We start from the raw sequence: 57,671 nt of genomic DNA, 5'->3' as shown, positions 1-57,671 counted from the left end.
ATTGATTGCATCAGTATTGTCTGATGTCCAAATTTGCGGGTGAAACGCCAGCATTCCTAAATCGAATCTTGCTCCACCACTTGCACACCCTTCAAAAAGTACGTTTGGATATTTAACCACCAGCCGACCAAGAATATCGTAAAGTCCTAAAAGATAACGATGGGGTAATTCTCCCTGAGTTGAGGAGGTTAATTGATCTGAGAACCAATCTGAAATTGGCCGATTCATATCCCACTTCAAGTAAGTAATCGGTGCAGAATCAAGCAATTTACAAATCCTATCATAAAGGTAATCTACTACTTTTTGGTTTGATAGATCTAGAACGAGTTGATTTCTACCAAGAAGCGGTTTGCGATGAGGAAAATTTAGTGCCCAATCAGGATGCTGTCGATAAAGGTTACTGTCGATACTCACCATCTCTGGCTCTATCCATATCCCAAAATCCAGTCCTATTTTATTGATCGCGTGTGCTAGATCCGACAAGGACATTCCTAGTTTTCTTTCATTTACTTCCCAATCTCCCAGAGAATGATTATCATCTGAACGATTACCAAACCAGCCATCGTCCATTACAAATAAGTCTACACCTATATCCTTAGAAGCCAAAGCAAGATCAATTAGCTTTTTACCATCGAAGTCAAAATAAGTAGCTTCCCAGTTATTAACTAGCACAGGCCGTTTACTCTTTACAAACTTACTTGAGCATAAATTATTACGAATAATGTCATGGAAATTTTTAGAGATTCCTGAAGCTCCTACCGAAGAAAAAGTCAAAATTGCCTCTGGAGCTTCAAATGTATCTCCAGAATTCAATTTCCAATTAAAGTTTGAATCCCCCATTCCTAAAGTTACTCTCGTTTGTCCTAAACTTGATTTTTCAGCGGTTGCCTCAAAATTACCACTGTAAACTAGGTTAAAGCCATAACAATCCCCTGAAAACTCTTTCATTTCTCCTTCACTAACAATAAATCCTGGGTTTTGTTTATTGCCTGATACACCATAATTTGATCCAAATGAGATTTTTGCATGATTTATGGTCAATCGTTCGCTTTGACGTTCCATTGCCCATCTGCCATGAAAATGTGTTAACTCATAATCCCCATCGATGAAGTCCAAACTTAAACTTTGTACATTTTTCAAATAAATTGGGGCTTTTGATACATTCCTAATTTTAAACGTTCGAGTTATTACATCAAATTTTTCATATACAGCATAGTATAAATCTACCTCGACGTTAGAGTACTCATCTTTAAGTGTTACTTTTAAGGTTTGGACTCCATCTCCTTCATTTTCATAAAAGCTTGGCAAACATTCTAATCTATATTTCTCGTTTATGATTTCATATGATGAATAAGTCAAATCAATCACATTTGTACCATCAGAATTGGTTATTCTCAGAGCCGAATGGCGAGAATCACCCGTTCCCACTGTTGGAAACTCTTGGCATAAAACATCCATCGATCCCGTCCGTGATTCATTACTGAAGGGATAAGGGGCAAAGTGGCATTCAGCATCAAATTTCAAATATGAAAAATCTTGTATTTTAACTTTTTTTCCATAATATTGATGCAGTAGATGTCCTAATTCTCCTACCTTGAATTGGTAACTTGTATGATCCGTTTGAATGGTAAATATTCGCTTTTCTTCATTAATAATGATACTCATATTGTCACCAATTATACTTTCTTAGACGTCCAATTTTGTTGAACCAGAACCGATTTGAGCTACATAGAAGCTTGCTGGATAGCCTACGACTGCTTCGTATTTTTGACCGACAGCATTTTGGAAGTCTTCAACATTGTCATGGCTGACAAGGGCAATGGCACAACCACCGAAACCTGCACCAGTCATACGTGCGCCCAAGACGCCTGCTTGTGCTTGTGCTGTTTCAGCCAATGTATCAAGCTCAATACCAGTTACTTCATAATCATTTTTAAGTGAGGCATGAGAAGCGTTCAAAAGTTGGCCAAATTCAGCCAAATCTCCAGCAACAAATGCTTTTTGCGCAACTTTTGTACGGTTGTTTTCGTAAACTGCATGGCGGGCACGTTTAATCAATGTTTCGTCAGCAATCAAATCTGTGTTGGCATCAAATTCTTCATTTGACAATTCGCCAAGGGCTGAAATTGAAAGTTTCGTTTGCATCCGTTTGAGTGCTTCACGTGTTTCAGCGAAACGTTCGTTGTATTTAGACTCCGTAAGCGCACGTGGTTTATTGGTATTCATGATGACGATATCATAATCTCCAAGCTCCACCGGAACCATTTCATAGTTCAAGCTATTGCAATCCAACAAAATGGCTTTGTTAATTTCACCAAATCCAATGGCAAATTGGTCCAAAATTCCTGAATTCACGCCAATAAAGTCATTTTCTGTTTTTTGTCCTAATTGAACCAATTCAAGACGTGGCACATCCAAATTGAACAAGTCTTCAAGGACAACACCGACTAAAAGTTCGAGTGAGGCAGATGATGAAAGGCCTGATGCTGTTGGAATTTCTCCATTGATTAACAATTCAAAACCTTTGTCAATCACATAGCCAGCGCCAGTAAGCATGGTAATCATCCCTTTGACATAGTTTCCCCAGCTATTGCCTTCTTTTTTAGAAGCATCTTCAAGGTCAAATTCAATGACACCCAAATCTGGGAAATTTTGTGAGAACAATCTTACTTTGTTGTCTTTACGCAGGCGTGCAAGTCCTGTCGTTCCAATCGTGATTGAAGCTGGGAAAACAAAACCGCCGTTATAGTCCGTGTGTTCACCAATCAAGTTAATCCGACCTGGACTAAAGAAATAGTCAAGATTTTCAGTGTCTCCAAAGACCTGACCAAATGTTTCTGTCAGTCCTGACAAGACTGTGCTGTTTTCTACGATGTTAGAGTTAGACATAATTTTTCTCCGTTTTTAATTTCTTATTTATTTAATTGATACATGGTTGTTGCCTGGTAGATTTCACCAGCCTTGAGCGTAATGTCGCCAAGTTCTGAAATCTGCTCTGAACCAGGACTCACCTGTGCTTCAAAAGTCATGCCACCATGATTGGCCAGAGCTTTTCCACGATAGACTGTTCCCAAATCACCAAAATTAGCTGTAAAAATAACCAAACTTGGTCTGTCAGTACTGACAGAAACTGATAAATCACCGAGCGTCAGGCGGGCTTGTTCTTTATCCAAATCTACTTCGTCAAGTAAGAAGGGATGGTCAATGCCACCGACCAATTCAACCTGTTCGTGACCGCTGACAAAAGCATCCTGCATTGGTTTTTCTTGACGGAAATCAAGTCCTGTGTCCTTAATATCCAAAATGTCACCTCTGACAATTTCAGTTTTATCTTTCAAAGCCACCATGCGTGAGGCTGCCAATTTCAAACGATGTTGATCAATTGGCTTGCTGACATCTCCTGTCAAATTGAAGTAAACATGGCCTGTTGGATTAAACACCGTGTCTTTTGTCGAAACAGCTTCATAGTCAATGGCCCAGCAGGAATTATCATCAAATGAATGGCTGACAACAAGATCCAATTTACCAGGATAGCCGTTGGCACCATCTTCTGATGTTAGATAAAACTTAACTTCAGCCATATCACCATTGTCAATGACTTCATACGCCCACATTTTAGTTTCAAATGAATCCTCTCCACCGTGAAGTGTTTGTGGAAATTCATTTTGATTGAGTTGGATTTTTTGACCATTAATGTCAACGATACCATCTTTGATTCGACCAGCCGTCCGACCAATCGTTGCACCAGGATAGGTGTCTTTTTCAAGATATTCTTGGCAAGAATCAAAGCCCCAGACAATATTTTTTCCATCTACAACCCAGTTTACGACACGCGCGCCAAAGTTAGTAAAGGAAATCGAGACCCCTTTTGCATTGGTCAAGGTAATCAAGCTTGCGCCCAAACCAAATGCTTTTGTCGAAATTTTCATAAACACTCCTTACTTAACGGAACCGAGCATTCCTTGTACGAATTGTTTTTGGAGCACAAAGAATACTATTGCAGTTGGTAATGTTGCAATAACTAATCCAGACATAATCATTCCATAATCTGGTGTGTAGGAAGAAGCCATTGATGATAGAAGTAATGGGACAGTCCATTTATCTTGAGTTTGTAAAGAAATCAATGGCCAAAGATAATTATTCCAACTGCTCATGAAAGTAATGATAGCAGCTGCCGCATAAGTATTTCTTTGCGTCGGAATATAAATTTTGAAGAAAATCGCTAGTTCTCCTAAACCATCTAAGCGTGCTGCTTCTACCAAGTCTATGGAGAAAGCTTTTGCACTTTGTCTGAAGAAGAAAATTAAAAAGGCTGTACTAATTCCAGGAAGTATAATCGCACCAAAACTATTAATACCAAATGGTGTTCCTGAAAGTTGAGAAAACATTCTGTAAAGAGGAATCATTTGAGCGGCGAATGGTACCATCATTGATAAAAGTAAAATATTAAAAATCAAATTTTTCTTTTTACTTTTATAGATTTCGAACCCATAACCTGCCATAGATGAAAAAAGGAGTGCCAAAATTGTTGTTAAAATAGCTATGATCGCCGAATTACCTAATGTTTGTAGAAAGTTATAGTCTGATGAAAATAATTTGCTGAAGTTTTGAACAAGCTGATTTCCGATTTTAATTTTTCCTGCAACAATATCAAGTGCATTGTTGCTCATCCCTAATATCATCCAAACAAACGGAAAAACAGAAATAAGAGAAATACAAATTAGAAATAGATATTTTAATACAGTCCCTATGTAGTGAACATTATTTTGTGCCTTTTTCATTATTTATCTCCTCCTAGTTTTGTTTGAATAATTGATAGAATAACTGTAAAGAATACAATTACGAACGAAACAGCAGCAGCATAACCAAAGTCAGGAGTATATCTGAAACTTAAGTTATAGATATAAAATGACAGAGTTGATGTTGCGTTTGCTGGACCACCATTCGTAATATTTACAACTTCATCAAATAATTGTAACGTTCCAATTGTAGATGTTATTCCTGTGAATAAAATAATTGGTTTCAAATTTGGAATCGTAATTTTGATTAACTGTTGCCATTTCGTTGCACCATCAAGAGATGCTGCCTCATATATTTCTGGATTTATATTTTGCATTCCTGATAAGAAAAAGATCATATTATAACCTGTCCAACGCCATGTTATTGCCAGAATAATCAATACTTTTGCCCAAACAGGATCTGTCAACCAACCGATTGGCGTAGAAATCAGATGAATATTCATTAAAAAATTGTTAACAACACCATTTGGAGCGAATAATGTTTTCATAATTAAAGAGTAGCTTACCATTGATGTAATACATGGTAAGAAAATAGCCGTTCTAAATACCCCTTTAAATTTTAACTTCTTATCATTCAAGAAATTTGATATTATTATCGCTAAAAATAACATTATTGGTACTTGAAAGAGTAAGAAAATGAACGTATTCGTAAATGCTTTTAAAAACATTTGATCTGAAAGCAATCGCTTATAATTTGCAAAGCCATCAAACTTCATTGCTAACGGAAGCCCTGTTTGAAATGATGTAATGAGTGCATAAACCATAGGAATAAACACAAAAACACTAATTAATATAACGGGAACTACCAAGAATGCATTCCCATTTCTAAAGATATCTTTTTTTCTCATATTCTAATCCAAATCTATTTTAATAGGATATAATATAAAATATCACGCATGAATGAACGCCCTTCCATGCGTGAACTTTTAAATTACTTAGCTGTTGCTACTTGTGCCTCTACTTGTTTTTGATAGTCTTTTAATACGGAATCTACACTCTTACCATTGACAATTTCTTGCAATGCACCAGTCATTGTTGATTCAATCGCATAGGTTTGATCACCATAATTGACAGGTGTTACAATTTGACTCCATTCAGAGAAGTCTTTAAGTGTTTTTTGATTACTGTAGAATTCATTTGGTTTGTTATATACAGCCGTATCTGAAGCAGCCTTCATAGTTGAAACCAATCCAATTTGTGTTGCCAAGTTTCCCATCAAATCAGTATTTGAAGCAAATGTTTCTTTAAGAAAATCTTTAGCCTCATCTTCACCATCGATACCACTCAATACATACCAACCCGCACCACCACTATTTGATGCATACGTTTTTCCTGATTCTCCTCCAAGGCTTGTAGGAAGTGCAGGGATAGGAGCAATTTTCCATTTTCCTGATTGATCTTTAGCTGCTGTTATTGTTGAAGAGTACCACGAACCGTTTACAGAGGATGCGACTTTACCAGTCTGAACGGCTTCTTGACCAGCAGTCCATCCAGATACTTTTTCAACAAGCCCCTCTTTATAAAGTTTCGCTTCCAATTCAAGTCCATATTTCAATGCTTTATTATCATCGATTGTTACTTTTCCATCACTGTCTGTGTACCAAGTACCGCTCTCTTGCATGATCATTCGAATTAGACCCAGATCTGAGGGGTCTAGCGACATTAACGCTTTACCAGTTTTAGCTTTAACGTCTCTTGCAACTTGAACAAATTGATCCCAATTCAAACTGCTCATTTGTTCACTAGTATAACCTGCTTGTTTTAATAAGTCAGTTCTATAAAAAAGACCAGTTACTCCAGAATCAAATGGAACACCATAAATATTATTTTTAACTGTATTTACGGCAAATTTGTATGAAGCAAAGTTATTTTTCTTGACGACATCATTTAAGCTAGAAAAAGCAGATGGATACGATTTTAAATAGCCTTGAATACGATAATCTTCAACTAATACAATATTAGGTAATCCCGTTTTATTCCCACTAGGTAAAGAGGTATTTAGCTTTTGAACGACTTGGTCTTGTGACATTGAAACGACTTTAACTTTGACATTTTTGTTAGACCAAAGTTTTGCTGCTTCCTTAACTGCTGGGATATTATACGTATCATCCCATGCCCACACAGTGATTTCTTTCACAGATTTTGATGAACTCGAGTTGCTTGACTTACTCCCACAACCTGCTAATAAACTTACCGCAATAGTAGCAATAGCTGCTCCAGCAATTACTTTAGTAAATTTCATAATGATGATTCCTCCAATATTTTATGTTTTGAAAACGTTCACATAAATATTATATCAATTTAGCAAATGAAAAGGTTTCCAAATCAAGTACTTGACCTTGGAAACCTTTTCATTTTTACTTATTTTTATAAATCGAATATGAGTCAAATAACACACGGACTAATATATACAAGGGAAGACGACTATGAACATCAAGTTCAAAATAATTTACTTCTAGGTGACTTTTATACCCAACTAAGGAAATATCTGCTAATCTAGTAACTGTTGAATTCTGTGTCGCTGTCAAAACTAGTATTTTTGCACCATTCGTTTTTGCTATTCTTGTTGCATCTATGATTTCTTCCGTCTCACCAAACAAACTAATTACTACAAGCAGTGTCTCCTTAGTTGCGAATTTAGCGAAATAATGCATTGACCTAGCATCGTCATAGAGAATTACATTCTTATGCCATAGTTGTAATTTTTGTTTCATTTCCTGAGCTGCATTGATCGATAAGCCACGTGCAAAAATAATAATATTAGTGGAATCTTCAATCGCTTGAACCGCTTCTTCAATCGATTCTGGTAATATGCCGTTAATCGTTTTTAACAATTCTTCTTCGTTTTTTGATATTGCTTCTAAAACCTCTTTAGAAAAACCTCTCCTATGGCTTGTTCGATTCTCTTTGACAGAATATCTAAAATCTGAATAACCAGCAAACCCTTTCTTTTTAACTGTCCGATTGACCGTAGAAATTGAAACATGTGCCAAATCGGCAAGAGCGGAAATTGATAATTGAGGAATGTTTTCATAGTTATCCTGTATCATTTTCCATGTATAACTTTCTGCACTTGACAAATTCCGCCCTGCCATTTTAGTCTCCATTTTCTTATTTGTATTATTTAATTATATATTATTAGTACATTGCTGTCAAAGAACCAGCTAATAAGAATAATAAAACACAAAAATGAAATTTTAATGTTTATCAGAAATTAATTTATCATTACTTACAAATAAGGGAACTTTACTAAAATTGATAATTTCTGAAAATTTGCCTTCTGTTTCAAAAATTATTATTTCATTTTTTCCTTTACAAAGATACGATTTAGGAATATACAGCGTTAAATATGGACCACTCTCCCAGAATCGTCCGATATTTATATTATTCACCATAACAAAACCTTTTCCAAAATCAGTCAAATCAAGATACGTATCTTCTATTTCTTCTAACTGAACGTGGTATTTGTATAGAGAAGGTGTTTTATACTTCCATGGTTTCGAAAAATCCGCAGTAGATAATTTTGTATCATTAATACTATAATGATTCCAATCACCACTCATAAAGTGAATATCAGCCATCACACCTGTTCTAATTCCCTTACGTTGCTTTTCATTTAATAGTCCAGGACCATAATTAGTCCGTCCAATATTTTCCATTAAAATTGAAAGAGTGTTATTTTCTTGCGAGATTTCAGCAGTTATAGGCTCACCAATTTCAGCTAAATACTGCGTTTTTTTGAGTTCATAATTTAAAAATATTTGAGCTCTATCTGAACCATCTATTATTTTAAATTTCTCAACACTGTTATCTTTTTTATAGCTATGCTCGTACATAACATAGCCATATGGATGATTCAATTCCTCCATCGTCATTGGATAATCACTGATTTTGACATCAGAAACCATTTCCTTCACTTCAAAAAATGAAACCTTATTTGTCAGATGTGCTTGAGCAGATATCGTTGGTTTTATCAACGGTCTATTTTGAATAATCGATGGGAATAATTCATGTATCACTTTTTGAATCTCATAAAACTTAGCTGTTGGGTTTCCTGCCTCATCAAGTATAGCATCATAATCATAACTGGTGACTTGAGGAATCAAACGATTTTCTGGTGATGAGCACCCATTCATAAATCCGAAGTTTGTTCCTCCATGAAACATGTATAAGTTGACACTTGCAATTTTCAATCCTTCTCTTAGAGATTCCGCAAATTCTTTGGGATCACGCTTTATAATTCTTTCGCCATAATGATTAAACCATCCGTCCCAAAATTCCATTATCATAAGAGGATAATCTGAATCATAACATTCAGTAAATTTTTTTAAATTACTGCTGACTTCTGAGCCAAAATTAACTGTCGGCAATACTCCAAATTCAGTTAAATTCCCTGCTCGTTGTGCAGCCTTCCATTCTCCATCTGAGGTGAATATTGGAACCTCACACCCATTTTTTTTCATTAACTCTAATATACCGTGAAGATATTTTTTATCATCTCCAAATGAACCATATTCATTCTCCAGTTGCATCATTAAGATGGGACCTCCATGAGTGCTTTGAAGAGGAGACAATTTTTCAAAAAGTCTCTGATAATAAGATCCTACCTTTTCTAAAAATTGAGTGTCAGAGCTTCTGATTCTCATGTTACGATAATTTAACAACCATGCCGGTAATCCACCGAATTCCCACTCTGCACAAATGTATGGGGTAGGACGAATGATAACAAAAAGTCCTACTTTTTCTGCCTCTTTAACAAAGGCAGTCACATCTAGATTATCATCGAAATTAAAGAGCCCCTCTTCTTTCTCGTGCATATTCCATGGGATGTATGTCTCAACTGTGTTTGCTCCCATCGCCTTTAAGTTATATAAACTATGATGCCAACTTTCTTTGGGCATTCGAAAATAATGTATTGCTCCTGAAATAAATTGAAAATCTCTACCATCTAATAAAAATTTATTATTTTTTATTATTAATCTGCTTTTCTTTTCCATTGTAACCTCTTTCTTTTATTTAATTATATCATTCTTAAGTTAATAAATATTTCCAGATTCAAAACTCTTTTTAGGAAATATTTCCTACATTTAGTAATTTCTCTTAACAAAAAAATGATATATTTATTTTTCGGAATATGTTTTTTTATAGCATCCTGTCCTCATTGGCAAGCGTATGAGTTATTTATTTCTATCTTTAATAGGTCATTTTCTGGTCATTTCTTTTTCCACTTTATATATTTGTATCTAATTTTGACGAACAAAAAAGCTCAAACCTTCAGCTTGAGCTTTTTATTATTTTTATCCTAATTCTTCAATCAAGGCTTTGAGTTGTGCTTTTGAATGCACACCAACGATTTGTTTTACCACTTCGCCGTCTTTCTTGAACATCAAGGTTGGGATTGACATGATGCCAAATCCTTGTGCTGTCAATGGATTTTCGTCCACGTCCATTTTACAAATCTTGAGTTCTGACTCGTCAAGTTCTTCTGATAATTGTTCCAAGATAGGCGCTTGCATGCGACAAGGACCACACCATGTTGCCCAAAAGTCAATCAGGACAAGTCCTTCTTTCGTTTCTTCTTCAAAAGTTGCATCGGTAATTGTATATTCCATGTGTCCTCCTGAGAAATTCTCATTTCTCTCTAATTTTTTATAACTCTATTTTAACTAAAAGTAAGAAAGTTTTCAAAGATTGCGACTTTTATTTCAAAATAGCAAGTGTCGCACCTGAACCACCCGCATTGATTGGGGCGTATTCATAGGATTTGATATGGCGATTGTTTTGAAGTTTCTTTTGAACCATTTCTCGAATAACACCCGTTCCAATCCCATGGACAATGGTAATTTGGATGAGATTAGCGACCAAGGCTTGATCAATATAATTATCGAGTTCAAGTTCTGCTTCTTCGTAACGCATCCCACGCAAATCAAGTTGTGCCTTGATTTTATTAGTTACTTTTTTAGTGACATTTTTTGTTTTAGGCTGCGTTTCTTCTGTTTCAATCAAATCAAATTGATCCTCAGAAAGTTTGGTAGAAATAGCGCCCACTTGGACTGTCCAACGGCCATCCTTTTCAAGTCGCACCAGCGTTCCCGTTTGACCATAATCAATCAAATTCACTTTGGCTCCTTGTTTCAGGCCACGTTTGGCTTTAGCCTTCTTGAGTACTTTATTTTGACTAAAATCAATCGTTGGTGCGAGTGCCTCAAGTTCAGTTCTGGCCGCAATGATTTCGTGCGGTTTAAGACTGGCGCGCTCATTCAAGTTTTTGAGTATGTCTTGCGCTTCCCGACTTGCCTTGTTAATTACTTCTGCCGCTTCTTTTCTGGCTTTATCCAGTTCACGCTCACGCTCACGATTGATTTGATCATAAGCGCGTTCTAAATCTCGGTGGAGCTTTTGATTTTCTTGTTCAATCTTGCGGATATGATGTGTCCGTTCAACCACTTCATGAGTCTTACTTTCCAACGTTTCAATCATGCGGTTGACATCTTTTTCGCCATCAGAGATTTGGCTGGCTGCAGCTGTGATGATTGCTTCTGGTAGTCCCAAACGTTTAGATATTTCTAAGGCATTTGATCGTCCCGGAACTCCAAGTTGAAGTCGATAGGTCGGTTTCATTTGATCAATGTTGAATTCCATGCTGGCATTGATGACAGCCGGTGTTTCAACGCCATATGCTTTCAACTCAGGATAATGGGTACTGGCCATGGTTTTAATCTGTTTGGCACGTAATTGCTCAAGAATGGCAATGGCAAGCGCAGCCCCTTCTTTAGGATCCGTCCCTGCCCCTAATTCATCAAACAAGACCAAGCTTTCAGCGTCAGCAGCTGATAAAATGCGAACAATATTGGTCATATGACTTGAGAAAGTTGAAAGACTTTGCTCGATTGATTGTTCATCGCCAATATCTGCAAAAATTTGATCAAAAACATGGATTTGACTACCTGTTTCTGCCAAAATAGGTAAGCCTGCCTGCGCCATCAAAGTGAGCAGCCCCACCGTTTTCAAGGTGATGGTTTTCCCACCTGTGTTTGGCCCAGTAATGACAATCGTGTTCAAATCCGCATCGAATTTGATGGTATTTGACACAACGACATGCGGGTCAATCAAAGGGTGACGCGCCTCGTAAAGCATGATGGCGTGTGTCTTGGTCAGCGCTGGCACACTTGCCTTGTGCTGTACCATATAATTGGTCTTAGCTTTAATCAAGTCCAAATGTCCGACCAACCAGGCATTTTGTCGAATGTCCATCGTATATGGTTTTACATCTTCCGAAAGTTGACGCAGGATGCGTGCAATCTCATTTTTTTCTTCGTTTTTGGCTTGATTAAGCGCGTTATTTAATGCGACCACTCGATTTGGCTCAATGTAAAGCGTTTGTCCACTGGCAGACATATCGTGAACAACACCAGGGATTTTATTTTTACTGTCACTTCTGACAGGCAAAACCTGTCTGTCATTTCTGACTGTGATGATGCCTTCGGTCAAATTGGAACTATTTTTATTCAACAATTCCTGCATAATTTTTTTGATTTCAGACTGATTGCGTTTGATTGAGCCACGAATGTGCATCAATTCGCTTGACGCATTGTCAAGCAGGATACCTGAATTGTCAAAAATTTCCAGCATTTTGATAAGCGCTGACAAATCAGCAAATTTCTCGAGCGTTATTGCCAGATGAGGAAAGGCAACATTTTCAGCTGCTTCAAAATAACGCCTGATATTGATGCCAACCTGTACCAGCTTTTTAATCTCCAGAAACTCACGTCCAGAGATTGACGCGTCAAGTTCCAAGCGACGCAAAAAGTCCGTCACATCGGACGTTTTCGACAGTTGCAATGCTCCATTTTCTTGAATAACTCGATGATAATCAGTGATTTCATCAAAAAGGAGCTGTATTTTTTCCGTTTCTTTCAAGGCTGTCAGCTCTGACAGCTCTTTTTTTCCTTGCGCCGTCTGTAAGTACGAGGCAAATTGTTCTTTTACTTTCTCAAATTCGAGAATTTGGAATATTTTTTCGTTCATTCTTCTTCTATATTTTTTTATCCTAACGGATTGATATGAGTAATGCTTTCAATAAATAAATTTTGGAAATAAGCTGATGTTACCGGTGTATGCAAAACCATAAGACGCACCAAAGCTGAACCAGAAAGCTGACTTTGAATGGTTACCATTGGCACCAAACTCATGGTTACAAAGAACATTTGCAGGCCAAAATAGCTAGCACAAAGTCCAAAAAGGCCCGCGATAAGTTTCCCATTCTTTCCTAATGGCGCTACTGCGAACTTCAAAAAGAGGCCAATCAAGCGAATAATCGTGTAAGCAATGACAAAAATAATGATGAAGGCAACGCCCGCATAAAAGGCTTCATCAAGCTTAAAGAGCAAGGCATCACTAAAGATAAGCAGACTTGATGAGGCTGTTGCACTTGAAAATGGCACCCACTGGCTGAGTTGCGTTGCCAGACTTTGATAGTTTCCCGCTGCAATAAAAGCGGCAAGAATGGTTCCGACTGTGTAAATGACTTGCAAAATCAAGCCACGTGAATAACCAATGGCAAATGACCAAGCCAAGATAATGATAATAATCAGATTAAGTAACATAATTTTTTCCTATTGTTTATAGCAAGAGCTATTTTTCTCTATTATACCGTATTTTCAACAAAAAACGAACCCCCAGCTGTTAAAACAACTGAGAGCTCTTCTCTTATTTACCAAACAAACTTGAGGAATGTCCTTTAGTGATGGCATGATCTAAACTGATTGAGTTGGTGATGGCATTGATGGCAATGACTGCTTCCCCAAATCCAACGGATAAGAGGGCGACTTTGCCTTGATAATCTGCACCGTCACCTGCGGCATATAGTCCATCAAAATTTGTTTTCATTTCACGATCGACTAAAATCCGTCCAGAACGTGTCACATCAAGTGCTTCAATCAAATCCAAATGATTGGTCAAAAAGCCATAATTAACCAGTATTTTATCTACATCAAGCAAACATTTTTCGTCTGATTTGACCACTTGCAACTCAAGGCCTGTCTCTGTCAGAGCTGACACTTGATAAGGCGTGTGCAATTCAATCGTTGATGCCTTAACCTGTTCAACAGTCATTTCATGCGCACGGAATTTTGGTCGGCGATGCACCAAATGAACCTCATCAGCCACATTTTCTAGCATCAATGACCAGTCTAAAGCTGAATCGCCACCGCCGAGTACGGCAACTTTTTTCCCACGGAAACTTTCCAAATCTTTGATGAAATACGACAAGCTTCCCGCTTGATAACGGCTTTCTTCGCCCTCAATATCAAGTTTACGTGGTGCCAAAAGTCCTGCTCCGGTCGTCATCAGTACGGATTTTGCTTGGAATTCATTGCTGTCAGTGCTGACAGAAAAACCAGCTTCATTTTTTTCAATTTTACCAATTTTTTGTCCTGTAAAACAGTCAAAAGGCACTAATTCAAGCTGTTTGAGTAAGTTTTTGGTCAAATCAGCCCCATGAATCTCAGGAAGTCCAGCAATATCGTAAATCTTTTTTTCAGGATAAAGGTTTTGAGGTTGTCCCCCAACTTCATCAAATGCCTCGACAAGAGCGACAGAAAGTCCTCTCATTCCCGCATAAAAAGCGGCATATAAGCCAACTGGCCCGCCGCCCACAATTAACACATCATAATTTTTCATGACCCAATTATATCATAAACTGTCAAAAGTTTTTGTCTTTTTGGCACAAAAAAACTGATAGAACATCAGTTTCATTTTTCTTATTTTGTAGAATGGCGATTGATGATTTCGTGTGCCAAAATCAATTGACTTTCAGCAACTTCTTCTTTGAGCATCAATTTTGTCAACAAACGCATTGAAACAGCACCCAAATCATACAAAGGTTGATTAACAGAAGTCAATGATGGATATGAGTATTGTGTCAATGGTGAATTACTTCCAGCAATCAATTCAAATTGTTCTGGTACTTTAACACCCTTTTCTTGAAGAGCATTCAAAACACCTACGGCTACATCATCAACAGAAACGACAGCAGAGCTTACACCCAAATCAATCAAGCGTTGAACTAAGCTACGGCCATTTTCATAAGTGTAATTTCCTTCAAAAACAAGACTTTCATCAAATGCTTGACCTGCTTCAGTAAGGGCTTCTTGATAACCAACCATGCGTTCAACATTTTCAGCATCATTCAATGAACCCAAAACGTAAGCAACTTTTTTGCTAGTTTTTGCCAATTTTGCAGTGGCTTGGTAGGCAGCCAAATGGTAGTCAATGTTGACAGAAGCCAATTCTTTGTCACCATCAATCGCACCAGCTAAGACAACAGGTGTGCGTGTGCCGACAAGTTGTTTGCGGATGCCATCAGAAAGTGAACTTCCCATGAAAACAATTCCGTCAACTTGTTTTGAAAGGAAACTTTCGATGACTTTTCCTTCTTTTTCTTCGTCATTGTCAGAGTTTGCAAGAACAACATTGTAGTTATACATTGAAGCAACATCATCAATTCCGCGCGCAATGGCAGCAAAATATGGCGATGTAATTGTAGGCAAAATCACACCTACAGTCGTTGTACGTTTGCTGGCAAGACCACGTGCAATCGCATTTGGACGATAATCAAGTTCTGCAATGGCGTCTAAAACTTTCTGACGTGTCTTTTCCTTTACATTTGCATTCCCGTTCACAACACGGCTGACTGTCGCCATTGAAACGCCTGCTACGCGTGCGACATCATAAATTGTAGTTGTCGATTCAACCATTTATTCTTCTTCCTCATTCCTTATTTTTGTTTGCGTTTTCTGAAAACCATTTTCATACCATATTATAACAGATGATGAAAGCATTTTCAATCATAAAATGCGTGATTTTTATTGAAAAATAGCGTAAAATAATATTATAATACTTTTATAGACATATTTCATCTATTTTAACTAGTTTTTCAAATTATTTAATGATATTAGTAATTATGAAAATAAAAATACTTATATGCCTATCTCATTTTGGAGGAAAACATGAGTAAAATTGAACGCATCTCTAACTTCTTAGAAGAAAACAATGTTGATATGACCTTTATCACAAATCCTACGACCTTGAACTACTTGACGGGTCTTGCCATTGATCCGCATGAACGTATTGCCGGATTGATGATTTTTAAGGCTGCAGCTCCAATGCTTTTCACACCTGCTTTGGAAGTTGAAAAAGCCAAAGAAAAAACAAGTGGATTTGATGTTTTTGGTTACGAAGACGCTGAAAATCCATGGGCTGTCATTCGTCAACACGTAAAAGTGGATGTTAAAAAAATTGCTGTTGAATATTCTGATATTCCACTTGCCAAAACAGAAGGCTTGAAAGCTCAATTTTCAGGCGTTGAATTTGTTAATTTAACACCACTTATCGAACGGATGCGTTTGATTAAATCAGCCGACGAAATTGAAAAAATGAAAGTGGCTGGCGACTTTGCTGATAAATGTTTCGAAATCGGTTTTAATTACTCAAACATTGACCGGACTGAGTCTGATGTCGTTGCCAAAATCGAATACGAAATGAAACGTATGGGTGTGCCACAAATGTCCTTTGAAACGATTGTTTTATCAGGTGCTAGAGCAGCAAATCCACACGGTGTTCCTGAAGAAGTTAAAATTCAAGACAACAAACTTTTGCTCTTTGACCTCGGTGTCATGAGCAATGGATATGCCTCAGACGCCACAAGAACGATTTCTATTGGCAAACCAAATGATTTTGATGCAAATATCCATGCCATCGTTAAAGAAGCTCAGGCAGCCGCTATGGACTTTATCAAGCCAGGTGTTACAGCTCAAGAAATTGACGGCGTTGCCCGTGATATTATCACTAAAGCGGGTTACGGCGAATACTTCAACCACCGTCTTGGTCACGGGATCGGAATGGATGTTCACGAATATCCTTCAATCGTTGGTGGAAATGACTTGGTTATCACTGAAGGCATGTGCTTCTCAAATGAACCAGGAATTTACATTCCAGGGAAAGTCGGCGTGCGTATTGAAGACTGCCTTTATGTCACTGAAACAGGATGCGAAAGCTTTACTAAAACCAATCATGATTTGATGATTTTCTAATCAGTAAATCAAATAAAAAAACAGAAGTGCATTCACTTCTGTTTTTTTGACGTCTCTTATTTTGTTTTAATGGTTTTAACTTCACTAAGACCAAGTAAATAATCCGCAGACACTTCAAGTACATTTGATAAGCCAACTAATGACGTGAAACTTGGTTCACGTTTTCCATTTTCCCAGTTGGTGTAAGTAATGCGTCCTCTTGAAATGTGGTCGGCAACGTATTGTTGAGTAAAGCCTTTTTTAAGGCGTTCGTTTTTTAAACGTTCAGAAAATGTTGTCATAATCTCTCCAATTAATAATAAATAAATTAATCGACCATGAAAAAAGTATTCCTTCACTGTCGTAATTTATATATTACACCTTTTATTCGGAAAAATCAAGTTGGTGGTTACTTCCATTGCCGAAAAAGTAGCCTGTTTTACAATTTATGGTGACAAGATAGCGTCCGTCTGGTGCATAGAGGTTGTAATAACCGCTAACAATCCCTGCTGGAGAGCCATTTCCGTTGGTTGTATGTATTGCAACAGGAACCATGATGTAATTATTGCCGCTGATATAACCACGCGTGCGACATTTATTCAAAACGGTCTCTTTAATTCCGGCAGCCCAAGTAAAGGCTGGGTCATTCACATTCAAGTTGGCTTGTGGTGTCACGCGTGATTGTGACACTTGCAAAGTAACACCTGTCGCGCTGAGTCCATCGCTTGTCGCAGCCGCTTGTGTCGTACTTGACTGACTTGTGGCACTCGAACCAGACGTTGTCGTCTTACTCGTTGCGGCACTGCTTTGACTTGTAGCGGACGCTTTGGCACTTGATTGAGCCGTTGCTGTCTTACTTGAAGTTTCTTGTGATTTTGCTTCGTCAATGGCTTGTTGAAGCAAGCTATTTAATTTGCTGTTTGAAGTTGTTGGAACAGCTGGGATAGTTATACCTGTTTTAAGCGTTGCTTTTCCAAGGGTACCATCTGTGATGATATCCGTTTCAAACAAGGCATTAACAGCCTTGATGGCATCAATTTGTGCCAAAAGTTTGGTGTATTTATCGTTTGCCTTGATTTTTTCATCTGCATTCGTAATTGCTTTAACATCAGCTTTTAAGGTCGCAGTTTTCGAAAATTGACTATTTCTCAGTTGTGTTTGTGCGCTGTCAACGAAGAAATTTTGATAATCTTTGTCAAACTGAGCTTGAGCGTCCGTTTTAGCAGCACTTGAGCTTGAACTTGTTTGGACAGTTTGCGATTTTTGATTGGCATTTTGAGTGGCAAAATAAGTCCCCCCTGCCGCAATCAAAATAAGTGCGCACACGCCAATGATAATGGGTGTTCGTTTTGATTTCGTAGGCGCATCATCACTTTCATCAGGACTGACAAGACTTGAAACAGGTTCAGAAACAGGAGCTGGGTTGACTTTCTTTTCTGCCTTGGCTGAACGCTTCGCTTGAACTGGCACCGGTATTGCTGTAACTTTAGCTTCCTCAGTTTTGAGCGGCGTTGCTTCAATCTCGGTTTCAGCCTCTACTGCTGTTTCTGTCTCAGGTTTTGTTTCTGTCAATTCTGGCATCAATTCTTCTGAAACATCAGCTTTCGCAAGTTCTACTTTTGCCTCTGCCTCTTGTGGCTCAGGCGTTTGGCTACCAAGGGGAGCTGAGCCGACTGTTGCTTCTGCTGTTTTTGTTACTTTATCTTCCAACTTGGTTACAGCTGGTTTGTCAGCTTTGACAGGTTCGTCAACGACAGTGACAGCGTCAAAAACAGGGCCCTTTTCTTCACGAGCGATTGTTTTGTCAGTCTGTTTTTCTTCGGCATCTGCATCCACTGTCGAAACTTCTGAAATTGCTTCAGACTCGGGCATTTCAACTCCTTCGTCTGCCTTTTTCGTTTCTTCAATTTCCACTTTTGCTTTTTTGTCAGCTCTGACAGGTTCGAAATCAACTCCTTTTTTGGCCGCAATTTTTTCATTGACACGTTCATTGAAGCGCTCGTCAGAAGTTTTAGCTTTTGGCTCTTTTAAATTGGCACGTTCGGCTTTGACAAATTGATCCAGCTCTTTTCCTTTTGCTTCTTCAATTTCGCCACGGTGTTGTCGGATATATTTATCAAGGACGGTTTCGTTTTCGTCATTGTCTTTCGAAATTCGTTTTGATTTTTCGACAATCTCACCGACTGTAAAATCATTTAAATCGTTTAATTTTAAAGTTTTTTCGCCAATTTGTTTTTCTTTATTTTTCTTTTTAGATGTCATTTTTCTCCTCATTTGAATGTGAATAATTAACGTTCACTTTCACTATACGAACGCACTCAAAAAGCTGGCTTTAAGCGCGTCCGTATATCGAAAAATTATTTGATGCGTTTACCAAAATACATATACAAATCTGTTCGCAAAGTTCCGTTATAGAGCTTGCGTTTTTTCGTTGCTTTTTGTCCGTAATGACGCTCAAATTCAACGTCGCTGGTCAAAATATACTTGCTCCATGTTTCCAGAGATGCAAAGGTTTGACCCATTTCTCCGTATAATTGAATGACTTTTTCTTCATCTTCAAGACGGACACCGTAAGGTGGATTGGAAACCAAAACGCCGTCCAAAGCAGTTGTATTGAAATCTTGGAGACGCATTTGTTTATATTTTATCACATCTACGAGTCCAGCTGCAAGCGCGTTACGTTTAGCAATTTCGACCATTTTTCCGTCAATATCGAAGCCTTGAATGTCCAGCTCCAAATCCGTTTTCACTTGTTTTTGAGCACGTGCTTTTTCTTGTTTAAAAATTGCTTCATCAAACCATGGGAAAGCTAAGAAAGCAAAATCACGGTTCATCCCAGGTGCCATATTTAATGCCAGCATGGCTGCTTCAATAGTAAAGGTTCCAGAACCACACGTTGGGTCAATAAATGGACGTTTTGGATTTGCCAACCAGTTTGTAAACATGATAATGGCTGCTGCCATATTTTCTTTCAAAGGGGCTTCCCCTTTTTCTTCGCGGTAGCCACGTTTGAACAAAGATTCGCCCGTTGTATCAATCGTTACCGTTACCATGTCTTTATGAATGGCTACTTCAACAGAGAACTTAGCCCCATTTTCAGGAATTGGAATTCCTTCGGGACGATGATAAGCAGTCTGCAACTTTTTAACAATTGCTTTTTTGGTAATGGCTTGAACAGAAGGTTCATTGTGCAAGGTTGATTTTACTGACTTTGCCTTGCTTACTGGGAACTTACAACCAAATGGAATGAGCGCTTCCCAGTCCAAAGCATAAACAGCTTCAAACAAGTCATCGAATGTTTTCGCTCTGAATTCGCCTACAACGATTTTGACGCGGTCAGCAGTACGGAGCCAAAGGTTTGCTTTCGCAATCGTTGCTAAATCGCCGTCAAAAAAAACACGAGAACGGTCATCAATGCTTACGTTTTGAATGTCCAAATTGCGTAATTCTTTGGCAACTAGACTTTCCAGACCTGCTGAAGCTGTCGCCATTAGTTTAAAGTTTTTTTTCATACTCATTTTCTCTAAATTATCCTATAAAATGTGTCAACAGGGACAAAAACTCGCTTTGTCCCTTGTGTTTTGTGCTAAAAAAATGAGCTAGAGCATAACGCCCTAGCTCGTGTCATCAGTTTTCTATAAGCCAAGTTTTGTTCCTGTAAATGTTTAGATTTACATTCGATAACCATCTGTCTATTGCTTTCGCAATCTCCGGCACGCCTTCAATTCGGCTGCCAGAATGCCCCTACCATATGTTTGGGTTGCTCGTTTGAGGGGTTTACCACGTTCCACTTCGACTGTTTCCAGCCGACATCGTCTCTTTGGCACTTTACAGAAAATCAAGCATAGTAAAAACCTTAGCTCTCATCTCCGCCGTTAGGAGTGACGCTCCTACTCAGGCTTATTTGTTCGCCTGACACAATCACTGCGGGCATCTCAGCACCGCACGAGCCTGGACTTTCCTCACGAAACAGATGCTCAAAGTAACTTTGGGTATCATTTCGCGCAGTCATCCGAAAACTGTTATTTAATTCATCGTTGCTGGCGTTTATTCGCCTTCGTTTGTTAATGCATTTTTTCCAAAAACGGCTTGTTCCAAACGGTTAATCCGTTTAAGCAAGTCAAAGTTGCTAGGGTTACGCATTTCAACTTTTGGCTTAGGAGCGACTTGTGCGCTACTTCTAAACATATTTGGTTCAAATCTTTGCGTATCGTCAAAATTGGCCTTGTTTGGTTTAGAAACTTGCATTTCCAATTCTGCAATTTTTTTCTTCAAAAATTCATTTTCTTCTTGTAACCGCAAGATTTCAGATTGATAAGATTCATAGTCTTGGATGACATCGTCAAGCAATTCATCGACTTGTTCTTTATCAAAACCACGCATTTTGGTGTCAAAATCTGCTTCGTAAATATCTTTTGGGGTTAATTTATAAGTTGGCATTTTTTCCTCTTTTATTCATAATAAAATGTCCACAAACAATCATATCAAATTTTCACCGATTTTTCAAGGTTAATTTAATAAGTGTGAGGTCAAAAAGATAGTTTTTATCGGCACTGCTCCTTTTGAGTTGGAAATCCAAATCAATTAACTCAAGAAGCGCTTCTGAAAAATAGGAAGCTGGAAGTGAACGTACCAGTTGGTTGGCTAGTTTTATCCGATAGGGATTGATCTTTAATTGCTCTGTTTGCTTAGTTTCAGGCCATTTCTTTTGTTGCATTATTTTCGTTTGATAATAAAGACGATAAGAATTTGTCAGAATTGCAGTCAATTTGATGATTTCTTCGCCTTGTAGGGTCAAATCATGAACCAAATTTCTCGCCTCTTCTATTTTACCACGAATTACCAATTCTGTTAACAAAAAAATGTTATCTTGCAGTGACTTTGGCACAACTTTTTCAACATCATCCCGTGTAATCTCACGATCAGGTGCATAAGCTTGCAATAATGCAATGTTTTGCTTGACAATCGCAAATTGTTCATTGGATTTATCCAAAATCAGATTGAGAACAGGCGCCTTCAAAGTAGGATTGTTTTTTAGCAGGTATTGCAAAATCTCGTTCCGTTTAACCTTGCTTGCCTCCAGAAAATCAGCCATTTTTTTGAGCTTTTTGACAATTTTTAAACGACTGTCAAGCTTGCCATGCAAGATCAAAAATAGTTGTGTAAATTCTGCTGGATGATCAATATAGTTTTCAAAACGTTTGATCTGTTTGTCATCAAAGACAGATTTCTTTTCTGTTGTCAGATTGGACAGATTTTCAAAAATAACCAATTTTGAATCTGAGAAGAAAGGCAAAGACTCCAATTCTTCAAGGGCCAAATCCGCATTATTCGCCGTTAAATCAAAATAAGATTGACTCAAGTCCGTTGGGTCATAATGTACGCTTTCCAAGAATTGTGCCTTGATTTCTTGAATAATGGCTTCATCTTCGCCTGAAACGACGACAAATTTCGGAAAACCGTTTGCTTTCATTTGTTCCAGTTGTTCAAATACCGTCATTCAATTTCTCCATCCAGAAACTCGCCATCTTGTGTCACAAGGACTTTACGAGGGGTTGTTCCTTTTGCAGGGCCAACGATACCGGCCGTTTCCAGTTCATTCATCAAATCTGAGGCACGATTGAAACCAACTTTCAATGCGCGTTGGAGCTGGGCTGTTGATGCTTTTTGAGCCGAAATAACCATGGCTTTTGCATCTTCAAATAAAGGATCTCCAGAAGCTTCATTTGAATTTCCAAAGCCTCCTCGGCTATCATCTTCATTGGCTTCGCCTGGATCAAAATTCTCCAAATCATATTGGGCTTCGGATTGATTTTTGATAAAATCAACCACCGCTTCAACATCATCATCACTTAAAAATGAGCCTTGAAGTCGGATGGGATGATTTTCGTCGATTGGTTTGAATAACATATCCCCACGACCAAGCAGTTTTTCAGCACCATTTTGGTCAATGATTGTTCGACTATCTGTCCCTGATGACACTGCAAAAGCCACACGAGAAGGGACATTGGCTTTAATCAAACCAGAAATGACATCGACAGAAGGCCGTTGCGTTGCCAAAATCATATGAATACCAGCGGCACGCGCTTTTTGTCCAAGTCGAATGATTGCATCTTCAACTTCTTTACTGGCTACCATCATTAAGTCTGCAAGTTCGTCAACAATGACAACAATCAAGGGCAATGGAATCATTTTTTGATCAGAGTCTTGATTGAAACGCTCGATTTTTTCATTGTAACCTGAAATGTTACGAACGCCAAAACGGCTGAATAATTCATATCGGTTTTCCATTTCGTCAACCACTTTTTGCAGCGCACGCGCGGCCTTACGTGGATTGGTTACTACTGGAATCAAGAGGTGAGGAATATCGTTGTAAACTGAAAGTTCGACCATTTTTGGATCGACCATCAAGAACTTGACTTGACTTGGTAAAGCCTTCATCAAGATTGAGGTGATAATTCCATTGACGGCAACGGATTTACCTGAACCGGTTGACCCTGCAATCAGTAAATGCGGCATCCGTGTCAAATCAAAGATTTTCATGCCCCCATCAAGTGATTTTCCGAGTGGAATTTCAAGTAATTTTTCGGGATTTGTTTTTGCATTTTCCCACATTTCACGGAAGCCAACAGTTGCAACTTCAGCATTAGGAATTTCGACACCGACCAATGATTTACCAGGAATAGGTGCTTCAATGCGGACGTCTTTTGCTGCTAAGGCAAGTGCCAAATCATCAGCCAAATTGACCACACGAGAGACCTTGACACCAGTTGCAAGTTTGATTTCATATTTTGTTATGGATGGGCCGACAACAGCTGATTCAACCGTAGCAGAAATCCCGAAAGAACTGAACGTTTCTTCCAAAATGTGAATGTTTTTCCGAACATTTTCACGCTCAGCTGACTGGTCTTTGACAGGAATTTCAGCCAATAAATCAATGGTGGGCAGTTGATAATTACCTTCGTAAATCGGTTTCTCAAAATCAATCGCCTCTTCAGAAAAATCATCCGCACCTTCATTTGCAGGCGCTGGATAGGCAGGTTCTGCAATCGAAATCGGAACTTCAGGACGTTCAAAGGCAGGCTCATCAACTGAGGAATAATCCATATTTTCCAGTTGATTTTCGTGGCTTTTATTTGAAGTTTCTTCTTGCTCTGCTGCCAGTTGTGCCATGACTTCCGCATCACGTTTCGCTTTGGCTTTAGCTTCTTTTTTCTCGGCACGTTTGGCACGTGATTGCGCCAACTTTTCGCTCAAATGTTCTTTGACTTTTGGCGCTAAACCTGGAGCTAAAAGGTAGAGGGCAATCAACCATAAGAGCGCTGTGATGAAATAGACCCCAATGACAGAAAAGAGAGATTTTGCGGGGCCGAAAATGGCTGCACCAATCATACCTGCGCCTGCAAAATGCGTTACCTTGCCCAAGGTCAACTGAGACCAGACAAATGAAATGGTGCTACTATTGCCATAAACCTTGTCAAACTGCGCTTGAAAGACCAAAATTAAGTCTAAAAAGATTAAGATAAAAGCGGGAATTAACTTTTTATTTTGCTCCAAAATACTTTTTCTAAAACGAGCTAAAATCATATAAATCAGCCCACTAAGCAAAAGTAAAATAGCTAAAGAACCGACAAATAAACGGGTCAAATTGTAGAGGAACATACCAAAAATACCCAAGCGCGCTAGGGCGAACACAATGATAATAATTCCGATGAAAAAACTAATCATGCGCCGATTTGCCGCACGCATTTGTCTTTCTTTATTGGTTGGTTTTCTTGTTGTTTTTTTCTTTGTCGCCATCTCTTATTTTTCACTCATCCATTTATTATTTTCTTTTACAATTATATCATAAATTGGTACAATAAAATTATGAAAAATATCAATGATTACAAGGCATTAGCCTTCTTCGACCTCGATGGGACTTTGCTCAATAGCAAAAGTCAGCTTGATGATGAGGTCGTCTCTGCACTTCATCAGATTCGAGAAAATGGGGTCTTGCCTTTTATTGCAACTGGTCGTGGAAATTTTGAACTTGATGACATTATGAAAAAAACGGGTATCACAGGTGCGATTTCGATGAATGGTCAATATATTGAACTGGATAACGAAGTCATTTACAAGGAAGCAATCCCAAAAACTGCCATCGAAAAATTGCTAAAAGCCGCGGCACCACATCAAGAAGCCCTTTCTTTCTACAATGGCTCTGGTTATTGGCTCAATCGCCTAACGGAAAATGCCGAAATTGCCTATGCTTATACACACATGCCCATGCCTGCCATCAATCCTGAGGCTTACTTAGTTGACGAAGTCAACATGCTTTTGGTGCTTTCTAGATCACTCGAACAAGTGGATTATTACAAGGCTGAAGTGCCTGAACTCAACTTTTTCATGAATTCACCAAGTTCGATTGACGTCACCAACATCACAACCAACAAAGGAACTGGAATTGAGCAAGTCGTTAAAAGCCTTGGTTTTAAAGGAGAAACCTATGCCTTTGGCGATGGACGAAACGACCTGCATTTACTGGCAGCCGCTGACCATAAAACAGCCATGGGAAATGCCGTTGATGAACTCAAGGAAATTGCTGATTTTGTCTCAACTGCAAACACTGACCACGGAATTGTCAATGCCTTCAAACATTGGGGGATATTATAAAAAGCAGTGCTTTCACTGCTTTTTTATTTCTACTTTAAAATTCGCCCCAGCTGTCATCTTTTTCGTGTTTGCCTGTACTTTTGTCAGCACTGACAGGAACTTCTTTTTCTGTTTTCGGTCTGTCAATCAGCCAATACAGCAATGGATTGAGTAAGAAAATGACCCATGCTTTGCCCCATTGACCTGTCCACATGCCGATGGCAAAAAAGGCAAAGGTCGTTGCAGCACCGACTGGAAAGCGATAAAATTTATTTTTCATGTGAAATGTCCTTTAATTTTTGATTGATTTTTTTACTTTCATGATGATTACTAAGATAAAAATAGACATAAATGGCCAGCCAAATGACAAACCAGTTGAGTGAGAATTGACCTAAACTCGGATGTCCCCATCCATCAGGAATGACTAAAAAACAAGAAGCGGCCAAGGCCCACGAGCCCACCATTTGTATCATGATGCGGAAAAGATAAGGTAATTTTCTTCTGGTATAAACAAACTGAGATAAGACACCTTGCAGGGCGGCTTGAACGATTGCAACAGAATAGAATAAGGGTTCATATGACAAGTAAACCAATAAAGTTATCAGTCCAGCAATCAAAACACCGGCAAATCCTGCTTTCAAATATGCTTTCATTTTTCCATCTCCATTCTCTCATACACATTTTTCAGATAAGCTCGAGAAATCGGAATTTTGAATTTCCCCACTCGCCCAACCATGCCATTGACAAAATCTGCCTCAACCGATGTCAGCTCCTTAAAGTTAATCAGATAAGACCGTGAGACTTGAATAAAATCAGCCCCCAGACTCTCTTTAAGCTTGTAGAGCGGGCTTCTGACTTTGAGACTGTCATCGTTCAGATGTAAATATAAATAATTCCGTTCGGCTTCTACATAGATTAAATCTGACAAAGCAATGACTTTCAAGCCGTCTACCGTTTCCACTTGAATTCGATTGGCCAAAAGTCTTGCGTAACGTTCAAAATCAACTTCATTAGTTGCTGCTATCGTTATCTCAGTTTCTCGCAGTTTTGAGTCGATGTGTTTAAATAATTTCATGCTCGCCCCCTTTGCTGCTTTCATTTTACCACTTTAAGTCCATATGACAAGCGCTTAAGGGACGGATTGGACATATTGAGGGACGAAAAAAAATGAACCTTCACTGGCTCATTTTTTTATTTTGTGTCAGTACTGACAGCCTCTTTTATTTCTTTACGTTTGAAGACATAAGCCAAGATGAAACAAAGCGATACGGGCAAGGTTACGACAAGCCCAGTACCATTTACCATCGAAGCAAAAAGATAAAAAATACCAATCCCTAAATAATAACGCGCCCATTTTGGTTGCTTTTCCATTTTGGCAAAGGCAACCCAATTTAATGCGGTCAAGATGAAGAATAATCCGTAAGCAATGACAAGTGCTGTAATCATCACTTGTGGGCTAACGCCATCTAAACTCAATGTGGTTTGCAACTCTTTTGTTGACGTCAACAGCCATGCAGTGATAATCAAAAATAAACCTAAGAAGGCAACCAAACTAAACAGGATGGCACCGACTAAAGCAGCAATACGTGATTTTTTCATTTCGATATACTCATCTTTCAAAATTCTTTTTTCAGCTTTTACTATTATATCATGAAACAAAAAAAGAACAGTATTAAATCTGTTCTTCATTTTAATTTTTATTTATTAAGCGCTTGTGCTGCTGTAATGATAGCAAGTTTATAAACGTCTTCTTCGTTACAGCCACGAGACAAGTCAGAGATTGGTGCATTCAATCCTTGAAGGATTGGGCCAATGGCTTCGAAATTGCCCAAACGTTGTGCAATCTTGTAGCCAATATTACCAGCTTGAATATCAGGGAAGATAAAGACATTTGCTTGACCAGCTACATCTGAACCTGGAGCTTTTTGAGCGCCAACGCTTGGAACGAATGCTGCGTCAAATTGCAACTCGCCGTCCAATTCGATTTCTGGGTGAGCTTCTTTAGCAATTTTTGTTGCTTCAACAACTTTATCAACATCTTCTGATTTACCAGAGCCTTTTGTTGAAAATGAAAGCATGGCAACTTTAGGCTCAATATCAAACAATTTTGCTGTTTCAGCTGATGCTACGGCAATATCAGCAAGTGTTGCTGCATCTGGTTTGATGTTAATGGCACAGTCACCAAAAACGAAACGTTCGTTGTTACGAACCATGACAAAGACACCTGAAACTGATTTGACACCTGGTTTTGTTTTGATAATTTGGAGGGCTGGACGAACTGTATCAGCAGTTGAGTGAACAGCACCTGAAACCATTCCGTCAGCGATACCAGTGTAAACAAGCATGGTTCCGAAATAGTTAGGGTCGCGCAACATTTTGCGTGCTTGTTCTTCTGTTGCTTTGCCGTTACGACGTTCAACAAATTTAGCAACTAATTCTTCAAAACGATCACAATTATCTGGGTCATTGATTTGGAAACCTTCAACATTAAGTCCACGCGCAGTCAAAGCAGCACGAACTTCAAAAACATTACCAATCAAAATTGGTGAAAGCAAACCTTCTGCATAAAGACGTGCGGCAGCTCCCAAAATACGTGTTTCTGTTCCTTCTGGGAAAACAATTTTAAGGCCTTTTCCGCCAACTTTAGCTTTTAGAGATTCAAACAAGTCCATTTATAAATTCCTTCTTTTCTATTTGTTCATGTTCTCCTTTAGTATATCATATTTTGAAAAAAAAGTAAGCATTGCCATTTCCTAAGCATCAGCTTTTTGAGCAATTTTAAAAATGGAAATAAAGCGTTTCAAAAATGAAAATATAAAATAATTCAGAGAAAGGAAGACGCGGTTGGCTTATTTTATGATAAAATAGTAAGTGAAAATTTTTCTAATACCATTTAACTTCTAAAAAGCATAGAAGTTAAAGTTTGCGTTTCACGCAAACCGCTTCTTGCGCGAGCGCAAGGCAGTATAGCTACGGTTAATCTAATAAAACTCCTTTCAGTATTTTTAAAGATTAACTAGCATAAGCTATGCTTTACAAAGAATCGGAGAACATTTTGAACAAACCTATTATCATTGGTGTTACTGGTGGGTCTGCAAGTGGAAAAACTAGTGTGTCGCACGCTATTTTAGAGAGCTTTACAGACGAAAACATCGGAATGATTGAGCATGACAGTTATTATAAAGATCAATCCAATTTGACTTTTGAAGAACGCACAAAAACAAATTATGATCACCCCTTTGCATTTGATACCGATTTTCTCATTTCGCAACTCAAAGAACTGCGGGAAGGCAACGCGATTGACGTTCCAATTTACGATTATTCAAATCACACCCGCTCAGACAAAACCTACCGTCAAGAACCAGTTGATGTTTTGATTGTCGAAGGCATTTTGGTGCTTGAAGATGAACGCTTACGCGACTTGATGGACATCAAAATTTTCGTGGATACAGATGATGATGTCCGTATTATCCGACGTATCAGACGTGATATTGAAGAACGTGGACGGACACTTGATTCAGTCATCAGCCAATATTTAACTGCCGTAAAACCCATGTATCATCAATTCATCGAACCTACAAAACGTTATGCCGATGTTATTATTCCAGAAGGTGTTTCAAATACGGTTGGGATTGATATTATCACAACCAAGGTAGCAAGTATTTTGCAAGATAACGGCACCATTTAAAATAATAAAAAATAGAACGCTTGTTCTATTTTTTTATTTTAGGAGTTATTATGAAAACGTGTCGAATCTGTATCGACCGTAAAAGTTTCTTTAGCTTTTGGCTAAATTCATTATAAAGCCACAAACTTAAAAAAAACTAAATTGATTTTTTTATTATTTACTCATAAATTTATCAGCATTTACTACAAAACGTGAATGAAGTCCCTTGCCAAGAAGCTGCTCGCCCTGTCTTGCCTCGATTTCAAAGTCCACTCGTCGTCTGTCAGTACTGACAACACGCGCGAATGCCTCTACTTCTGCCCCGATGTGACTTGCCAGCTCATGACTGGTTGAGATTTGCGTTCCTACACTGGTTTCGCCTTCCTCCAAAAATTCTTGGATGGCAAGTGAAGCTGCTTTTTCCATTAGCGCAATCATAATTGGCGTTGCCAAAACATCCAAATCGCCGCTGCCAACGCTTTTAGCAGTTTGACTTTGAGAAACGACAAGACTGGCACGACCTGTGGCACCTATTTTTACCTGACGCATTTTTATACCTTCTTTTGATATGATAGCTTTATCATATTCTTTTTTGTCCTGAAGGTCAACAATAAAAAAGCCCTCTTATAGCAGGGCTTTTAGTCTATTTTATGTCCCCTCCCAGATTCGAACTGGGGACAAGAACTTAGGAGGTTCTCGTTATATCCGACTTAACTAAGGGAACAAAATCAGCACTGTCAGTGCTGACAAATCATATTTTCAAAAGTCATTAGGCTTTATCTGCAGCGAAAACAATTCCTGCATCTTGACGCATCAAATAACTGGTTTGAGCAACTTCTTTTGCGGTCTCAAGGAGGTCTTCGTAAAGATATTTTGATGACTGAGTCTCGCGTGTCTCAAAGATTTCTGCAAAATGCACTGCTTCATCGTATAAACTATGTTTAGCTGCAGAAATTTTGATGTTTTCTGTCCCGCCGTCATTTTTGACAAACTTAGCAGATTTGATTGCATTAACGCTGTCCAAAATCAAAGTGCCCTCAGTCGTATAAATTTCGCAAGGCAAGTAGCTGTTAAGATTTCCTGCACACTTGAGCGCCACTTTATAGTCACCATAATCAAGACTTCCAACACCTGACAAGTCAACGCCACTTGGCAAAACGACCGCGTCATATTTGGCAGATTTAGGTGCTCCAAACCAATAAATAGCTGCATACAACAAATAAACACCCAAGTCAGCCAAGAGACCGCCTGAAAATTTTGCATTAAATTTATTTGGCAATTCGCCTCTTAAAAGTGCTGGCATTTTTGATGAATATTTTGAATAAGTAAAATCTGCACCAACAACGGTTTTATCTGATAAGAAATTGTGGATAACTTCAAATGCTTTTTCGTGAATATTACGTGCTGCCTCAAAGAATAAGACATTCTTTTCTTGCGCAAGCGCGATGATTTCAGCCAGTTGCATTGGATTTGAGAAAGCAGGTTTCTCAACAATGATGTTTTTTCCTGCTAAAATCGCAGCCTTAGCTTGTTCAAAATGGACAGCATTAGGACTGGCAATATAGATAATATCGAGTTCATGTTCAAAAAACTCGTCCAATTCATCATATAGACTCACATGAGAAAAATCTTCAGAAAAAGAGAGTGCACTTTCCAAACGTCGTGAATAAACTGCCTCCAACTTATAACGTTTGGTCATCTGGGCCGCTTCAACAAAAGATGAACTAATCCACCCTGTCCCAATGATTCCTAATTTCAACATTTCTGCTTCCTCTTTCTTATGTTCATTTGATAACTGACTCTAGTATATCAAAAAATATTTTAAAAAGCTTATTGATTGCGTTTCCATCATTTTATTCTTCTGTCAGCTCTTTTTCGCTGAACAAACTCTGGACTTGTCGTCTCGTCTCACCTTCGTTATTTTGGCCAATCATCAGCGTCAAATAATCGCCCGCCAATAGCTCCGTTTGACCATTTGGAATGATGTCTTTTCCCACACGATGAATGGCAACAATCAGACAATCATGCGGCATAACCAATTGTGCAATCCGTTTATTTCCTGCTTTCGAATCAAATTGAACAATGGTTTCAATGACCAACTGTCCCTCTAGCGTTTCTTCAGTATGATTGGACTTATCAGCCAACATATTGGCCAAAAGAGAGTCATAAATCGGTTCTGAATTGAACAAATCTGCCACAACGTATGCCACCAAAGAAACCAAAGCCAAAGGCAACAAGTATGAGAAGGATCCCGTCATCTCAACCAAAAGCAAAATTCCTGTCATTGGTGCGCGAACAATAGCCGTAAATGTTCCTGCCATAGCTAAGATAACAAAATTTGCATACCAACTTTCTGGTAAATTCAAGCCGTTAATCGCAAGTGTGGCAAAGATTGCCCCGATGACCGCTCCTAAAACAAGCAGGGGAAAGAAAATCCCACCTGGAATGCCTGAAACATAGGAAATCATCGAAATAAAGAATTTCCCTAAAAGAACCAGAAGTAAAAAGCCCAGTCCCCAACCAAAAGTTAATTGATTGATTAGGCTATGTCCAGATCCGATGACCAAAGGGAAAACCATAGCCATGATTGCCGTTGCAGCAAATGACAAAACCACACGCCAATAGACATTTGAGATTTTATTCATCCATTTTTGACCAGCCAGCAGAGTCGTATTGTAGAGAGCACCAAACGCTCCTAAAATAAGACCTAAAATAATTAAAAGCCAGTAATCCTGGAGGGCAATTTCGCCTTTGACGACAAAGTGAAAGACGGAGCCTCTTCCGAAAAACAACTGAGACACGGCATCTGATACAATGGCCGACGTCATACAGGTCAATAAAAGCAAGGGTGAAAAGTATTTGAAAACTTCTTCTAAAGTAAACATAACACCCGATAAAGGGGCATTGAATGCTGCTGAAAGCCCTGCTGATGCACCTGATGCCATCAAAATCCGCCGATGACGTTCCGTTTGGGCTAATTTCCCACCTACCATTTGTCCCATTGAAGCGCCAAGTTGGACAGAAGGGCCTTCTCGCCCGAGTGAAAGTCCGCCAAGCATGGCTAATGAACCTGCGACAAATTTTGCAAAGGCAGTCGTGAACCAATTTGCCTTGAATGTGCCTTGGAGTTGGCCTTTAACTTGCGGAATTCCTGAGCCACTTGACATGGGGTATTTTTTCATCATGAAAGTAATGACTCCCGCAATCAAGAGGAGACTCGGAATGAGAATGAGTGCAAGCATTGGCGCATGAAGCACTTGAGCATAAGCAAAACGGCCAAAGGCCTCAGCTTTCTCCAAAACCAGTCGATAAAGACTGGCTAAAAGTCCTGCTGTCAAACCAACTAGCACACTTAAACCAATCAGATACAAATTTTTTTTGGGAGATGTCTCAAGGTCCTTTAGTTTCATTTTTTTCCTATCCGAATGTTTGATGTTGCCTTCGCTTTTTGAGCAAAGTGAGTCGCGACAGCACCACCACCATGCAATTTATATTCTACGCTGGTAAAACCAGCTTCTTCAAACAATTTTTTTAATTTTTTAGCATCTGGAAAATCCTTTGCGGATTGTTGTAACCATTGATATTCTTCAAAAGACTTGGCAAAAACTTTACCAAATAAGGGCATCATTTTTTCAAAATAAAACTCAAATGCCTGTTTATAGACTGGAAATGTCGGGTGCGACGTGTCAATACAGACCGCTTTTCCACCTTTTTTCAGTACCCTTTGCATTTCTTTGAGTACCGTCAAATAATCTGGCGTGTTCCGCAGACCATAGCCAATCGTTACCACATCAAAGCTTTCGTCAGCAAAAGGCAAGCTCATGGCATTTCCTTGAATGAGCGTAATGTTTTTGTCAGCTCTGAGCGTAATGTTTTTGTCAGCTCTGAGCGCAACTTTTTCTCTGGCAATTTCTAGCATATTTTCAGAAAAATCAAGACCTGTTACATCCCCATTTTTACCGACTGCATTTGCACTATCAAGTGTCCAATCGCCTGTTCCACAGCACAAATCAAGAACTTTTTGTCCAGGCTTAAGTGCCATTTTTTTCATGGTTTGTGCTCGCCATAAATCATGTTGTTTAAAACTGATGATGGCATTCATGCGGTCATAGTCTTTTGAGATGTGATTAAATATTTCTTGTACTTTTTCTTCTTTTACTTCTACCATAAGTTTTATTATATCAAAAAATAAGGCCAAGAATGACTTTAACTTAACAAAAAATGCCCACAAATAAAATCCACCAACTACTTTCAAATAAAACCTCATCAACAGTACAAAAAAACTGGGTTTCCCCAGAATTTTTTACTCATTTGATAAGTCTTCGCCGTTTGTTTCAATCACTTGTTTGTACCAAGCAAATGATTTTTTCGGTCTTCTTTCTAAAGTTCCGTTGCCTTCATCATCTCGGTCAACATAGATAAATCCGTAACGTTTGGACATCTCGCCTGTACTTGCTGACACAAGGTCAATACAGCCCCATGAGGTATAGCCCAATAGTTCAACGCCGTCAATTTCGACTGCTGCTTTCATGGCTTCAATGTGCGCAGCCATATAAGCAATGCGGTAATCATCAGCCACAAAGCCATCCGCATCAGGTTTATCGACTGCACCCAAGCCATTTTCAACAACAAAAAGTGGTTTTTGATAGCGGTCATAAGCCGTATTCATAGTAATTCGAAGGCCTTCTGGATCGATTTGCCAGCCCCATTCGCTTGATTTGAGGTAAGGATTTTTAGCAGATTCAAAGATGTTTCCGCCTGCTTGCTCCGCTCCTTCTTGCACACGCGCCACTCGGCTCGAATAGTAACTGAAGGAAATGAAATCGACCGTATGTTGACGTAAAAGTTCCAAGTCGCCCTCTAAAATTGGTAATTTAATGCCTTTACGTTCCAATTCTTTAAGCTTGTAAGCTGGGTAGTAGCCTCTAGATTGTACATCAATGAAAAAGAGATTTTCACGATTCAACCGTTGCGCTTCAAGCACATTTTCAGGATTACAGTCGTAAGGATAATAATCGCCAGCCGCAAGCATACAACCAATTTGATTATCTGGGTCAATTTCATGAGCAATCTTCGTTGCAAGTGCCGAAGCTAACAACTCATGGTGAGCCGCCTGATAGAGCACTTCTTCTTGGTTTTCACCTTCTTCAAAGACAATACCAGCTCCCATAAATGGTGCATGCAGCAGCATGTTGATTTCATTGAAAGTCAACCAATATTTGACCAGACCTTTGTAGCGTGTAAAAATCGTACGTGCCAACCGCTCATAAAAATCAATCATTTTTCGGTTACGCCAGCCACCGTAGTCTTTAATCAAATGAATAGGACAATCAAAATGCGTGATGGTCACTAAAGGTTCAATTCCCAAACGTTTGCATTCTTTGAAGATGTCTTCGTAAAAGGCAAGGCCCTCTTCATTTGGCACAGCATCATCGCCATTCGGGAAAATACGTGTCCAAGCAAGTGACATGCGGTAAGTTTTAAAGCCCATTTCAGCGAATAAGGCCAAATCTTCTTTCCAGTGATGATACATGTCAATCGCTTCTTTAGCAGGATAAAAATGGTGGTCATCAAAGTCTAAATGTTTCATTTGTCCCGTAATAATCGGGAAACGGTCTTTTCCATGTGGCACCAAGTCAACGTTAGCAAGGCCACGTCCACCCAAGTTGTATCCACCTTCGCATTGGTTAGCAGCGGTTGCTCCGCCCCAAAGAAAATCTTTTTTAAATGGCATAGAATCCTCCAATTTTTTTATTCTATTCTCATTCTAACATTTTTTTGTGAAAAATAAAACGTTTTCATTTAATGAGAAAAAAATAAGAAAAACCAACTCAATGATGATGCTGTGAGTTGATTTCATTTTTTAATGCTTTGGTTGGTTCTTCCCAATTACGTTTAATGGTAAAATGATCTGGCACTAAGTCATAGCCTGGTTGGCAGAAGGGATGACAGCGTAAAATCCGAAAAGTCCCCATGATTACTCCTTTTCCTGCCCCATGTTTTTGAACAGCTTGAAGCATATAGTTGGAACACGTCGGATAATAACGGCAAGCGGGTGGTGTGAGTGGTGAAATAAAGCGTTGATAAAATCGCACAAGGGCGATAAATATTTTTTTCATGCTTATATTTTACCCTATTTCTGAAAGATTATCCTGCTCAAGCGCTTCTAAAATATCAGCAACTGCCAAATCAACGGTCAAATGATAACGATCATAAAGTTCAGAAACAGGCACTTCGTCATTGAATTCTTTTTCAGCCCCGAAATTCAAGACTTTGACTGGACATCTTCCAAGAAAACCAGCGATTTTTTGACCAAATCCACCGTCAAGAACACCGTCTTCAAAACTGACAATCAGCTCATGATTTTCTGTCAGTGCTGACAAAAATGAAGTATCCAGTTGACTGACAAAAAGCGGATTGACCAAAGTTGCATCAATGCCTTTTGTTGCAAGGGCTGCGACCACCTTTTCAGCATGACGATACATGCCACCAAGACCTAGAACGGCGACGCGCTCGCCTGCTTTCATCAGTTGATAGGCCGGCTGACTAAAGTCTGTCAGTACTGACGGACGGCTTTCAACGCCATGTTCAGGAAGATTAATAACCACTGGATGTTCGTGTTGGCTGATTGCCCAATCGAGAATGCTGAGGAGTTCCTCTTTGCTGGTTGGCGCAAGATAAATCAGATTTGGAATATTCGAGAGCCAGCCTCGTGCGAAACCGCCCTGATGCGTTTTGTCGCTGCCATTAATGACATCGCCTTTGATAAAGACAATGGCTGGTTCTTCATTGATGGCAAGGTCATGAATAAATTGATCCAGCGCCCGTTGTGCAAATGTCGAATTATGGAAAATGAAACTTCTTGCACCGTAAAGCGCGGCAGCTCCGCCAAATGTGATTGTAAACTGTTCTGCAATACCTGCGTCCCAATAATTTTCAGGATAGCGATCCGCAAACTTTTTGAGATTGTAAGCCATTGGAATCCCTGCATTGATGGCCAAAATTGGTTGCCCTTCTTGCATTTTCTGATCCATGTAGTCCATCAAAAGATCAACATAAGTTTCAGAAGACGGCCTTGACAAACTCATCCCAGTTTCCAAATCAAATGGAACATGCCAGTGCCAATGTTCTTTGTCATTCTCAGCAGGTGCATAACCTAACCCTTTAATCGTATGAATATGCAACAAAATTGGATGATCAATGTCTTTGACTTCTTCAAACAAACGTATCAATTCATTGATGTCATTTCCTTTTTCCAGATAACGATAATCCAGTCCAAAAGCTTTGAAGACGTTGTTTTCAAGTTGCCCTTGACTTTCTCTTAACTGTTCCAAATGCGTGTAAAGTCCACCATGATTTTCAGCAATCGACATTTGATTATCATTTAAAATGATGATCAGATTGCCGTCAAATTGTCCTGCATTGTTTAGGGCTTCCAATGCTAAACCGCCTGAAAATGAACCATCGCCGAGAATAGCAATGATATTTTCACTGCCCCCAGTCAAATCACGCGCTTTGGCAAAGCCTAGAGCGTTAGCTACTGAGGTTGACGTGTGTCCAACCGTGAAAAAGTCGTGTTCACTTTCCTCTTGACTCGAATAAGGCGTGATGTCATGGAAATGTCCTTCTGTAAAGCCGATTTTACGCCCAGTCAACAGCTTATGAGGATAGGTTTGGTGACTCACGTCCCAAATCAATTTATCAACGGGTGAATTAAAAACCTTATGCAAAGCAATAGTCATTTCGGTAACGCCAAGATTTGGGCCAACGTGTCCCCCTACTTGACTGACTTTATTGAGCAAAGCCTCGCGAATTTCTTTCGCAAGCATTTGAAGTTCTTCTGCTGTGCACGCTTTGACATCTGCTGGTGAATTAACATGATCTAATATTGACATTTTCTCTCCTTTGGCCTCCGCAAACCCTCAAGGCAAAACGTTTTATAAGAGCGATTTTACCACTTTTTTCTTAAAAATAAAATAAAAATATCAAAAAAGATGAGGGCTTTAAGCACTCATCTTACAACTTATAATTTTTGAAAAATACGTGCTTGAATTGCACCAGCGTTTTCCAATTTTAACTTGATGATAAATTTGGTTCCTTTCGGCTGATTGTCCTCAACCGTAATTTTACCGTTATAAGCATCTACAATTTGTTTGGCAAGCGACAGGCCTAAGCCGAGTCCACCTTTTTGGCGTGTTCTCGCTTTATCAACCCGATAAAAACGATCAAAAATGCGTTTCTTGTCTTCATCAGAAATGCCTTCGCCATTGTCCGCAACAGTAATGTTCAAAAAGCCCCCAACCTTCGCCACGTCAATGGTAAGTGCACCATCGTCATTAGTGTATTTCATTGCATTATCAAATATAATCGTCATCAGTTGTTTGACCAAAGACTGATCCAAATTGACTTTTCCGTCAACTTTGACAGTCCCTACAAACTCTTTTTCCGCATCTTCAGCCAGCATGCCATAATTTGAAAAGATACTTTCAAAAAATTCGGCTGATGTCTCTTGTGGCTCAATTTTGATGCTTGAATCTCTTCTTGCCAAATTGAGCAAGTTAGTCGTCAAAAGACGCATATTCCGCACTTCTGACAGACTTTCGGAGATGTTTTCTGATTCATCAATGATGGTAGCCGTTGGATTTTGGAAAAGCAATTCCAAACGATTTTGTAAAATGGCAAGTGGCGTTCTCAATTCATGCGATGCATTTTCGACAAATTCTTTTTGCTTTTCGTATGCCAACATGATTGGTTGCAAGGTCCAGTTTGCCAGATACAGACTGATCAAGATTGAAATGAGCCAGAAAATCGTCATGGTTGTGATGACAATCAAGGTGTTCCGTTGCAAAGACTCACGTAGCTGATCCACATTGGTAAAAATTTGAATGTAGCCTGTCAGCCCTGACTGCGTGACCCATTCTTGTGTCAGATAACGATAGTTCAAATTAGCGCCATATGGGTTATGAACAGAAACTGAACGAATGGTCCCCACGTATTTTTTATTAAAAGTCGCTGCTTTTTCCAAATTATATGTGGTCGATTGTTCATCAGAACTTGTTGATGACGTGCCATTTACAGCAGTGCTTGAGCCCAAAGTCATGAGCTTGCCATTGGCATCATAAAATAAAACACTGTTGGTTGGCCCATAGTCGCCACCGACCGGACTATTTGTCCCATCTGAATTTTTCTGATGGATGACAAGGCTAGACAAAAAATCAGGATTTTGTGATAAATCTTGTAAGTTTTGGTCTGTTCCTTTATACAAGCCACTTCGCATGACTTGAATGATAATCAAAGTCAACGCCACAAAAATCACTGTAAAAGCTAGAAAAAAATGAAGGAAATTTTTCCCATCATTTTTAACAATTGCAGAAGACTTTATTTTGTTAACAATTTTATTCATCTGCTTTCCTCAATTCTTCTGTCAGTGCTGACAGCTTTTGTTTTTAACGTAAAATATAACCAACATTTCTCAAAGTTGACAGATTTTCAGTAAATTCGGTGTCTTTCAATTTCTTACGAATCTTACTCATATAGACTTCGACAACCGTAACTGTCGTATCGCTGTCATATCCCCAAATCCGGTCAAAAATTTGTTCCTTTGGCAAAATCACATTGCGATTTTGCATCAGATAAACAACCAAATCGAATTCTTTACCAATCAATTCAACCGGTGTTTCACCAACAAAGGCTGATTTGTTTGATAAAACCAAACGAACGCCACCATAAGAAAGTCCAGCAGAATCTTCAAGTTTTCCGCTCCGTTTGAGGAGGGCTTGAATACGTGCTTTCAATTCGTCAAGATAAAATGGTTTCGTCAAATAATCATCGGCTCCAATATCAAAACCGTGCATTTTATCATCGATTGATTCTTTAGCAGTCATAATCAAAACAGGCGTATCAATGTTTTGCTCACGCAATTCTTTCAATACTTCAAATCCATTTTTTTCTGGCAACATCAAATCAAGCAAAATTAAGTCATAAATCCCCAATTCAGCCTCGTACAGTCCTTCTTCACCGTCGAAACATTGCTTAACTTCAGCAAATGATTTCAAAAAATCATAAACGGATTTTGACAGAGAAAGGTCATCTTCCACCAATAAAATTTTAATCATTGTTTCCATCCTTCTTCACTTTGCAGAATTTCATGATGCCACTTGAAACTCTGTTCCTTCCCTTTTATTTTACACTATTATCTCGCTTTTTTCTTGTTCAAGCCTTAACTTTCCCTAAAATAAAACTGAAATTTTAAATTTGTTTCATTTTTAAGCTCCATCCAAAGAAAAAAGCCAGATTTATCTGGCTTTTGTTGATTCTCGTAAAATTAATTCAAATGGAATGACTGTTTTTTCATGATAGACCGTTTCGCTGTTCATCATGTCCATGAATTTTTCGACTGAAGCTTCCCCAAGTCGGCCAACGTTGATGTCAAATGTGGTTAAGAAAGGGTGCGTCACCGTACTAAAAATCGAATTATTAAAGGTAATCAAAGAAATATCATCTGGAACATTATAGCCAAGGCCATTCAACCGCTCCAAAACTTTGAGCGACAAAACATCATCCATGACCACAAGTGCCGTTTCTTTGGCAATTGAAAAACTACGATCAAACTTAATCAAACTTTTAGTTAGTCCGACTTGATTCATCCCCTCACAAAACCCTTGATAACGTTCTGTAAAGACTTCTCCTGCCGTTGTATCTGTCACAAAACCGATGTTGCGATGTCCCAAATTGATCAGGTGGCGAACGGCTTCAAGTCCTAGCAATTTATTGTCGTTGTCCACATGCGTGATTTGATTTTGCAACTCAGAAGGCGTGCCCACCAAAACAAAAGGAATGCTATTTCCAAGTAAATACTCACGGACACTGTCCGTTTGTCCCGCATATAAGACGATAAAACCATCCACGCGCCGCTCAGAATATAAGAGGCGAACCTGCTTTTTCAAATCAACCTGCGTGTGTCCAGTCGCAATAGCGATTGAAACATTGGATTTTCGGGCAGCTTCATTGATTGAGGTCAATATTTTCATGTAAAAGGGTTGACTTGATTTATCATCAACAGGCGGAAAAACAACCCCAATCGTATTGGTCTTTCCAGATGCAAGGATTTGTGCTGCGGCATTTCTAGTATAACCGAGATCTGCCATTGCTTTACGCACTTTCGTTTTCGTTTTATCACTGATTTCATTGCTATCACGAATAACGCGACTAACAGTCGATGCGTTAACTCCAGCTTTTTTTGCTACATCTTTAATTGTTACTGCCATTTTTATACCTGCTTGATTAGATTTCGATGTCGTTTGAAACCCTTTTTCCTAATGGAAAAATAAATCCAGCAACTCCTTTCTTTTTTATAAAATACATTATTTCTATTTTGCTAAAAATAGTTTAAAAAGTCAATTTATATTCTCTTTATTCTTTTATTTCAGTTTGATAACGGTCTGCCAACATCAACTTTTCGCCGTAAACTTCAACTTCCAGTGCTTTTCCTTTAAGCAATTCAATGGTTAATTGATCACTGACACTGATTTTAAGCAGACTTCCACGATAATTGATGTGGAAAGCATAACCAGTCCAAGCCTTTGGCAAGAATGGTGCAAAACTCAACTGACCATTCCAAGTTTTCATTTGTGCGAAACCTTGAACAATAGCAAGCCATGAGCCTGTCATTGAAGTAATGTGCAAACCATCTTGCGTATCGTTGTTGTAATTATCCAAATCAAGACGGGCTGTTCTTTCATACATTTCAACCGCTTTTTCGTCCATGCCCAATTCAGCCGCTAAAATCGAATGAATAGAAGGAGACAATGAGCTTTCATGAACAGTTAATGGTTCATAAAAATCGAAATTCCGACGTTTTTCCTCAAGACTATAGTGATCACCAAAGAAATAAATCCCTTGCAGAACATCCGCTTGTTTGATATATGGACTTCGCAAAACACGATCCCAAGACCAGTTTTGATTTAATGGAAGATTGCTTGGGTCAAGCTCCGCAACAGGTGTCAAATCTTTATCAAGATAACCATCATGTTGGACGAAAATACCTAATTCTTTATCTTCTGGGAAATACATTTTTTCAACAATATCAGCCCAATGCGCTAATTCTTCAGCTGAAACCTTCAAATCTGGACGTGGGAATTTTGTAAGATTTTCAGCAGTATATTTCAATACCCAAGTGGCAAGTGTGTTGGTGTACCAGTTGTTATTGATGTTATTTTCATACTCATTTGGTCCTGTCACACCATGAATCATGTATTGATTGCGTCGTTGACTAAAATGCACACGATCTGCCCAGAAACGAGCGATTTCAACCAAGACATCTAAACCTTCATGCGCCATGTACTTGTCGTCACCCGTATAATTGGTATAGTTATAAATGGCATAAGCAATGGCACCATTACGGTGAATTTCCTCAAAAGTGATTTCCCATTCATTGTGACACTCAACCCCAGTAAATGTAACCATTGGGTACAAAGCACCAGCAAGTCCCTGTTGACGCGCATTGTGTTGCGCCTGTGGCAACTGATTATGACGATATTTCAAGAGATTTTTTGTGACAGAAGTATCGGCGAGTGCAAGATACAAAGGAACGGCATATGCTTCAGTATCCCAATAAGTAGCCCCCCCATATTTTTCACCAGTAAATCCTTTTGGACCAATATTCAAGCGTTCGTCTTCACCATAATAAGTTGAGAAAAGTTGGAAAAGATTAAAACGTATGCCTTGTTGTGCTTCGTCAGAACCGTCAATTTGAACATCTGCCAACTCCCAACGTGCTGCCCAAGCTTCTGTTTGTGCATCAAACAATTCTTGATAGCTTACTTCTGACAAAGAATCTGACAAGGCAACGGCTGCGTCTGTCATTGCTGACAAGGAGTCATAATCACGGCTGGTCAAGACCAAAACTCGTTTTTCAAGCGTCAAAGTTTCACTAAATGGCAAAATTTCTTCCAAAGTATCAACAACGGCACCATTTTCAAAAACTTGCCCCGTCAAATCAAAATCGCCTTTAAATTCTTGCCCTGCCAGCAAAGTAAATTGATCAACACCAAATGGATTTGGAACCGTTTGGCTGACCAAATAAGACCCATTTTCAAGTGTCCCATGATCAAAAATTTCCCAGAATTTTTCATCGTAATTTGAATCCTCATTGCGGACGTTTGCATCAACAAAACTCTCGATGCGCACGCTGTGCAATTCGCCATCTACATTTTCAAAAGTAAATTTAAAAACGGCAAGTTCTGGCGTTGCGATAGAGAAAAAACGTTCCGCAGTAACACGCACACCTGCAACAATATAACGATAAGTAAGCACCCCATTGTGCATATCTAAAGCCATTTCGAAGTCAGCAATCGGTGCAGTAGCCAAATCAACTTCTTTTTTGTCAATGTACAAGCGGATTTTTGCAAAATCTAGTGCATTGATGGCTTTACCAAAATACTCTGGATAACCATTTTTCCACCAGCCTACACGAGTCTTGTCAGGATACCAAACCCCTGCAATATAAGTCCCCTGATGATGATCCTTGCTAAAAGTTTCTGAAAAATTACCGCGCATTCCCATGTAACCATTTCCGATTGATGTCAATGATTCTTGAAGTCTGCGATGCTCTATTTCAATCTTATCTGCTGTTATTTTCCAAGGGTCAATCCCCATAATTCGTGTAATTTGTTTCACTCTTTTTCTTCCTTCTCTTATTTTTTTCTAAACACTTGATACTCCCATGCTTGGAGTGTCATTTTAGACGTCGCTTTTCTTTCATAAGTTCCCAAAACTTGTTCATACGAAGCAGCTTCAGCAATTTCCAAATGCGCTTTTTTATGGCCCAAATTGACCATAATCAAAAATTCGTCCCGTTCATAAACAAAAGCCTGTAAATGACGTTCATAATGGAATTTGATACCACCGTCAGAAATTGCCTTTTCGTCATGACGCAAATCAATTAACTGACTGTACAAATCAAGCAATTCAGTCCGACTGGCTACATTGACTTCTGGATAATCAGGATTGACATCCATCCAAGGTTTTCCACTTGAAAAGCCTGCATTTTTTTCAGCCGACCATTGCATTGGCGTTCTTGAATGCTCCCGAGAATTTTTAGTCATTTTTTCGAAAGCTTCTTCATGCGACATTCCTGCCTCAACGTGTTCATGATACTGACGAATCAGTTCCTCAGAACGCATTTGACTGACCTTGCTAAAAGGGAAATTGTGCATGCCAATTTCTTGCCCTTGATAGATAAACGGTGTCCCACGAAGCAACATATAAGCCACGGCCAATGCTTTGGCTGATTCAAGTGAACCATCACCAAAGACATCAATCACGCGTGCTTGGTCATGATTTTCAAGGTACAGTGCATTCCAACCGCGTTCTAACATGTCTTTTTGCCAACGGATCAAGGTCTTTTTCATCCCATACACATAACCATTTCCCTTGTCATCACGCGCATTGTGTTCCAACTCGAAAATCATATTCACGTATCCATTTTCGTCAGTCCAGTCAGGTGCTTGCTTAGATGAAACTCCTGAAGCCTCGCCAACCGTCAATGCTCCGTACTCATCAAAAATGGCTTTCAAATCATGCATATAGGTCTCAATTCCAGACACATTCATAAAGGGTTTCCAAGGACCGTCTCCCTTCCATGATTTTATTTTGAAGTCCCAATTTTCTTTTTGGATATGAGAAATGGCATCTAAACGGAAACCATCAATTCCTAGTTCCAGCCACCAACGCACCATGTTGTAAATTTCTTCGCGGCATTTTGGATTGCGCCAATTCAAATCAGGTTGTTCTTTAGCAAAAACGTGAAAATAAGCCTGTTCCGTTTGTTCATCATAAGTCCATGTAGAACCACCAAAAAACGAAATCCAGTCATTAGGCATTTGTTCAGGCGTGGCATCTGCCCACATGTAATAATCCCGGTACGGATTGTCTTTCGATTTACGACTTTCGATGAACCAAGGATGCTGGTCTGACGTATGATTGACCACCAAATCAGAAATCACTTTCAAGCCAAGTCGATGTGCTTCTTGAATAAAAATCGTAAAATCCTCAAGTGTCCCAAACATCTCATCAATGGCATAATAATCGGCGATGTCATAACCACCATCAACCTGTGGACTCTTATAGATGGGATTAATCCACAAAAAATCAACTCCCAAATCTTTCAAGTATTGCAATTTTTCAATCATGCCTTGAATGTCTCCAATGCCATCTGCATTGGAATCATAGAATGATTTTGGATAAATCTGATAGCCAACGGCTTTATGGAACCAGTTTTTAGTATCTTTCATTTTCAGTGCCTTGTCTGATGAGCAGACAACTCCTTCTTTTTCATTTCTGTCAGTACTGACAGCATTTATTTTTTCAAGATGACGGTGCTGTAAGCAGGCATGACCAATTCGTCATTGCTCAAACTTACTTTTGCACCCGAAACAACTAAACTATCTGCCAATTTTTTACCGACCGTTCCCTTTGGAATTTTAAACGTTGCCGTTTGATTGGATGAAAAATTATTGATAATGGTCAAATCCTTGCCATAATTCACAACGGACAAATCAGTGTTGCTTTCATCAACAGCAGAAATTCTACTCGAGGCAATTTGCGGATATTTAGCTTTCAATCGCAAAATTTTCTTATACCAATTCAGCAAGGACTGCGGATTACTCTCTTGCGTAGCAACCGAACCTCCGTCAGTGCTGACCGTTTCCGTACTTCCTACGGGTGCTGCTGGCGAATCTTGACCTGTTGTATTCCATTGCATCGGCAGGCGTTTATTTTGGTCAATACCATTTCCTGTCATACCTAATTCTTCACCATAATAAATAAAGGGATTTCCAGGCAACAAGAGATACGCACTGGCAGCCATTTTCTGACTGGCCAAAGTTTGAAAATACTGAGACGAACGATCCGTGTCATGATTGCTTAAGAAAGGCGCATCAATTGCTGTCGGATTATCTTTATGAATTTCACTGTCCCAATCTGTCACTTGTTGTTCAAAAAGGTTCCCTTGGCCATACATGACAGCACCATTGAGTGTGCTTGAATTCATGTTCAAAGCCATTGGAAAATTAAACAAGGAATCAATTTTAGAGGCATAAATCGGGGCAATATCCATTGATGAAGAAAAGACTTCGCCAACTACATAGGCATTTTCATCCTGTGATTTGATGGTTTGAACTAACCATTTAGTAAAGGCAGTCGTCTTCTCGTCATCATTTTGGAAATAATAATAAACCGCATCTAAACGAAAACCTGAAACACCTTTGTCCAACCAAAATTTTGTAATGGCCGCCAATTCTTTTTTTACATCAGGATTAGCTAAATTCAAATCAGGCATATCCTTATCAAATTCCGACTCATAATATTTACCGTTACTTGCAAGTGTATAACCTTGTTTAGCCGTATCTGACCAGTTGTAATAGGCCATATATTTTTTGACACCAGCCAACGCTTTTTTAAACCAAGGGTGCTGACTCGACGTGTCATTAAAGGGCAAATCCAAGATAACCGCAATGCCACGCTTTTTAGCTTCCTTAATCAAGCGTTCAAAATCCGCCATGGTTCCCATTTTAGGATTGATTTCCTCATAATTGGTCACATCATAGCCATGATAACTGGGACTTGCAAAAATTGGAGTCATCCACAAGCCATTGACCTTCAAATCCGTCGTAGAATTTTTATTTCCTGTATTCAAATAATCCAGATGATCAGTCACACCATTCAAATCCCCTTCACCATCGTGATTGGAATCCGCAAATGAGCCTGTAAAAATTTCATAAAAGTTTCGATAAAGCTCAGGACTAACAGTCTGAGTTTTTTCTATCGAAACATGAGTTGTTTTATTCACATTGCAAGCTGTCAGAGCTGACAAGGCTAGTAATGAGAAGACGGCTAGAATAATTCGTTTATTCTTTTTCTTTTCCATTTTCTTCATCGTAATCAGATTCTAGTTTTTCCCAATAAATCCGATCTTCTTCTGTCAATTTTCTTAAAACACGAGCAGGATTGCCAACGGCAATGACACCGGCAGGAAGTGATTTTGTCACCACTGAACCAGAACCAACAATGGTATCCTCTCCAATGCTGACACCGGGATTGATAATCACCCCAGCACCAAGCCACACCCGATTGCCAATACGAATTGCTTTGCCAAGTTCAAGGCCACGACTTCTCACACGACTATCCAAAGGGTGTGACGCTGTGATAAAATTCACCCGTGGGCCAACCATGACATCATCTCCAATGATAATTTTGGCAACATCCAAGAAAATGCAATCCAGATTTGCATAAAAATTCTCGCCAACTTCAATATTAAATCCGTAATCGACATAGAGTGGCGGATTGATAAAAACATTTTCTCCCGCTTTCCCCAGCAATTCACGTTCCATTTTTACAATCTTCTCTTCTTCAAATCGGGGCAATTTATTGATTTTATCCGCCAATGCGCGCCCTTTTTCTGAAGAAAATTCAGGTTCAATTTTTGAAGCCCGGTACAACTGACCAGAAATCATCCGTTCGTATTCTCTCATTTTTCCTCCAATTCACTTTCTCCTACATTTTCAATATCCAAAAAATTAAAACAAAATCAATCACCAATCCGACCAGCCAAGCCAGCCAAAAGTACCATTTTCTTGTTTTATGATGACAGATTTGACCACCCAAAAAGGCGCCAAATCCACCACCAACGATTGCTAAAAAGAGCAACACTTTTTCAGGAATACGCCACAAATGACGCTTAGCTTTTGATTTATCGACGGCGTAAAAAATGAAACTCACCAGATTATACATCAATAAAAGGACCAATAATATTGCTTTAATACTCATTTATTCAACCTCTAACGCAAATGCTTCCCAAGGTTCCAAGTCCAGATGTAATGATTCAAATGTTCGCGTTCCATTTTGAATGAGCAGCTTCTTGCATACAAATCCAGATGTAAATTGATTCTTCTGATTAGACAAATTCGCAACAATCAGATATTTCTTCCCTTCATATTTACGCAAATATGCGAATACTTCGTCTTCTGATTTGATCAATTCAAAATCACCAGAAACTACCCAGTCATTTGTCTTGCGCAATGAAATCAATTTTTTATAAGTGTAAAAAATTGACGCTTCATCTGCCAATGCTGCTTCAACATTGATATATGCCGCATTTGGATTGACCGCAAGCCACGGCGTCCCTGTCGTAAACCCAGCCTGTTCTGACGCATTCCATTGCATTGGTGTTCGTGCATTATCACGTCCTACTTTGCGGATGGATTGCATGATTTCCTCATCATCTTCGCCTTTTGCCAAGCGTTCACGGCGCATATTCAAAGACTCTACGTCGTTCAATTCCGCAGCAGTTTGAAAAGGATAATTGGTCATGCCAATTTCTTCCCCCTGATAAATATAAGGTGTCCCTTTCATCAAATGCAACAAAATTGCAAATGCTTTGGCTGATTCCACACGATAAGTCGTGTCATTTCCCCAGTTTGAAACAATACGTGGTAAATCATGATTATTCCAGAACAAAGAATTCCAACCATTTTTAAGGCCTTGCCATTTGGCAAATACATCCTTTAATTTCGGAACAGATAAGCCTTCCGATTTCCATTTATCCCCATTTTCAGGATAACTTGAAGTGATATGTTCAAACTGAAAGACCATAGACAACTCGTCTCGTTCAGGAGCGGAATAAAGCGCCGCAATTTCAGGCGTTGCTCCCCAAGTTTCGCCAACGGTCAATAGGTCCTTGCCACCAAAAGTCGCATGATTCATCTCTTGAAGATAGTCATGCAATTTAGGGCCATTCCCTGTGATTTCTTGATCAATTTCTTTACCAATCAAATCAATCACATCCATTCTAAAACCGCCAATGCCTTTGTCAATCCAGTAATTCATCATGTTATAAACTTCTTGATGAACTTTCGGATTTTCCCAATTTAAGTCAGGTTGACGTTTGCTAAACAAATGCAAATAATATTGCCCAGTTGCTTCATCAAGTTGCCATGCTGAGCCAGAGAAAATTGATTCTAAACCATTCGGTTCATCACGCCAAATATAATAATCACGATAGGCATTATCTTTAGACTGACGTGCTTCAACGAACCATTCATGTTCATCAGAAGTGTGGTTAACCACCAAGTCCATGATGATTTTAATGCCACGTTGATTAGCCTCTTTCAAGAGCAAATCCATGTCATCCATTGAACCAAATATCGAGGCAATTGAGCGATAATCAGAAATATCATAGCCATTATCATCCATCGGACTTTTATAAACAGGACTCAGCCAAATCGCACCAATTCCAAGTTCAGATAAGTAATCAAGTTTTGAAATAATCCCTTTCAAATCTCCAACACCATCGCCATTTTCATCCATAAACGAACGTGGATAAATCTGATAAACGACTGTTTTTTGCCACCATTGTAACTTCATGACTTCCTCCAATTTTTTTCTTATTTATAAATAACAAAACCATTGTGTAACACATTTTTACCGTCAACTAAGTTCGAAAGCACCACATCATCCGCTACAAAATAAGCAGGACGTTCGCCAATATTAAAGATGGCTTTGAGCGGTCCTCTTTCAAACTTAACGATACCATTTTCATCATCGACAATCTTCCATTCTAAAGAACTTTCAGACAACACATCTGCATACTCACGACGGAAAGCAACCAATGCTTTGAAAAATTGGAACATGTTTTCGTCTTGATGTTCCTCATCCCAAGGCATGCATTTACGACAATCAGGATCATTTTTTCCGGTCATGGCATATTCATCCCCGTAATAAATACAAGGCACGCCAGGTTGCATGTATGTAAATCCTTCAACCAGTTTCATCAGATTTTTTTTCTCATGTGCTACAGTCAAGATACGCGCCGTATCATGTGAATCCAATACATTGAACATGACCTGATTGGTTTGTTTGCGATAGAGCATCAACTGATTTGAAATATTTGATGCCATCTGATCCAAGTTAATTTTTTTCTTAACCAAACCATCAATAATAGCGTCAGTGTAAGCATAATTCATAACTGCTGAAAATTCAGCGCCAACAAGCCATGGTTGTGCTGAGTGCCAAATCTCGCCTAAGATATAAAAATCATCTTTCGCATTGTCACACACACTTCTAAACTTCTTCCAAAAGGCATGGTCAACTTCGTCAGCAACATCTAAGCGCCAAGCATCAATATCAAATTCTTCAATCCAGTATGCTGCAATTTTCAAGAGATAATCTTGTACATCTTTATCCGAAGTATTTAACTTCGGCATGTGAGGTGTAAAGGCAAATGTATCGTAAGTAGCATCTCCAGCCCACTCGAAATCAGCATTCGGTGTGTATTTTGCTGGCCATTCATTGACATGGAACCAATTGGCATATTTAGACTGCTGTTGATTTTTAAGCACATCTTGCCATTGGTCTGACATGTCACCAATATGATTAAAAACAGCATCCAGCATTACTTTAATGCCACGTTCATGTGCAGCATCAACAAGCTTTTTAAAGAGTTCCTTATCCCCAAACTCAGGGTCAATTTCGAAGTAATCTTCAGTATCATATTTATGATTAGAAAATGCTTTAAAGACTGGAGTAAAATAAATCCCGTTAACACCCAGGTCCGTCAAATGATCTAAATGATCCAAAACGCCTTGCAAATCTCCACCATAAAAGTCTTGTCTTTCTGGACTTTCTGTTGGGTCCCATGTTTTAACACCTTCGCGATTCAAAGAGGCATCGCCATTGGCAAAACGCTCTGGGAAAATTTGATACCAAACGGTATCTTTTACCCAAGCAGGTGCTTTAAATCGGTCAACCTCATGGAAATAAGGCAAACGGAAGGCACCGTATTTTGTTGTTACTAATTCTTCTTTATATGGAAAAACACCGAGGTCGCAATAAACGACTTTTTCTCCATCTTTTCCTGTCACAACGAAAAGATAATCCATCCGTTTCGTTGGCACAGTTACTTCAGTTTCAAAAAAATCACAGTCAATAGTAGAAACAGAAAGTTTCATTTCGATGGATTGACTCTCCCAAGTCCCATTTTCATTCCAGTTATATGGATCACCATAAAATAATCTAGCGCTCTCAATATCATTTTTTTCTGTTCTTAGACGAACATGCATGAGTTCTTTAGTATATAGATATGCAAATTCCGATTCTGGACGATGATAGATAGCTGCCTTGTTCATTGTTAATAATCTCCTTAACGATTAAATTAATATAGCACAGAAGTATGGCTAATAGAGATTTTAACATAAGCGACAAAAAAACGCAAACGGTTGCGACAGAATTCGAATTTAAGCTACATATCTATTACATAATCCTATCTTAAAATCTATAAAATACGATAAAATAGCCTTTTGTAAACGTAACCAAATTGTAATACAAATTCGCTTGACAAAACGCACGCGTTTGCGTAAAATAAAAAGTGTAAAAATTAAAACCGTTTTCATTAGGAGGAAACAAAATGAAATCATGGAAAAAAGTTGCACTCGGCGGAGCATCAGTTCTCGCAATCGCAACACTTGCTGCTTGTGGAAGTTCTTCAAGTTCTAGTTCAAGCAAATCAACTTCAACCTCTTCAAGTTCAACAAGTCCTAAAGACATCAAAGGGGACATTACACTTTGGGTTGATACAACACAAGTTCCAATGTACAAACCAGTTGTTGCTGCTTTCGAAAAGGAATATCCTAACGTTAAAGTAACACTCACTCAATCACCTACTGGATCATCAAATGCCAAAACAGACGTTGGTAAAGACCCATCTAAAGCAGCCGATGTATTTGAACTTCCTAATGACCAATTAGGACAAATGGCTACAAACGGTTGGATTAATCCACTCTCTCCTACTCAAGCAGATCTTGTAAAATCACAAGACGTTGATATTGCGGTTCAAGGTGTAACTGCAAAAGACAGTTCTGGAAACAAGAACCTTTACGGTTACCCATTTGCTGTTCAAGCAAAGATTATGTACTATAATAAATCTAAATTGACTGCCGATGACATCAAAGACTGGTCAACATTGACAAGCAAAGGTACCGTTGCAACAACTATCACTGATACTAACAACGGTGCACAATACACAATGGTTCCAATGTTTATCTCAAATGGTGTCAAACTCTTTGGTTCTGATGGATTAGATTTAAACGGTTCTACATTTAATACAGATGCGGGCAAGAATGTCATGAAATGGATTGCAGCTCAAAAGAACAATAAAGGTGTTCTTGATGCCTCTACTGCTGCTATCTCTGACCTCCAATCTGGTAAAGCAGATGCTTACCTTGACGGCCCTTGGGATTCAGAAGCAATCCAAAAAGCACTTGGTTCTAACTACGCTGTAGCAACTTATCCAACTGCTGACTTCGGTGATGGTACAAAACAAATGCAGTCATTTGTAGGTATCGAATCATTTGCGGTTAACTCACAAAGTAAATCTCAACAAGCAGCTGCTGCACTTGCTGAATGGATGACAAGCAAAGATACACAGTTGACTGTTTGGAATAAACAAGGTCAAATTCCTGTAAACAAAGATGCGCAAAAAGATTCTTCAATTACAAATTCTGATCTCGCTCAAACAGTTATCAAACAAGCCAACTTCTCTACTTTGATGCCAGGACTTCCTGAAATGGCAAACATGTGGAACCTGTCTGGCCCATTGATTGTCGGAGCTTACAACGGTACAATTACTCCTTCAGAATATGCTACAAAACTCGCAGCATTCAATACTAATATTGCAAAGAGTGCTAACTAATTCTAATTCAAACAAGTGGTTGGTCATTTCGTTCAACCACTTGTTTTATATTTTGAAAGAAGGAAATTATGACACATAAATTCACACCAAAGCCTAAAGTTACCTTCAGAGAAGTGTGGAAAGAAGGGGATATCTTTACAAAACTATCTTTCTTTTTCATGGGGCTTGCACAATTAAAAAATAAACAATGGCTAAAAGGTATTATTTTTCTTTTAACAGAAATTGTTTTCGTATCCTGGCTTGTTATTAACGGAATCAATACTATTTACTTATTAGGAAGCCTTGGCGAAGTCAAAAAAGGTGGCTTACATTTTGATGCCTCACAAGGCGTTTACGAGCGAACTGCCGCAGATAATTCAATGCTTATCCTTCTCTTCGGAATTTTAGCCTTGATCGTTGTCGTCGTTGTTGCTTACCTTTATTATGTCAACCTAAAATCTGTTAGACATCTTTATGTTTTAAATAAAGAAGACAAGCATATTCCTACTACAATGGAAGATTTAGCAAGTTTATTAAATGAAAGATTCCATACCACTTTAATGTTTATTCCATTGGCTGGAGTTCTTCTTTTCACTATTTTACCTATTTTGTACATGGTTTCTCTTGCCTTTACAAACTATGACAATAGCCATCAATGGCCAGCATTTGGTTTCTCTTGGGTAGGATTAACAAACTTCGGAAATATTCTAACAGGTCAAGCTTCTGGAACATTCTTCCCTGTTCTTGCATGGACACTCGTATGGGCCGTTGCTGCAACAGCAACTACCTTCTTCTTTGGTGTTCTTCTTGCAATGCTGATTGAATCAAAGGGGATTAAGTTCAAAGCTTTCTGGAGAACGGTTTTCGTTACCGTTTTCGCCGTTCCGCAATTTGTTTCATTATTGATGATGCATCAATTCTTAGATAAATCTGGACCGCTGAATACATTTTTCCAAAATATTGGATGGACAAAGACATTTTTCCCATTTTTAACAGATCCAACTTGGGCACGTGTCACAGTAATCGTTGTTAATATGTGGATTGGTATTCCTGTCTCAATGCTAGTAGCAACTGCCATCATCCAAAATCTGCCACAAGACCAGATTGAGGCCGCTAAAATCGATGGTGCAAATGCACTCCAAGTATTCCGCTCGATTACATTCCCACAAATTTTATTTGTTATGTCACCTGCTCTAATTCAACAATTTATCGGAAATATCAACAATTTCAACGTTATCTATTTGTTGACAGGTGGAGCACCAGCCAATTCGAACTACTTCATGGCTGGCTCGACTGATTTATTAGTAACATGGCTCTATAACCTTACGATGGGACAATTAAAGAACTATAATTTAGCAGCAGTTGTCGGAATCATGACCTTCATTATTTCTGCAGCATTTTCTCTGATTGCTTACCGTAAGACAAACGCATTTAAAGAGGGGTAGAAAAATATGAAATCTTATAAAACGCAAAGGCTAGTCTCTCTTATCCTACGTTATATCTTACTTACTATTTTAGCTGTCGTCTGGATAGCCCCAATCATTTGGATTGTTTTAGTAAGTTTATCCGTTAATAACGTTGGGTTCGTTTCTTACTTCTGGCCATCTCAATTTACATTTGATAATTACATCAACATTTTAAATAACCCTCAATTTCCATTCGTTCAATGGTTCATTAATACGTTAATTATTTCAATTGTCTCCTGTGTACTCAGTACATTCATCACAATCGCAATGTCATACGCATTAAGCCGCTTACGCTTTAAAATGAGAAAACCATTTTTGCAAGTTTTTCTAGTCCTCAACATGTTCCCTGGTTTCATGACCATGATTGCCTTGTACTATGTGCTTAAAGCGATGGGATTGACTAACTTCGTCGGATTAACTTTAATCTATGTTTCTGGTGCTGCATTAGCATTTTACATTGCGAAAGGGTTCTTCGATACTATTCCAGCATCAATCGATGAAGCAGCAATGATTGATGGTGCTAATAAATGGCAGATTTTCACGCGCATCACCATTCCGCTCTCACGTCCAATTATCGTTTACACTGCCCTTATGGCTTTCATTTCACCTTGGATTGACTACATCTTCTCAAGCATTATCTTAGGGGGACAAGGTGCAAATAACATGACTGTTCCTTATGGCTTGTACAACATGGTAACACAAGCTCAAACAGGTAATGCAGTTATTTACTTCACTCAGTTCGTAGCAGGTTGTGTACTTATTGCTATACCAATCACAATTCTCTTCGTTATCATGCAAAAATTCTACGTCAACGGAATTACCGCTGGTGCAGATAAAGGTTAATTGATAAAATATAATATAAAAAAGAACTGCTATTCTCAATGGCAGTTCTTTTTTATTTGTCGTCAACAAGTCAAAAATTATATATTATATATGAAATATTTAGTTTTTTTAACAAAAACAACAATTATTTTGACTTTTGATTTTAAATGAATTACAATGTCATTGATTAATGTGAAATATTGATCAATCAAAACATAACAATTATATTCTTTAAGATTACTTTATGTTTTATTTGTTACAATTAATTTACAAAAAAATATCAAAAGGATGGTATTCTATGAAAAAAAGAACAACCCTTGTTGCCTTAGCATCATTCTCTCAAGTCAAGTGCTTCCTGTTGTTGCTCACGCCAGTGATTTAACACAAGCTTCGAATAACAATGCAGATGGCCCTCCTGTTACACAAGTGGTTGAGCAGAGTAGTATTTCAACTACCGAAGACACGGTAAAAACTTCCGATAAAGACAACGAATTTTCTGCCGAAGGTAACTCTACAACTATTGGTGAGCCCGCTTCACAAATAGAAGAAACAAATGAGGTACACGTAAACACAACTTCAACATCTGACTACAATAAAATAAACGTTTCCATAGATACTGTATCTAGCTTCCAAACTTATAATGACGAAAAATTAGGTACAACTATTCCAGATGCCTTAACCCTAACCGTTAATATATCTTCTCAATTAGCCGGTTTAGAGGGAGCTTTTATTGAAATTCCATATGATGGTTTCACACCTAATGGTGAGGGAGTATTTCAAAATTTCGAAATGACATCCCCAATTTTTGAATACATTGATGAGACTGTTACATTAGCTGAAGATTCTAATGTTGAAAGCATTACTAATGATAAAGTAAACCGTAAAATTATTTTAAAATTAAAGACAACTACGATCAAAACAGAGACCGTGTTACTAAAGTTCAAATTCAATGATTCATATAATGGTAAGATCCCAGCATCACAAGTTATTTGGGATAATATTATAGCGAGAGTAACAGATAACAATGGAAATGTGGTTTACTCAACTTCTCCAAAACAAGTCACTACTACAGCGGTTGATGGTATGAGTCCATACATTACAACTCAAAATTTAGAATTTACTGGAAATCAAATCCCATTAACATTTTACTTCTATAACAACAATAGAAGATTTAGTTATTTAGATGAAACAAAGGAAAATAAGATTTATCTTCAAGTCCCTGAGAATGCCGATGTTTCAGGAATAAAGAGATTTAAAGATAGTGAGAAAGTTACCTCTACCAATGATTCCACAATTCCTGTTGGATTTGCTAGATATTATATTGATTTGACAGATGATAGTAACACATTTACAACTTGGGAATATTCTGGAGACATCCATTATAATGCATTAATGATTTCTGATAATCTAATACTCCCTTCAGATCTTGATATAGACGACGAGGTTAAAGTTACTATTGGTATGATATATACAAAAATCAATGGTGAGATGAAGGAAAAAACTGATAGCAAAACTTTTACCAAAACCGAGAAGTCCGAAAGTTCTTTAGGAATCCCTGGAACAACACTGCATGGAGATCAAAGTGGTATTTCTGGAATGCTACTCACAATAGATTCTAGTACTCCTGACTCACAACAGCGTGTAAATTCTTATGTGTTTAATTACTCAAATTCATTTGCTAATCTGACTGGATTTAAGAATGCTGGTACAAATTTAGAAACCGGCATCGGTGAAACAATTTTCCAAACTGATACTTCTAGCCAAAAAGCAGATTTTGCTAATATTAATATTTTTGGTTTAGTAGAAAATTCTTCTGTAGAAAGAGATTATTATAGAGTAAAATACGTAGTAACAAATTCAATTACTGGTGAATCTAGAATAGCATATTCAGAAAAAAGTAGAGGGTCTTTCTTTGCAACTAAACCTACCTTGGAAAAAGGAGAGTATGTGGATAGCTTCACAGTTCAGCCAATGGGAACCGATGGTGAAAGTGAAGGACAATTAAGTCCAGGTAATGGTTTCTATTTTACATACAAAGTTAAAAATTGGTCTGAATTAAATTGGCCAGATGGAACGTCAATTCCTCAGGATGAAGTTATAAAAGTCAATCTTGGTTCTAAGATTAGTTATGATGAGGGAGAAGATAACATTGAAACTGTTGGGAAAACAGCAACGTATTATTATGCTCCAAATCCAATAGACGCTAAAGCCACATTTGTGAGTTCAAACTCATCTACTAAAACTCCTGGTGAATTAGTTAACTATAGTATTATGGGGTATAATGAAGTGAATGCTACAACTACTTGGGATTCTCCTGAGATTACTGTTGCTATACCTAATTCTTTGGAGATAATTGATGAAGGAAATCTTAGGTATATTGATAAAGTGGGAGGAGAAACCGAAGATGATTCTGTTTCAGTATCTCTCGTATCTTCAGATAATGAATATAACTACTATAGATTTACTGCAGAAGGCAAGAAGGCCGCAAGAAACGTCTCTGTCCCATCTTTTGAAATTCCAGTAAATTTAAGGGTAAAAGAAGGCACTGTAGCAGGAACCTATAAAGTCCCATACATGTCAATCAGTAGTTCAAATAAACCATTTGTCCAGATATCTAAAAGCACTAATAATCTAACAGATTCTATAGCAAATAGTCTCGGGTATGACAATAATGTTAAGAGTTCTTATACAGGTTTTAATAGTGGACTAACTGATTTAACTGTTGCTAGATCTACTAATCTTTCGGGTAATACTCAAAGCCGTAGTAGTGATAGTAGCCCTTGGACCAACATCAATTTATTCGCAGTAGACCACGGAGCAACTCCTGAAATGAAAGCATCTGTATCAAATAAAGGTAATACTACCTTCAATAATATCCGTATATATGATATATTGCCAAGTGAAACAGATGGAAGAGGGTCTACGGGTGCTATTGAGTTCACGGGTCTTAAAGATACCAGTTCTTCTGCAACCGTATATTATACCACTAAACCAGTTTCAGAACTCCCAGAGTATGATGGACTTGACTTACAATCATGGAACTCCAATACTCTTAGTAATTATGGCTTCTCCACAGTAAAACCTGAAGATGGTATTACGGCAGTCTATATTGACTATGGAAATCAAAATATACTACCTGGAAAAGAACTTGAAGGCATTATGCAGTTCAAAGTACCTGCAGAAGGTAATCAAAAAGCAATTAATCAATTTCTTTATTCAGCTAAGGAAGTTGGAAGTACATCTGCTCTTACCGCAGTTAGTGATAGTGTAACATTCTCAACTATGGCTGTTGGAATCATGTTCAACGGAAATACTCCGGATTTCGTAATTGAAGGAAAAGAAAATGTTACAAATATGCCTGATGATCAATCAGCATACCTTGATTTGGATTCAAAAGCGACTATAACAATCCCTCAAGATATACCAACATTAGTAGGTTATGAATTCAGTCACTGGGTAAATAGTACTAACAGTGATGATATCAAAAAT

Annotated in this window: 48 protein-coding genes and 1 other RNA gene (2 of these 49 running past the window's edge); 7 read left to right on the top strand and 42 right to left on the bottom strand. The window is 38.5% G+C overall.

All coding sequences use genetic code 11. The features are described 5' to 3' along the window. The 13 genes from GHI45_RS02950 to GHI45_RS02890 all read right to left on the bottom strand — a co-directional run. On the bottom strand, window positions 1–1,665 hold the 5' portion of the coding sequence (locus tag GHI45_RS02950; RefSeq protein WP_147779002.1) for an alpha-galactosidase. It extends 513 nt beyond the left edge of the window; the window shows 1,665 of its 2,178 coding nt (coding positions 1–1,665); its start codon is at window positions 1,663–1,665; the stop codon falls past the left edge of the window. A gap of 21 nt (window positions 1,666–1,686) precedes the next feature. Continuing rightward, window positions 1,687–2,889 carry a galactokinase gene (locus GHI45_RS02945; RefSeq protein ID WP_147779001.1) on the bottom strand — a complete coding sequence of 401 codons (1,203 nt, stop codon included), beginning with the start codon at window positions 2,887–2,889 and terminating at the stop codon, window positions 1,687–1,689. Between the two features lie 23 nt (window positions 2,890–2,912). Then, complete coding sequence (locus GHI45_RS02940; protein ID WP_147779000.1) at window positions 2,913–3,929, bottom strand: galactose-1-epimerase; 1,017 nt, start codon at window positions 3,927–3,929, stop codon at window positions 2,913–2,915. Window positions 3,930–3,938: 9 nt separating this feature from the next. After that, a complete protein-coding gene (locus GHI45_RS02935; RefSeq protein ID WP_147778999.1) occupies window positions 3,939–4,781 on the bottom strand; it encodes a carbohydrate ABC transporter permease in 843 nt (280 codons plus the stop codon). Then, window positions 4,781–5,647 carry a carbohydrate ABC transporter permease gene (locus tag GHI45_RS02930; RefSeq protein WP_147778998.1) on the bottom strand — a complete coding sequence of 289 codons (867 nt, stop codon included), beginning with the start codon at window positions 5,645–5,647 and terminating at the stop codon, window positions 4,781–4,783. The genes GHI45_RS02935 and GHI45_RS02930 overlap by 1 nt, the downstream gene beginning before the upstream one ends. Before the next feature lie 83 nt (window positions 5,648–5,730). After that, on the bottom strand, window positions 5,731–7,041 hold the full coding sequence (locus tag GHI45_RS02925; protein WP_147778997.1) for an ABC transporter substrate-binding protein: 1,311 nt from the start codon (window positions 7,039–7,041) through the stop codon (window positions 5,731–5,733). 115 nt (window positions 7,042–7,156) lie between these two features. Beyond that, entirely contained in the window at window positions 7,157–7,894 is a 738-nt protein-coding gene (locus GHI45_RS02920; RefSeq protein WP_147778996.1) for a MurR/RpiR family transcriptional regulator, read from the bottom strand. A gap of 102 nt (window positions 7,895–7,996) precedes the next feature. Continuing rightward, window positions 7,997–9,796, bottom strand: a complete 1,800-nt coding sequence (locus GHI45_RS02915) for a beta-galactosidase family protein (RefSeq protein WP_147778995.1) — start codon at window positions 9,794–9,796, stop codon at window positions 7,997–7,999. Window positions 9,797–10,096: 300 nt separating this feature from the next. Beyond that, entirely contained in the window at window positions 10,097–10,411 is a 315-nt protein-coding gene (gene trxA, locus GHI45_RS02910) for a thioredoxin (RefSeq protein WP_147778994.1), read from the bottom strand. A gap of 88 nt (window positions 10,412–10,499) precedes the next feature. Then, window positions 10,500–12,827, bottom strand: coding sequence for an endonuclease MutS2 (locus GHI45_RS02905; protein ID WP_147778993.1), 2,328 nt, complete (start codon window positions 12,825–12,827; stop codon window positions 10,500–10,502). 17 nt (window positions 12,828–12,844) lie between these two features. Continuing rightward, window positions 12,845–13,405, bottom strand: a complete 561-nt coding sequence (locus GHI45_RS02900) for a CvpA family protein (protein ID WP_147778992.1) — start codon at window positions 13,403–13,405, stop codon at window positions 12,845–12,847. A gap of 103 nt (window positions 13,406–13,508) precedes the next feature. Then, a complete protein-coding gene (locus tag GHI45_RS02895) occupies window positions 13,509–14,480 on the bottom strand; it encodes an NAD(P)/FAD-dependent oxidoreductase (RefSeq protein ID WP_147778991.1) in 972 nt (323 codons plus the stop codon). A gap of 80 nt (window positions 14,481–14,560) precedes the next feature. After that, window positions 14,561–15,556 (bottom strand): substrate-binding domain-containing protein, encoded by a 996-nt coding sequence (locus GHI45_RS02890; RefSeq protein ID WP_147778990.1) that lies wholly within the window; start codon window positions 15,554–15,556, stop codon window positions 14,561–14,563. Between the two features lie 252 nt (window positions 15,557–15,808). On the opposite strand from GHI45_RS02890, the gene GHI45_RS02885 reads away from it, so the two are divergent. Next, window positions 15,809–16,891, top strand: a complete 1,083-nt coding sequence (locus tag GHI45_RS02885) for a Xaa-Pro peptidase family protein (protein WP_147778989.1) — start codon at window positions 15,809–15,811, stop codon at window positions 16,889–16,891. Between the two features lie 56 nt (window positions 16,892–16,947). Here the strand turns inward: GHI45_RS02885 and GHI45_RS02880 are convergent, their stop codons facing one another. The 7 genes from GHI45_RS02880 to GHI45_RS02850 all read right to left on the bottom strand — a co-directional run bounded on the left by GHI45_RS02880 (window position 16,948) and on the right by GHI45_RS02850 (window position 24,670). Next, the gene (locus GHI45_RS02880) at window positions 16,948–17,172 is read right to left on the bottom strand and encodes a helix-turn-helix domain-containing protein (protein ID WP_147778988.1); all 225 of its coding nucleotides are present in this window, start codon (window positions 17,170–17,172) and stop codon (window positions 16,948–16,950) included. Between the two features lie 82 nt (window positions 17,173–17,254). Continuing rightward, window positions 17,255–19,132, bottom strand: coding sequence for a cell division site-positioning protein MapZ family protein (locus GHI45_RS02875; protein ID WP_147778987.1), 1,878 nt, complete (start codon window positions 19,130–19,132; stop codon window positions 17,255–17,257). A gap of 95 nt (window positions 19,133–19,227) precedes the next feature. Next, a complete protein-coding gene (locus GHI45_RS02870; RefSeq protein ID WP_147779134.1) occupies window positions 19,228–20,382 on the bottom strand; it encodes a class I SAM-dependent RNA methyltransferase in 1,155 nt (384 codons plus the stop codon). A gap of 121 nt (window positions 20,383–20,503) precedes the next feature. Then, window positions 20,504–20,890: RNase P RNA component class B (gene rnpB, locus GHI45_RS02865), an RNA gene on the bottom strand. 27 nt (window positions 20,891–20,917) lie between these two features. Next, window positions 20,918–21,310, bottom strand: a complete 393-nt coding sequence (locus tag GHI45_RS02860) for a DivIVA domain-containing protein (RefSeq protein WP_147778986.1) — start codon at window positions 21,308–21,310, stop codon at window positions 20,918–20,920. A gap of 52 nt (window positions 21,311–21,362) precedes the next feature. Next, window positions 21,363–22,370 carry a DNA polymerase III subunit delta gene (gene holA / locus GHI45_RS02855; RefSeq protein ID WP_147778985.1) on the bottom strand — a complete coding sequence of 336 codons (1,008 nt, stop codon included), beginning with the start codon at window positions 22,368–22,370 and terminating at the stop codon, window positions 21,363–21,365. Then, window positions 22,367–24,670 (bottom strand): DNA translocase FtsK, encoded by a 2,304-nt coding sequence (locus GHI45_RS02850; RefSeq protein ID WP_147778984.1) that lies wholly within the window; start codon window positions 24,668–24,670, stop codon window positions 22,367–22,369. The genes holA and GHI45_RS02850 overlap by 4 nt, the downstream gene beginning before the upstream one ends. Before the next feature lie 69 nt (window positions 24,671–24,739). Here GHI45_RS02850 and GHI45_RS02845 point away from each other — a divergent pair, with 69 nt between their 5' ends. Next, the gene (locus GHI45_RS02845; protein ID WP_147778983.1) at window positions 24,740–25,525 is read left to right on the top strand and encodes a Cof-type HAD-IIB family hydrolase; all 786 of its coding nucleotides are present in this window, start codon (window positions 24,740–24,742) and stop codon (window positions 25,523–25,525) included. Window positions 25,526–25,559: 34 nt separating this feature from the next. Here GHI45_RS02845 and GHI45_RS02840 read toward each other — a convergent pair whose 3' ends face one another. The 5 genes from GHI45_RS02840 to pta all read right to left on the bottom strand — a co-directional run bounded on the left by GHI45_RS02840 (window position 25,560) and on the right by pta (window position 28,176). Further along, on the bottom strand, window positions 25,560–25,784 hold the full coding sequence (locus tag GHI45_RS02840) for a hypothetical protein (RefSeq protein WP_147778982.1): 225 nt from the start codon (window positions 25,782–25,784) through the stop codon (window positions 25,560–25,562). Continuing rightward, a complete protein-coding gene (locus GHI45_RS02835; RefSeq protein WP_147778981.1) occupies window positions 25,774–26,157 on the bottom strand; it encodes a DUF3021 family protein in 384 nt (127 codons plus the stop codon). Before GHI45_RS02835 ends, GHI45_RS02840 begins: the two co-directional genes overlap by 11 nt. Beyond that, window positions 26,154–26,579, bottom strand: coding sequence for a LytTR family DNA-binding domain-containing protein (locus tag GHI45_RS02830; protein WP_187230044.1), 426 nt, complete (start codon window positions 26,577–26,579; stop codon window positions 26,154–26,156). The genes GHI45_RS02835 and GHI45_RS02830 overlap by 4 nt, the downstream gene beginning before the upstream one ends. A gap of 116 nt (window positions 26,580–26,695) precedes the next feature. Then, on the bottom strand, window positions 26,696–27,103 hold the full coding sequence (locus GHI45_RS02825; protein WP_147778979.1) for a hypothetical protein: 408 nt from the start codon (window positions 27,101–27,103) through the stop codon (window positions 26,696–26,698). A 98-nt stretch (window positions 27,104–27,201) separates the two neighbouring features. Beyond that, a complete protein-coding gene (gene pta, locus GHI45_RS02820) occupies window positions 27,202–28,176 on the bottom strand; it encodes a phosphate acetyltransferase (protein ID WP_147778978.1) in 975 nt (324 codons plus the stop codon). A 380-nt stretch (window positions 28,177–28,556) separates the two neighbouring features. Between pta and udk the strand changes: the two genes are divergently transcribed. Further along, complete coding sequence (gene udk / locus GHI45_RS02815; protein WP_187230047.1) at window positions 28,557–29,192, top strand: uridine kinase; 636 nt, start codon at window positions 28,557–28,559, stop codon at window positions 29,190–29,192. Between the two features lie 153 nt (window positions 29,193–29,345). Here udk and GHI45_RS02810 read toward each other — a convergent pair whose 3' ends face one another. The 17 genes from GHI45_RS02810 to GHI45_RS02730 all read right to left on the bottom strand — a co-directional run bounded on the left by GHI45_RS02810 (window position 29,346) and on the right by GHI45_RS02730 (window position 50,353). Beyond that, window positions 29,346–29,720: a thioesterase family protein gene (locus GHI45_RS02810; protein WP_147778976.1), complete on the bottom strand. Its 375-nt coding sequence runs from the start codon at window positions 29,718–29,720 to the stop codon at window positions 29,346–29,348. Between the two features lie 220 nt (window positions 29,721–29,940). Next, window positions 29,941–30,933 (bottom strand): Gfo/Idh/MocA family protein, encoded by a 993-nt coding sequence (locus GHI45_RS02805; RefSeq protein ID WP_147778975.1) that lies wholly within the window; start codon window positions 30,931–30,933, stop codon window positions 29,941–29,943. Between the two features lie 91 nt (window positions 30,934–31,024). Continuing rightward, a complete protein-coding gene (locus GHI45_RS02800; RefSeq protein ID WP_147778974.1) occupies window positions 31,025–32,581 on the bottom strand; it encodes a ClC family H(+)/Cl(-) exchange transporter in 1,557 nt (518 codons plus the stop codon). Continuing rightward, complete coding sequence (locus tag GHI45_RS02795) at window positions 32,578–33,339, bottom strand: demethylmenaquinone methyltransferase (RefSeq protein WP_147778973.1); 762 nt, start codon at window positions 33,337–33,339, stop codon at window positions 32,578–32,580. Before GHI45_RS02795 ends, GHI45_RS02800 begins: the two co-directional genes overlap by 4 nt. 135 nt (window positions 33,340–33,474) lie before the next feature. Further along, window positions 33,475–34,905 carry a 6-phospho-beta-glucosidase gene (locus GHI45_RS02790; protein ID WP_147778972.1) on the bottom strand — a complete coding sequence of 477 codons (1,431 nt, stop codon included), beginning with the start codon at window positions 34,903–34,905 and terminating at the stop codon, window positions 33,475–33,477. A gap of 97 nt (window positions 34,906–35,002) precedes the next feature. Further along, on the bottom strand, window positions 35,003–35,290 hold the full coding sequence (gene yidD / locus GHI45_RS02785; RefSeq protein WP_147778971.1) for a membrane protein insertion efficiency factor YidD: 288 nt from the start codon (window positions 35,288–35,290) through the stop codon (window positions 35,003–35,005). 9 nt (window positions 35,291–35,299) lie between these two features. Then, the gene (locus GHI45_RS02780; RefSeq protein WP_147778970.1) at window positions 35,300–37,066 is read right to left on the bottom strand and encodes a 1-deoxy-D-xylulose-5-phosphate synthase; all 1,767 of its coding nucleotides are present in this window, start codon (window positions 37,064–37,066) and stop codon (window positions 35,300–35,302) included. Between the two features lie 128 nt (window positions 37,067–37,194). Beyond that, entirely contained in the window at window positions 37,195–38,574 is a 1,380-nt protein-coding gene (locus GHI45_RS02775; protein WP_147778969.1) for a cell wall metabolism sensor histidine kinase WalK, read from the bottom strand. Window positions 38,575–38,617: 43 nt separating this feature from the next. Next, a complete protein-coding gene (locus tag GHI45_RS02770) occupies window positions 38,618–39,286 on the bottom strand; it encodes a response regulator transcription factor (protein ID WP_187230043.1) in 669 nt (222 codons plus the stop codon). Between the two features lie 180 nt (window positions 39,287–39,466). Then, window positions 39,467–40,438: a LacI family DNA-binding transcriptional regulator gene (locus GHI45_RS02765; protein WP_147778967.1), complete on the bottom strand. Its 972-nt coding sequence runs from the start codon at window positions 40,436–40,438 to the stop codon at window positions 39,467–39,469. Between the two features lie 145 nt (window positions 40,439–40,583). Beyond that, on the bottom strand, window positions 40,584–42,848 hold the full coding sequence (locus GHI45_RS02760; RefSeq protein ID WP_147778966.1) for a glycoside hydrolase family 65 protein: 2,265 nt from the start codon (window positions 42,846–42,848) through the stop codon (window positions 40,584–40,586). Between the two features lie 17 nt (window positions 42,849–42,865). Then, window positions 42,866–44,464: an alpha-glucosidase gene (locus GHI45_RS02755; protein ID WP_147778965.1), complete on the bottom strand. Its 1,599-nt coding sequence runs from the start codon at window positions 44,462–44,464 to the stop codon at window positions 42,866–42,868. A gap of 65 nt (window positions 44,465–44,529) precedes the next feature. Beyond that, a complete protein-coding gene (locus GHI45_RS02750) occupies window positions 44,530–46,107 on the bottom strand; it encodes an alpha-amylase family glycosyl hydrolase (protein WP_228385998.1) in 1,578 nt (525 codons plus the stop codon). After that, a complete protein-coding gene (locus tag GHI45_RS02745) occupies window positions 46,079–46,702 on the bottom strand; it encodes a sugar O-acetyltransferase (protein ID WP_147778964.1) in 624 nt (207 codons plus the stop codon). Before GHI45_RS02745 ends, GHI45_RS02750 begins: the two co-directional genes overlap by 29 nt. Window positions 46,703–46,724: 22 nt before the next feature. After that, window positions 46,725–46,997, bottom strand: a complete 273-nt coding sequence (locus GHI45_RS02740; RefSeq protein ID WP_153497390.1) for a DUF1294 domain-containing protein — start codon at window positions 46,995–46,997, stop codon at window positions 46,725–46,727. Then, entirely contained in the window at window positions 46,998–48,593 is a 1,596-nt protein-coding gene (locus tag GHI45_RS02735; protein WP_147778963.1) for an alpha-glucosidase, read from the bottom strand. 20 nt (window positions 48,594–48,613) lie between these two features. Then, window positions 48,614–50,353 (bottom strand): glycoside hydrolase family 13 protein, encoded by a 1,740-nt coding sequence (locus GHI45_RS02730; protein ID WP_147778962.1) that lies wholly within the window; start codon window positions 50,351–50,353, stop codon window positions 48,614–48,616. A gap of 278 nt (window positions 50,354–50,631) precedes the next feature. On the opposite strand from GHI45_RS02730, the gene GHI45_RS02725 reads away from it, so the two are divergent. From GHI45_RS02725 to GHI45_RS02710, 4 genes are all read left to right on the top strand, one after another. Continuing rightward, window positions 50,632–51,915 (top strand): extracellular solute-binding protein, encoded by a 1,284-nt coding sequence (locus GHI45_RS02725; protein ID WP_147778961.1) that lies wholly within the window; start codon window positions 50,632–50,634, stop codon window positions 51,913–51,915. A 68-nt stretch (window positions 51,916–51,983) separates the two neighbouring features. Further along, window positions 51,984–53,339: a carbohydrate ABC transporter permease gene (locus GHI45_RS02720; protein ID WP_147778960.1), complete on the top strand. Its 1,356-nt coding sequence runs from the start codon at window positions 51,984–51,986 to the stop codon at window positions 53,337–53,339. Window positions 53,340–53,345: 6 nt separating this feature from the next. Continuing rightward, window positions 53,346–54,203: a sugar ABC transporter permease gene (locus GHI45_RS02715; RefSeq protein WP_147778959.1), complete on the top strand. Its 858-nt coding sequence runs from the start codon at window positions 53,346–53,348 to the stop codon at window positions 54,201–54,203. Between the two features lie 267 nt (window positions 54,204–54,470). Continuing rightward, window positions 54,471–57,671, top strand: the 5' portion of a protein-coding gene (locus GHI45_RS02710) for an InlB B-repeat-containing protein (protein ID WP_153497389.1). It continues 1,449 nt past the right edge of the window; only the first 3,201 of its 4,650 coding nucleotides appear in the window; the start codon lies at window positions 54,471–54,473; the stop codon falls past the right edge of the window.

The organism is Lactococcus sp. dk101 (genome assembly GCF_009601055.1).
Taxonomy (GTDB): domain Bacteria; phylum Bacillota; class Bacilli; order Lactobacillales; family Streptococcaceae; genus Lactococcus.
The sequence above is the reverse complement of the archived record's forward strand: the minus strand, read 5'-3'. Positions and strand labels throughout refer to the sequence as shown.

What these genes read in the sequence shown, in the direction of transcription:
- GHI45_RS02915 (WP_147778995.1), bottom strand. Translation starts at nt 9,796, where the DNA reads ATGGAAAAGAAAAGCAGATTAATAATAAAAAATAATAAATTTTTATTA.
- GHI45_RS02825 (WP_147778979.1), bottom strand. Translation starts at nt 27,103, where the DNA reads ATGAAAAAATCACGTATTGCTGCTTTAGTCGGTGCCATCCTGTTTAGT.
- GHI45_RS02945 (WP_147779001.1), bottom strand. Translation starts at nt 2,889, where the DNA reads ATGTCTAACTCTAACATCGTAGAAAACAGCACAGTCTTGTCAGGACTG.
- GHI45_RS02750 (WP_228385998.1), bottom strand. Translation starts at nt 46,107, where the DNA reads ATGAAGAAAATGGAAAAGAAAAAGAATAAACGAATTATTCTAGCCGTC.
- GHI45_RS02805 (WP_147778975.1), bottom strand. Translation starts at nt 30,933, where the DNA reads ATGTTGAAATTAGGAATCATTGGGACAGGGTGGATTAGTTCATCTTTT.
- GHI45_RS02780 (WP_147778970.1), bottom strand. Translation starts at nt 37,066, where the DNA reads ATGTCAATATTAGATCATGTTAATTCACCAGCAGATGTCAAAGCGTGC.
- GHI45_RS02925 (WP_147778997.1), bottom strand. Translation starts at nt 7,041, where the DNA reads ATGAAATTTACTAAAGTAATTGCTGGAGCAGCTATTGCTACTATTGCG.
- GHI45_RS02725 (WP_147778961.1), top strand. Translation starts at nt 50,632, where the DNA reads ATGAAATCATGGAAAAAAGTTGCACTCGGCGGAGCATCAGTTCTCGCA.
- GHI45_RS02870 (WP_147779134.1), bottom strand. Translation starts at nt 20,382, where the DNA reads ATGAAAAAAAACTTTAAACTAATGGCGACAGCTTCAGCAGGTCTGGAA.
- trxA (WP_147778994.1), bottom strand. Translation starts at nt 10,411, where the DNA reads ATGGAATATACAATTACCGATGCAACTTTTGAAGAAGAAACGAAAGAA.
- GHI45_RS02775 (WP_147778969.1), bottom strand. Translation starts at nt 38,574, where the DNA reads ATGAATAAAATTGTTAACAAAATAAAGTCTTCTGCAATTGTTAAAAAT.
- GHI45_RS02905 (WP_147778993.1), bottom strand. Translation starts at nt 12,827, where the DNA reads ATGAACGAAAAAATATTCCAAATTCTCGAATTTGAGAAAGTAAAAGAA.
- GHI45_RS02930 (WP_147778998.1), bottom strand. Translation starts at nt 5,647, where the DNA reads ATGAGAAAAAAAGATATCTTTAGAAATGGGAATGCATTCTTGGTAGTT.
- GHI45_RS02810 (WP_147778976.1), bottom strand. Translation starts at nt 29,720, where the DNA reads ATGCGTCAGGTAAAAATAGGTGCCACAGGTCGTGCCAGTCTTGTCGTT.
- GHI45_RS02800 (WP_147778974.1), bottom strand. Translation starts at nt 32,581, where the DNA reads ATGAAACTAAAGGACCTTGAGACATCTCCCAAAAAAAATTTGTATCTG.
- GHI45_RS02735 (WP_147778963.1), bottom strand. Translation starts at nt 48,593, where the DNA reads ATGAAGTTACAATGGTGGCAAAAAACAGTCGTTTATCAGATTTATCCA.
- GHI45_RS02765 (WP_147778967.1), bottom strand. Translation starts at nt 40,438, where the DNA reads ATGGCAGTAACAATTAAAGATGTAGCAAAAAAAGCTGGAGTTAACGCA.
- GHI45_RS02715 (WP_147778959.1), top strand. Translation starts at nt 53,346, where the DNA reads ATGAAATCTTATAAAACGCAAAGGCTAGTCTCTCTTATCCTACGTTAT.
- GHI45_RS02745 (WP_147778964.1), bottom strand. Translation starts at nt 46,702, where the DNA reads ATGAGAGAATACGAACGGATGATTTCTGGTCAGTTGTACCGGGCTTCA.
- GHI45_RS02875 (WP_147778987.1), bottom strand. Translation starts at nt 19,132, where the DNA reads ATGACATCTAAAAAGAAAAATAAAGAAAAACAAATTGGCGAAAAAACT.
- GHI45_RS02890 (WP_147778990.1), bottom strand. Translation starts at nt 15,556, where the DNA reads ATGGTTGAATCGACAACTACAATTTATGATGTCGCACGCGTAGCAGGC.
- GHI45_RS02895 (WP_147778991.1), bottom strand. Translation starts at nt 14,480, where the DNA reads ATGAAAAATTATGATGTGTTAATTGTGGGCGGCGGGCCAGTTGGCTTA.
- GHI45_RS02755 (WP_147778965.1), bottom strand. Translation starts at nt 44,464, where the DNA reads ATGAAAGATACTAAAAACTGGTTCCATAAAGCCGTTGGCTATCAGATT.
- pta (WP_147778978.1), bottom strand. Translation starts at nt 28,176, where the DNA reads ATGGACTTGTTTGAATCTCTAAAAGCTAAAGTTGGCGGAAAAGGCCTT.
- GHI45_RS02835 (WP_147778981.1), bottom strand. Translation starts at nt 26,157, where the DNA reads ATGAAAGCATATTTGAAAGCAGGATTTGCCGGTGTTTTGATTGCTGGA.
- GHI45_RS02885 (WP_147778989.1), top strand. Translation starts at nt 15,809, where the DNA reads ATGAGTAAAATTGAACGCATCTCTAACTTCTTAGAAGAAAACAATGTT.
- GHI45_RS02935 (WP_147778999.1), bottom strand. Translation starts at nt 4,781, where the DNA reads ATGAAAAAGGCACAAAATAATGTTCACTACATAGGGACTGTATTAAAA.
- GHI45_RS02830 (WP_187230044.1), bottom strand. Translation starts at nt 26,579, where the DNA reads ATGAAATTATTTAAACACATCGACTCAAAACTGCGAGAAACTGAGATA.
- yidD (WP_147778971.1), bottom strand. Translation starts at nt 35,290, where the DNA reads ATGAAAAAAATATTTATCGCCCTTGTGCGATTTTATCAACGCTTTATT.
- GHI45_RS02795 (WP_147778973.1), bottom strand. Translation starts at nt 33,339, where the DNA reads ATGGTAGAAGTAAAAGAAGAAAAAGTACAAGAAATATTTAATCACATC.
- GHI45_RS02790 (WP_147778972.1), bottom strand. Translation starts at nt 34,905, where the DNA reads ATGCCATTTAAAAAAGATTTTCTTTGGGGCGGAGCAACCGCTGCTAAC.
- GHI45_RS02900 (WP_147778992.1), bottom strand. Translation starts at nt 13,405, where the DNA reads ATGTTACTTAATCTGATTATTATCATTATCTTGGCTTGGTCATTTGCC.
- GHI45_RS02770 (WP_187230043.1), bottom strand. Translation starts at nt 39,286, where the DNA reads ATGATTAAAATTTTATTGGTGGAAGATGACCTTTCTCTGTCAAAATCC.
- GHI45_RS02840 (WP_147778982.1), bottom strand. Translation starts at nt 25,784, where the DNA reads ATGAAAAATAAATTTTATCGCTTTCCAGTCGGTGCTGCAACGACCTTT.
- GHI45_RS02940 (WP_147779000.1), bottom strand. Translation starts at nt 3,929, where the DNA reads ATGAAAATTTCGACAAAAGCATTTGGTTTGGGCGCAAGCTTGATTACC.
- GHI45_RS02730 (WP_147778962.1), bottom strand. Translation starts at nt 50,353, where the DNA reads ATGAACAAGGCAGCTATCTATCATCGTCCAGAATCGGAATTTGCATAT.
- GHI45_RS02880 (WP_147778988.1), bottom strand. Translation starts at nt 17,172, where the DNA reads ATGACAACATTTTCTGAACGTTTAAAAAACGAACGCCTTAAAAAAGGC.
- GHI45_RS02850 (WP_147778984.1), bottom strand. Translation starts at nt 24,670, where the DNA reads ATGGCGACAAAGAAAAAAACAACAAGAAAACCAACCAATAAAGAAAGA.
- GHI45_RS02845 (WP_147778983.1), top strand. Translation starts at nt 24,740, where the DNA reads ATGAAAAATATCAATGATTACAAGGCATTAGCCTTCTTCGACCTCGAT.
- GHI45_RS02920 (WP_147778996.1), bottom strand. Translation starts at nt 7,894, where the DNA reads ATGGCAGGGCGGAATTTGTCAAGTGCAGAAAGTTATACATGGAAAATG.
- holA (WP_147778985.1), bottom strand. Translation starts at nt 22,370, where the DNA reads ATGACGGTATTTGAACAACTGGAACAAATGAAAGCAAACGGTTTTCCG.
- GHI45_RS02860 (WP_147778986.1), bottom strand. Translation starts at nt 21,310, where the DNA reads ATGCCAACTTATAAATTAACCCCAAAAGATATTTACGAAGCAGATTTT.
- GHI45_RS02720 (WP_147778960.1), top strand. Translation starts at nt 51,984, where the DNA reads ATGACACATAAATTCACACCAAAGCCTAAAGTTACCTTCAGAGAAGTG.
- GHI45_RS02740 (WP_153497390.1), bottom strand. Translation starts at nt 46,997, where the DNA reads ATGAGTATTAAAGCAATATTATTGGTCCTTTTATTGATGTATAATCTG.